At 72.6% G+C, this 56,450-nt stretch carries 50 protein-coding genes (1 of these 50 running past the window's edge); 18 read left to right on the top strand and 32 right to left on the bottom strand.

What is annotated here, in order from left to right:
• Window positions 1–549: 549 nt before the first annotated feature.
• Complete coding sequence (trpS, locus tag ACP4J0_RS29330) at window positions 550–1,560, top strand: tryptophan--tRNA ligase (RefSeq protein ID WP_426601743.1); 1,011 nt, start codon at window positions 550–552, stop codon at window positions 1,558–1,560.
• A gap of 140 nt (window positions 1,561–1,700) precedes the next feature.
• On the opposite strand, the gene proC is transcribed toward trpS, so the two are convergent.
• The 7 genes from proC to ACP4J0_RS29365 all read right to left on the bottom strand — a co-directional run bounded on the left by proC (window position 1,701) and on the right by ACP4J0_RS29365 (window position 6,955).
• Complete coding sequence (gene proC, locus ACP4J0_RS29335) at window positions 1,701–2,513, bottom strand: pyrroline-5-carboxylate reductase (RefSeq protein ID WP_426524172.1); 813 nt, start codon at window positions 2,511–2,513, stop codon at window positions 1,701–1,703.
• A 130-nt stretch (window positions 2,514–2,643) separates the two neighbouring features.
• Window positions 2,644–3,447 (bottom strand): ABC transporter permease, encoded by an 804-nt coding sequence (locus ACP4J0_RS29340; RefSeq protein WP_426601744.1) that lies wholly within the window; start codon window positions 3,445–3,447, stop codon window positions 2,644–2,646.
• Entirely contained in the window at window positions 3,444–4,271 is an 828-nt protein-coding gene (locus ACP4J0_RS29345) for an ABC transporter ATP-binding protein (protein ID WP_426601745.1), read from the bottom strand. The genes ACP4J0_RS29340 and ACP4J0_RS29345 overlap by 4 nt, the downstream gene beginning before the upstream one ends.
• 32 nt (window positions 4,272–4,303) lie before the next feature.
• Window positions 4,304–5,119 (bottom strand): class I SAM-dependent methyltransferase, encoded by an 816-nt coding sequence (locus ACP4J0_RS29350; RefSeq protein ID WP_426601746.1) that lies wholly within the window; start codon window positions 5,117–5,119, stop codon window positions 4,304–4,306.
• Window positions 5,120–5,203: 84 nt separating this feature from the next.
• On the bottom strand, window positions 5,204–5,722 hold the full coding sequence (locus ACP4J0_RS29355; RefSeq protein WP_426601747.1) for an EamA/RhaT family transporter: 519 nt from the start codon (window positions 5,720–5,722) through the stop codon (window positions 5,204–5,206).
• A 68-nt stretch (window positions 5,723–5,790) separates the two neighbouring features.
• Window positions 5,791–6,474 (bottom strand): DUF4232 domain-containing protein, encoded by a 684-nt coding sequence (locus ACP4J0_RS29360; protein ID WP_426601748.1) that lies wholly within the window; start codon window positions 6,472–6,474, stop codon window positions 5,791–5,793.
• A gap of 151 nt (window positions 6,475–6,625) precedes the next feature.
• Entirely contained in the window at window positions 6,626–6,955 is a 330-nt protein-coding gene (locus ACP4J0_RS29365; RefSeq protein WP_426601749.1) for an SH3 domain-containing protein, read from the bottom strand.
• A gap of 198 nt (window positions 6,956–7,153) precedes the next feature.
• On the opposite strand from ACP4J0_RS29365, the gene ACP4J0_RS29370 reads away from it, so the two are divergent.
• The gene (locus ACP4J0_RS29370; protein WP_426601750.1) at window positions 7,154–9,367 is read left to right on the top strand and encodes a protein kinase domain-containing protein; all 2,214 of its coding nucleotides are present in this window, start codon (window positions 7,154–7,156) and stop codon (window positions 9,365–9,367) included.
• Window positions 9,368–9,485: 118 nt separating this feature from the next.
• On the opposite strand, the gene ilvD is transcribed toward ACP4J0_RS29370, so the two are convergent.
• From ilvD to ACP4J0_RS29390, 4 genes are all read right to left on the bottom strand, one after another.
• On the bottom strand, window positions 9,486–11,339 hold the full coding sequence (gene ilvD / locus ACP4J0_RS29375) for a dihydroxy-acid dehydratase (RefSeq protein ID WP_426601751.1): 1,854 nt from the start codon (window positions 11,337–11,339) through the stop codon (window positions 9,486–9,488).
• A gap of 132 nt (window positions 11,340–11,471) precedes the next feature.
• Entirely contained in the window at window positions 11,472–12,083 is a 612-nt protein-coding gene (locus tag ACP4J0_RS29380; RefSeq protein WP_426601752.1) for a TetR family transcriptional regulator, read from the bottom strand.
• Window positions 12,080–12,991: a TIM barrel protein gene (locus ACP4J0_RS29385; protein ID WP_426601753.1), complete on the bottom strand. Its 912-nt coding sequence runs from the start codon at window positions 12,989–12,991 to the stop codon at window positions 12,080–12,082. Before ACP4J0_RS29385 ends, ACP4J0_RS29380 begins: the two co-directional genes overlap by 4 nt.
• Before the next feature lie 320 nt (window positions 12,992–13,311).
• On the bottom strand, window positions 13,312–14,244 hold the full coding sequence (locus ACP4J0_RS29390) for a Ppx/GppA family phosphatase (RefSeq protein WP_426601754.1): 933 nt from the start codon (window positions 14,242–14,244) through the stop codon (window positions 13,312–13,314).
• A 278-nt stretch (window positions 14,245–14,522) separates the two neighbouring features.
• Between ACP4J0_RS29390 and ACP4J0_RS29395 the strand changes: the two genes are divergently transcribed.
• Window positions 14,523–15,236, top strand: a complete 714-nt coding sequence (locus ACP4J0_RS29395) for a hypothetical protein (protein ID WP_426601803.1) — start codon at window positions 14,523–14,525, stop codon at window positions 15,234–15,236.
• 19 nt (window positions 15,237–15,255) lie between these two features.
• On the opposite strand, the gene ACP4J0_RS29400 is transcribed toward ACP4J0_RS29395, so the two are convergent.
• Window positions 15,256–17,073 carry a BACON domain-containing protein gene (locus tag ACP4J0_RS29400; RefSeq protein ID WP_426601755.1) on the bottom strand — a complete coding sequence of 606 codons (1,818 nt, stop codon included), beginning with the start codon at window positions 17,071–17,073 and terminating at the stop codon, window positions 15,256–15,258.
• A 386-nt stretch (window positions 17,074–17,459) separates the two neighbouring features.
• Here ACP4J0_RS29400 and radA point away from each other — a divergent pair, with 386 nt between their 5' ends.
• Both radA and disA read left to right on the top strand, forming a co-directional pair.
• Window positions 17,460–18,869 carry a DNA repair protein RadA gene (radA, locus tag ACP4J0_RS29405; RefSeq protein ID WP_426524148.1) on the top strand — a complete coding sequence of 470 codons (1,410 nt, stop codon included), beginning with the start codon at window positions 17,460–17,462 and terminating at the stop codon, window positions 18,867–18,869.
• An 81-nt stretch (window positions 18,870–18,950) separates the two neighbouring features.
• Complete coding sequence (gene disA / locus ACP4J0_RS29410; protein ID WP_426601756.1) at window positions 18,951–20,075, top strand: DNA integrity scanning diadenylate cyclase DisA; 1,125 nt, start codon at window positions 18,951–18,953, stop codon at window positions 20,073–20,075.
• Window positions 20,076–20,231: 156 nt separating this feature from the next.
• Here the strand turns inward: disA and ACP4J0_RS29415 are convergent, their stop codons facing one another.
• The gene (locus ACP4J0_RS29415) at window positions 20,232–21,092 is read right to left on the bottom strand and encodes a hypothetical protein (RefSeq protein ID WP_426601757.1); all 861 of its coding nucleotides are present in this window, start codon (window positions 21,090–21,092) and stop codon (window positions 20,232–20,234) included.
• A gap of 175 nt (window positions 21,093–21,267) precedes the next feature.
• Between ACP4J0_RS29415 and ACP4J0_RS29420 the strand changes: the two genes are divergently transcribed.
• On the top strand, window positions 21,268–21,924 hold the full coding sequence (locus tag ACP4J0_RS29420) for a phosphatase PAP2 family protein (RefSeq protein ID WP_426601758.1): 657 nt from the start codon (window positions 21,268–21,270) through the stop codon (window positions 21,922–21,924).
• 6 nt (window positions 21,925–21,930) lie between these two features.
• Here the strand turns inward: ACP4J0_RS29420 and ACP4J0_RS29425 are convergent, their stop codons facing one another.
• Window positions 21,931–22,602 (bottom strand): response regulator transcription factor, encoded by a 672-nt coding sequence (locus ACP4J0_RS29425; protein WP_426601759.1) that lies wholly within the window; start codon window positions 22,600–22,602, stop codon window positions 21,931–21,933.
• 106 nt (window positions 22,603–22,708) lie between these two features.
• Window positions 22,709–24,226 carry a histidine kinase gene (locus ACP4J0_RS29430; RefSeq protein ID WP_426601760.1) on the bottom strand — a complete coding sequence of 506 codons (1,518 nt, stop codon included), beginning with the start codon at window positions 24,224–24,226 and terminating at the stop codon, window positions 22,709–22,711.
• Window positions 24,227–24,668: 442 nt separating this feature from the next.
• Between ACP4J0_RS29430 and ACP4J0_RS29435 the strand changes: the two genes are divergently transcribed.
• The 5 genes from ACP4J0_RS29435 to cseC all read left to right on the top strand — a co-directional run bounded on the left by ACP4J0_RS29435 (window position 24,669) and on the right by cseC (window position 29,901).
• Window positions 24,669–25,733 carry an A/G-specific adenine glycosylase gene (locus ACP4J0_RS29435; protein WP_426601761.1) on the top strand — a complete coding sequence of 355 codons (1,065 nt, stop codon included), beginning with the start codon at window positions 24,669–24,671 and terminating at the stop codon, window positions 25,731–25,733.
• A gap of 369 nt (window positions 25,734–26,102) precedes the next feature.
• Complete coding sequence (locus tag ACP4J0_RS29440; protein WP_426601762.1) at window positions 26,103–26,642, top strand: SigE family RNA polymerase sigma factor; 540 nt, start codon at window positions 26,103–26,105, stop codon at window positions 26,640–26,642.
• Complete coding sequence (locus ACP4J0_RS29445) at window positions 26,630–27,310, top strand: hypothetical protein (RefSeq protein WP_426601763.1); 681 nt, start codon at window positions 26,630–26,632, stop codon at window positions 27,308–27,310. The genes ACP4J0_RS29440 and ACP4J0_RS29445 overlap by 13 nt, the downstream gene beginning before the upstream one ends.
• 190 nt (window positions 27,311–27,500) lie before the next feature.
• Window positions 27,501–28,205: a two-component system response regulator CseB gene (gene cseB / locus ACP4J0_RS29450; RefSeq protein WP_426601764.1), complete on the top strand. Its 705-nt coding sequence runs from the start codon at window positions 27,501–27,503 to the stop codon at window positions 28,203–28,205.
• A 16-nt stretch (window positions 28,206–28,221) separates the two neighbouring features.
• On the top strand, window positions 28,222–29,901 hold the full coding sequence (gene cseC, locus ACP4J0_RS29455; RefSeq protein WP_426601765.1) for a two-component system sensor histidine kinase CseC: 1,680 nt from the start codon (window positions 28,222–28,224) through the stop codon (window positions 29,899–29,901).
• 281 nt (window positions 29,902–30,182) lie between these two features.
• Here cseC and ACP4J0_RS29460 read toward each other — a convergent pair whose 3' ends face one another.
• Window positions 30,183–31,787: an MDR family MFS transporter gene (locus tag ACP4J0_RS29460; RefSeq protein WP_426601766.1), complete on the bottom strand. Its 1,605-nt coding sequence runs from the start codon at window positions 31,785–31,787 to the stop codon at window positions 30,183–30,185.
• A 173-nt stretch (window positions 31,788–31,960) separates the two neighbouring features.
• Here ACP4J0_RS29460 and ACP4J0_RS29465 point away from each other — a divergent pair, with 173 nt between their 5' ends.
• Window positions 31,961–32,560 carry a TetR/AcrR family transcriptional regulator gene (locus ACP4J0_RS29465; RefSeq protein WP_426601767.1) on the top strand — a complete coding sequence of 200 codons (600 nt, stop codon included), beginning with the start codon at window positions 31,961–31,963 and terminating at the stop codon, window positions 32,558–32,560.
• Window positions 32,561–32,618: 58 nt separating this feature from the next.
• On the opposite strand, the gene ACP4J0_RS29470 is transcribed toward ACP4J0_RS29465, so the two are convergent.
• Window positions 32,619–33,296 (bottom strand): M23 family metallopeptidase, encoded by a 678-nt coding sequence (locus ACP4J0_RS29470; RefSeq protein WP_426601768.1) that lies wholly within the window; start codon window positions 33,294–33,296, stop codon window positions 32,619–32,621.
• Window positions 33,297–33,605: 309 nt separating this feature from the next.
• On the opposite strand from ACP4J0_RS29470, the gene ACP4J0_RS29475 reads away from it, so the two are divergent.
• The 3 genes from ACP4J0_RS29475 (at window position 33,606) to ACP4J0_RS29485 (ending at window position 38,282) form a co-directional block, all read left to right on the top strand.
• Entirely contained in the window at window positions 33,606–34,172 is a 567-nt protein-coding gene (locus tag ACP4J0_RS29475) for a hypothetical protein (protein WP_426601769.1), read from the top strand.
• A 383-nt stretch (window positions 34,173–34,555) separates the two neighbouring features.
• A complete protein-coding gene (locus tag ACP4J0_RS29480) occupies window positions 34,556–35,188 on the top strand; it encodes an HAD family acid phosphatase (protein WP_426601770.1) in 633 nt (210 codons plus the stop codon).
• A 49-nt stretch (window positions 35,189–35,237) separates the two neighbouring features.
• A complete protein-coding gene (locus ACP4J0_RS29485; protein ID WP_426601771.1) occupies window positions 35,238–38,282 on the top strand; it encodes an NACHT domain-containing protein in 3,045 nt (1,014 codons plus the stop codon).
• Between the two features lie 74 nt (window positions 38,283–38,356).
• Here the strand turns inward: ACP4J0_RS29485 and ACP4J0_RS29490 are convergent, their stop codons facing one another.
• Window positions 38,357–40,882: an ATP-dependent Clp protease ATP-binding subunit gene (locus ACP4J0_RS29490; protein ID WP_426557712.1), complete on the bottom strand. Its 2,526-nt coding sequence runs from the start codon at window positions 40,880–40,882 to the stop codon at window positions 38,357–38,359.
• 430 nt (window positions 40,883–41,312) lie between these two features.
• Here ACP4J0_RS29490 and ACP4J0_RS29495 point away from each other — a divergent pair, with 430 nt between their 5' ends.
• A complete protein-coding gene (locus ACP4J0_RS29495) occupies window positions 41,313–42,005 on the top strand; it encodes an SCO3374 family protein (RefSeq protein ID WP_426601772.1) in 693 nt (230 codons plus the stop codon).
• Window positions 42,006–42,048: 43 nt separating this feature from the next.
• Here ACP4J0_RS29495 and ACP4J0_RS29500 read toward each other — a convergent pair whose 3' ends face one another.
• The 10 genes from ACP4J0_RS29500 to ACP4J0_RS29545 form a co-directional block, all read right to left on the bottom strand.
• A complete protein-coding gene (locus ACP4J0_RS29500) occupies window positions 42,049–42,384 on the bottom strand; it encodes a histone-like nucleoid-structuring protein Lsr2 (protein ID WP_426601773.1) in 336 nt (111 codons plus the stop codon).
• Window positions 42,385–42,651: 267 nt separating this feature from the next.
• Entirely contained in the window at window positions 42,652–43,161 is a 510-nt protein-coding gene (locus ACP4J0_RS29505; RefSeq protein ID WP_426601774.1) for an amino-acid N-acetyltransferase, read from the bottom strand.
• A 9-nt stretch (window positions 43,162–43,170) separates the two neighbouring features.
• Window positions 43,171–43,587: a BlaI/MecI/CopY family transcriptional regulator gene (locus ACP4J0_RS29510; protein ID WP_426601804.1), complete on the bottom strand. Its 417-nt coding sequence runs from the start codon at window positions 43,585–43,587 to the stop codon at window positions 43,171–43,173.
• A gap of 194 nt (window positions 43,588–43,781) precedes the next feature.
• Complete coding sequence (locus tag ACP4J0_RS29515; RefSeq protein WP_279564289.1) at window positions 43,782–43,961, bottom strand: hypothetical protein; 180 nt, start codon at window positions 43,959–43,961, stop codon at window positions 43,782–43,784.
• Between the two features lie 23 nt (window positions 43,962–43,984).
• Complete coding sequence (locus tag ACP4J0_RS29520) at window positions 43,985–44,632, bottom strand: hypothetical protein (protein WP_426601775.1); 648 nt, start codon at window positions 44,630–44,632, stop codon at window positions 43,985–43,987.
• 378 nt (window positions 44,633–45,010) lie between these two features.
• Window positions 45,011–45,808, bottom strand: coding sequence for a type III pantothenate kinase (locus ACP4J0_RS29525; RefSeq protein ID WP_426601776.1), 798 nt, complete (start codon window positions 45,806–45,808; stop codon window positions 45,011–45,013).
• A 5-nt stretch (window positions 45,809–45,813) separates the two neighbouring features.
• A complete protein-coding gene (nadC, locus tag ACP4J0_RS29530; RefSeq protein ID WP_426601805.1) occupies window positions 45,814–46,794 on the bottom strand; it encodes a carboxylating nicotinate-nucleotide diphosphorylase in 981 nt (326 codons plus the stop codon).
• Window positions 46,795–46,799: 5 nt separating this feature from the next.
• The gene (locus tag ACP4J0_RS29535; protein ID WP_426601777.1) at window positions 46,800–48,533 is read right to left on the bottom strand and encodes an L-aspartate oxidase; all 1,734 of its coding nucleotides are present in this window, start codon (window positions 48,531–48,533) and stop codon (window positions 46,800–46,802) included.
• A complete protein-coding gene (gene panC, locus ACP4J0_RS29540) occupies window positions 48,530–49,531 on the bottom strand; it encodes a pantoate--beta-alanine ligase (protein WP_426601778.1) in 1,002 nt (333 codons plus the stop codon). The genes ACP4J0_RS29535 and panC overlap by 4 nt, the downstream gene beginning before the upstream one ends.
• Entirely contained in the window at window positions 49,528–50,556 is a 1,029-nt protein-coding gene (locus ACP4J0_RS29545) for a Rossmann-like and DUF2520 domain-containing protein (protein WP_426601779.1), read from the bottom strand. The genes panC and ACP4J0_RS29545 overlap by 4 nt, the downstream gene beginning before the upstream one ends.
• A gap of 221 nt (window positions 50,557–50,777) precedes the next feature.
• On the opposite strand from ACP4J0_RS29545, the gene ACP4J0_RS29550 reads away from it, so the two are divergent.
• Entirely contained in the window at window positions 50,778–52,028 is a 1,251-nt protein-coding gene (locus tag ACP4J0_RS29550; RefSeq protein WP_426601780.1) for a threonine aldolase family protein, read from the top strand.
• Window positions 52,029–52,250: 222 nt separating this feature from the next.
• Here ACP4J0_RS29550 and ACP4J0_RS29555 read toward each other — a convergent pair whose 3' ends face one another.
• On the bottom strand, window positions 52,251–52,466 hold the full coding sequence (locus tag ACP4J0_RS29555; protein WP_426601781.1) for a hypothetical protein: 216 nt from the start codon (window positions 52,464–52,466) through the stop codon (window positions 52,251–52,253).
• A gap of 156 nt (window positions 52,467–52,622) precedes the next feature.
• Between ACP4J0_RS29555 and ACP4J0_RS29560 the strand changes: the two genes are divergently transcribed.
• Window positions 52,623–53,729 carry a DUF5937 family protein gene (locus ACP4J0_RS29560; RefSeq protein ID WP_426601782.1) on the top strand — a complete coding sequence of 369 codons (1,107 nt, stop codon included), beginning with the start codon at window positions 52,623–52,625 and terminating at the stop codon, window positions 53,727–53,729.
• 85 nt (window positions 53,730–53,814) lie between these two features.
• Here ACP4J0_RS29560 and ACP4J0_RS29565 read toward each other — a convergent pair whose 3' ends face one another.
• The 3 genes from ACP4J0_RS29565 to ACP4J0_RS29575 form a co-directional block, all read right to left on the bottom strand.
• The gene (locus ACP4J0_RS29565; RefSeq protein WP_426601783.1) at window positions 53,815–54,447 is read right to left on the bottom strand and encodes an AAA family ATPase; all 633 of its coding nucleotides are present in this window, start codon (window positions 54,445–54,447) and stop codon (window positions 53,815–53,817) included.
• Window positions 54,448–54,551: 104 nt separating this feature from the next.
• Window positions 54,552–55,226 (bottom strand): response regulator, encoded by a 675-nt coding sequence (locus tag ACP4J0_RS29570; RefSeq protein WP_426601784.1) that lies wholly within the window; start codon window positions 55,224–55,226, stop codon window positions 54,552–54,554.
• A gap of 54 nt (window positions 55,227–55,280) precedes the next feature.
• Window positions 55,281–56,450, bottom strand: the 3' portion of a protein-coding gene (locus ACP4J0_RS29575) for a sensor histidine kinase (protein WP_426601785.1). Its footprint extends 36 nt past the window's final position; 1,170 of the gene's 1,206 nt are visible here — the last part of the coding sequence; the start codon falls outside the window, past its right edge; the stop codon is at window positions 55,281–55,283.

The raw sequence follows: 56,450 nt of genomic DNA on the forward strand, positions 1-56,450 counted from the left end.
TGCTTTCCAGGTTCCCGCTTTCGCGTTTCCCTTTCCGGCGGTTCCGACTCTATCAGATCCTTTCGGCCCTGATTCCCCGTCAGAGGGGGTTGTCTTCGCGGCTGTTGGGCCGTTCCGACGAGTGAGACTCTAGCGGATTCCCGGCTCCCGAGCTAATCGGGGGCCGCGTCCTGACGGACGTGGATTCCTCATTCCATAAATACGCGCACCGACAATGCGACGACGCCGACAGCGCGACTGTTCGTCGTGAAGTGGTTGGTACTTGCGGAATGGCTGTCCGGGGACCGACCGGGGTCGGCGCTCACGTCGGACAACTCGGAGAACATTACGAGTGCGGTACCGGCGTGTCAAATCCTGGGCGGTGCGGCCTCTGCGGGCGTACCGTGGCGGGCGTGATGACGCGTACGTGCACTCAGCTCTGGCGGGCCGCCTGACGGCGGCCGTAGTCACGTATGCACTCAACGGCCGCCGCTTCGGCGGCCGTTCCCGTATCTCCCTCCGGGAGGGGCGGCCGACGGGTGGCGGCGGCCCTGACCAGGAGGTGGAGAGATGACACGGGTCTTCAGTGGGGTCAAGCCGACCGGGCACCTGACGCTGGGGAACTACCTGGGAGCCATGCGGCAGTGGGCCGCGGAGGACCAGCACCGGTCGGACGCGCTGTTCTGCGTCGTCGACCTGCACGCGCTGACCGTGGACCACGATCCGGCGCGGGTGCGCAGACTGAGCCGGCAGGCGGCGTCCCTGTTGCTGGCGGCGGGGCTGGATCCGGAGCTGTGCACCGTCTTCGTGCAGAGCCACGTGGACGAGCATGCCCGGCTGTCGTACGTACTGGAGTGCGTCGCCACCGACGGGGAGATGCGGCGGATGATCCAGTACAAGGAGAAGGCCGCGCGGGAGCGGCAGCGGGGCGGGAGTGTGCGGCTGTCGCTGCTGACGTATCCCGTGCTGATGGCGGCCGACATCCTGGCGTACGGGACGGACGAGGTGCCGGTCGGGAACGACCAGACTCAGCACGTGGAGCTCGCGCGGGATCTGGCGGTGCGGTTCAACCAGCGGTACGGGCACACGTTCGTGGTGCCGCGGGCCACGAGTCCGGCGGTCGCCGCTCGGGTGATGAATCTGCAGGAACCCGCGTCGAAGATGGGGAAGAGCGACGACGTCGGGCCGGGGATCGTCTATCTGCTGGACGAGCCGGGCGTGGTGCGGAAGAAGGTCATGCGGGCCGTGACCGACAGTGGGCGCGAGGTCGTGTACGACCGGGAGGGGCGGCCGGGGCTCGCCAACCTGCTGGAGATCCTCGCCGCCTGCACGGGTGCGGGGCCGGCTGAGCTGGCGGGTGGGTACGACTCGTACGGCGCCTTGAAGAAGGACACCGCGGAGGCGGTCGTGGAGGTGCTGCGGCCCGTGCAGGAGCGGCACAAGGAGCTGTGCGCGGATCCCGGGTATGTGGAGGGTGTGCTGAGGGAGGGGGCGGGCAAGGCCCGGGCCATGGCTCGGCCGACCGTGGATGCCGCTTATCGCGCGATCGGGCTGCTGCCGCCCGTGAACGCTGCGCGGTAGGCGCGCGCGGTGGCCGGTGGCGAGGCGCGATGCGAAGTGCCGGCGCATCGCGCCTCGCTGCCGGAGCCGGCCGGGGGGCGATCTCACTCGCTCACGCCGGAACACACCCATGCGCAGTCGAAGCGGGCCTGGCGGGAGGGTCAGTCCTTGGTGCCGGAGGCGAGTTCGCGGCTGCGGTCGCGGGCGGCTTCCAGGGCGGCGATGAGGGCGGCGCGGACGCCGTGGTTCTCCAGTTCGCGGATCGCGTTGATGGTGGTGCCTGCGGGGGACGTGACGTTCTCGCGGAGCCTGACCGGGTGTTCGCCGCTGTCGCGGAGCATCTTCGCGGCGCCGATCGCTGACTGGACGATCAGGTCGTGGGCCTTGTCGCGGGGCAGGCCCAGGAGGATGCCGGCGTCGGTCATGGCTTCGACCAGGTAGAAGAAGTACGCCGGGCCGGAGCCGGAGAGGGCGGTGCAGGCGTCCTGCTGGGACTCGGGGACGCGGAGGGTCTTGCCGACGGCGCCGAAGATCTCCTCGGTGTGGGTCAGGTGGTCGGCGGTGGCGTGGGTGCCGGCCGAGATGACGGACATGGCCTCGTCGACGAGGGCCGGGGTGTTCGTCATGACGCGGACGACCGGGGTGCCGGGGGCGAGGTGCTCCTCGAAGAAGGCGGTCGGGATGCCCGCGGCGCCGCTGATGACCAGGCGGTCGGCGGGGACGTGCGGGGCGAGTTCGTCGAGGAGCGTGCCCATGTCCTGCGGCTTGACCGTGAGGATCAGGGTGTCGGCGGTCTTGGCGGCCTCGGCGTTGGTGACCGGGGTGACTCCGTGGCGGGCGCGGAGTTCTTCGGCCCGTTCCCGGCGGCGGGCGGTGACCAGGAGGTCGGCGGGTGCCCAGCCGGCTCCGATCATGCCGCTGAGCAGGGCTTCGCCGATCTTGCCGGTGCCGAGGACTGCGACTTTCTGGGTCATGGCTTTCGGTGCCCTCCGAGTGCCCTCTGGGGGTGCGTCGTCCGTCGTCGTCATCCTCGCATCCCGGGGGCGGGCGGGGCCGGGATGTCCGGTGGGCGGGATTCCGGTCGGCGGGATTCCGATGGGCGCGCTAGGGCGTCCGGCGTTTGAGGGTGGCCGCGCCCAGGGCCAGGACGAGGAGGGCGCAGCCCGCGACGATCAGGACGTCCCGTACGAAGGCGGCGGTCGTGTCGGTGTGGTGCAGGACCTCGTTCATGCCGTCCACCGCGTAGGACATGGGCAGTACGTCGGAGACCGCCTCCAGCGCCGGGTGCATCCGGTCGCGCGGGGTGAACAGGCCGCAAAGGAGGAGCTGGGGGAAGATCACGGCCGGCATGAACTGGACCGCCTGGAACTCCGAGGCCGCGAAGGCCGAGACGAAGAGACCGAGGGCGGTGCCGAGGAGGGCGTCGAGCAGCGCGACCAGGAGGAGGAGCCAGGGGCTGCCCGTCACGTCCAGGCCGAGGAACCAGACAGCCAGGCCGGTCGCCAGGGCCGACTGGACGATGGCGAGGGCCCCGAAGGCGAGGGCGTACCCGGCGATGAGGTCGCCTTTGCCCAGCGGCATGGCGAGGAGGCGCTCGAGGGTGCCGGAGGTGCGCTCGCGCAGGGTCGCGATGGAGGTGACCAGGAACATCGTGATCAGCGGGAAGATCCCGAGGAGCGAGGCACCGATGTTGTCGAAGGTGCGCGGGCTGCCGTCGAAGACGTAGCGCAGCAGGACCAGCATCACGCAGGGGATCAGCATCAGGAGCGCGATGGTGCGGGGGTCGTGGCTCAGCTGGCGCAGGACGCGGGTCGCGGTGGCTGTGGTGCGGGAGAGGGTCAGGGGGTGGGTGGGGGCAGTCGGGTGCAGGGGTGTGGTGGGGGTGGTGGGGGTGGTGGGGGTAGTCATGGGGTTGGCTCCTTCGTGCGGGCCGCCTTCGCTTCGTCGACCAGGTGCAGGAAGGCCTCCTCGACCGTGCCGGAGCCGGTGCGGGTGCGCAGGGCGTCGGGGGTGCCCTCGGCGAGGATCCCGCCCTCGCGCATGAGGAGGAGGCGGTGGCAGCGCTCGGCCTCGTCCATGACGTGGGAGGAGACGAGGAGGGTGGTGCCGCGGTCGGCGGCGAGGGAGTGGAAGAGGGTCCAGAGGTCTCGGCGGAGTACGGGGTCCAGGCCGACCGTCGGTTCGTCGAGGACCAGGAGTTCGGGGGCGCCGAGGAGGGCCACGGCGAGGGAGACGCGGCTGCGCTGGCCTCCGGAAAGGTCGCCGGCCAGGGCGTCGGCGTGGGTGGTGAGGTCTACCTCGGCGAGGACGCGGGTGACGTTCTCGTGGCGGGCCCCGGCGGCTGCGCGGCCGGGGGCGAGGACCGCGGCGAAGTAGGCGAGGTTCTGGCGGACGGTCAGGTCGTCGAAGACGGACGGGGCCTGGGTGACGTAGCCGATGCGGGTGCGGAGGGTGGGGTGGCCGGCGGGGTGGCCGAGGACGTCCAGGGTGCCGGTGACCTTGGCCTGGGTGCCGGTGATCGCGCGCATCAGGGTCGACTTGCCGCAGCCGGAGGGGCCGAGGAGGCCGGTGATCCGGCCGCGCGGGACGGTGAAACCCAGGGCGCGCAGGACGGTGCGGGGGCCGCGGGTGACGGTGAGGTTCTCGGCGTGGACGGCGGGTGGGGCGGGGGTACCGCCTCGTCCGTCGGGGGGCGGCGGTTCTTCGGGGGGCGGGGAGGGGTAATTCATCATGTGATGAATACTCCTCCCGGGTGAGGGTCGCGTCAAGCGGTCCAGGTCGTCGCCGGGGCCGCCGGGGTCGTCGGGGTCGTCGCGAGCAGGAGGCGGACGTCGTACGTCTCCTCGACGATTCCGTCCGGGAAGGCGGTCAGGAGGTGCCGGCACTCCTCGGCCAGGAAGGCCGCGCGGCGTTCCTCGGTGTCGGTCAGGAAGACCGAGTGGCTGCCGAGGTTGGCCAGGTGGGTGGCGAGGGGTACGCGGCGGCTCCAGCGGATGTCGCGGCGGGTGAAGCCGAGGCGGCCTGCGGGGTCGGCGACGCGTGCGTCGAGGTTCCGCTTCTCGGCGGCGAGGTCCAGCCCGAAGTGCCGGTCGGCGCGGTCGGCGGCCGCCGCGATCCACGGCACGTCGTGGGCGCCGGTGTTCCACCACAGCGCGAGCGCGCCGCCCGGACGCAGCACGCGCAGCGCCTCCGGGACGGCCAGGGCGGGGTCGGTCCAGTGCCAGGCCTGGGCGTAGGTGAGGAAGTCGGCGCAGTGGTCGGCGAGGGGGAGGGCGTTGCCGTCGCCCCGCACTATCGGCACGCCGGGGAGGGCCCGGCGGAACTCGGCGGCCATGCCGGCGCCGGGCTCGACGGCGATCACGTCGGCACCGCGCGCGTGCAGGCGGGCGGTGGCGATGCCCGTACCGGCGCCGGCGTCCACGACGCGGGCGCCGGCCAGCGGACGGCCGGCCAACTCCTCCAGCGCCTCGAAGAGAGCGGGCGGGTAGGAGGGGCGGTTGGCGGCGTACTGGGCGGCGGCGGCGTTGAAGGAGTGGGCGCGGGCACTGTGCGTGGGCCCGGAGGGCGCGGGTGTCGTCATACGGCCATGGTGGCCGGGTGGCTTCGGGGCGCAGGAAGGTTTCGGGAAGGACGGGTGGCCGCCGCACTCGCCGGGGTCGGCCAGCTAGCGGCGGCGCTTCTTCGACGGGTTGCCCGAGCGGCGGGTGGTGCGCTTCTCGTACTCCTCGCGGGCCTTGTCGTACTCGGCGCGGTGCAGTTTCTCGCCCGGGGCTTCGGTGAAGGTGCGGAAGAAGTAGGCGAGGAGCGAGCCGACGAAGCCGATGGCCAGCAGGCCGCGGAGGGAGGCCTGGCGGTCGGGGTCGGGGCGGCTGGTGAAGGCGGACCAGGTGTGGCGGAAGGCCAGGGCACTGCAGATCGCGAACATCACCGTCATCAGCAGCGAGACGAAGCCGCCGACGTCGGCGATCTGGAGGCCCTGGTAGGCGATGCGGAGCACGAAGCAGGCGGCGGCCGCCACGGCGAGGGAGCCGACGGCGAGGCCGGCCCGGCGGGCGGCGTACCCGTTGTCGTGGTGCACCCAGGTGGTGCCGTAGAACCGGATGGGCTCGGGGCGGGGGCCTGCGGGCGGGGTGGAGCTCGCGGGGGTGTCCGGGATGCCGTTCGTGCCGTTCTCTGCGCTCACGGGTCGATTATGGCGCCGGGGTGTCGCGGACCCGGCGCCGGGCGGGCCCGCCGCGCGGAACGTGCGGGTCAGCCGCCCTGGCCGGCACTGCCGATCGGGCCGACCTTCACCGCGGAGCCGGAGCCGTCCGTGACGGGCAGCGAGGCGCCGCCCGGCCAGGCGAGCGTGACCGACTTCGTCTCGTCCGGCGGGGTCACCACCAGGCCCGTGATGCGGACGCCGGAGCCGCCCGAGTCGTTGATCGGGTAGCTGATGCCGAAGGACACCGTCTCGCCGTCCTTGAGGGTGACCGGGTCGGCCGGCTCGCCCGTGCGCGTCGCGGACAACGAGCCCGCGTTGGTCTTCAGGTCGACACCCGCGTGGCCCGAGAGCGTGCAGTCCCGGCCGCCGCCGTTCTTCAGGTCGACCGCCACGGTGCCGTCGGGGTCGCCGCCGATGGTGCTGTCCATCGCCGTGATCTCCAGCTCGTCGGTGCGGCACTTGCCGGTCTTGCCGGCCTCGCTGGAACCGGTCCCGGCGGCCGGGCCCTGCCCGGCGGTGCTCTTCCCCGAGTCCGTCCCGCTGCCCTGGTCCGAGCCGGCCGACCCCGAGCCCGCCGCTTCCGAGCCGCCGTTCGAGGAGGACGAGGAGGACGAGGTGGAGGTGGCCGACGGGGCGCTCTGGCCCGTGCCGTCGTCGTCGTTCTGGCAGGCGGTGAGCGAGAGACCCGCGACGACGGCCACGGCTGCGAGGGTGATCTTGCGAACGCGCATCGTTTTCCTCGGTATCGGTTGGGGTGCCGGCCCGTCGGCACGAGCGAGCGTTTCTGATCACCAGGACCCGCCCGGCCGGCACCCCGTTCCGCCCGGCACCTCCCTAATACGGCGCCAGGACAGCTCTGTTACACACCCACCTGCCGGGCACTCAGCAGCGAGGGGCCACGTAGCCGTCGCTGCCGGTGCGGATGTACGCGTCGGCGACGTACTGGCCGCTGCCGATGTTGTCCCAGATGTTCGAGGTGCCGTACGGGCCCGACACCCGGGTGCCCGGCGTCTGGCAGTTGATCTGGACCCTGGCGCCCTCGGGCAGGGCCCGGACGACGGAGTAGCCGGTGCCGGGGCCGCTGCGGACGTTCAGCCGGTAGCCCGGAGCGACCGGGTAGGAGCGGGCTGCCGTGGCCGCCGCCGTGGTGACGGCCTCCGCGGTCGTCTTCTCGTCCCCGCCCTCGATGTCCGAGATCTGGTCGACAGACATGAAAAACCTCCCCCGTTGTACCCACGGCTGTCGTGGGTCGCGTGATTTCCATGGAACCAGTGCAAAACAAGCCACGGAGCCACGGAACACGAGTTCGCAACTCGCACGCGGAGGCTAGCAAGCCGCCTCGGTCCCGTACGACCCATCGACTAGGCTCCGAGCGTCGCGCGCGCGAACGAACAGCACGGGGGAGGTTCCATGGCGCCGCAGAGGAACGCCGGAGCGGGCGCGGAAGCGGAACTTCCGGAATACGCCGGCCACTACCGCCTGGAGTCCTGTCTGGGCTCGGGTGGCATGGGCGTCGTCCATCTGGCCCGGAGCACCTCCGGGATGCGGGTCGCGGTGAAGGTCGTGCACGCCCGGTACGCCATGGACCCCGAGTTCAGAGGGCGGTTCCGGCAGGAGGTGGCCGCCGCGCGGCGGGTGAGCGGGGCGTTCACCGCGCCCGTCGTCGACGCCGACCCGGATGGCGGACGGCCCTGGATGGCCACGCTGTACATCCCCGGACCGACCCTCGCCGAGCAGGTGAAGCGGAACGGGCCGATGGACCCGGACCAGGCGCGCCGGCTGATGGCCGGGCTCGCGGAGGCACTGCGCGACATCCACCGGGTCGGGGTCGTGCACCGGGACCTGAAACCGAGCAACGTGCTGCTGGCCGAGGACGGACCCAAGGTCATCGACTTCGGCATTTCCCGGCCGAAGGACAGCGAACTGCGCACCGAGACCGGGAAGCTGATCGGTACGCCGCCGTTCATGGCGCCGGAGCAGTTCCGGCGGCCCCGGGAAGTGGGTCCCGCGGCCGACGTCTTCGCCCTCGGCTCGCTCATGGTGCACGCGGCGACCGGGCGCGGGCCCTTCGACTCCGACAGCCCGTACGTCGTCGCCTACCAGGTCGTGCACGACGAACCCGACCTCACCGGCGTACCGGAGACGCTCGCGCCGCTGGTGCTGCGGTGTCTCGCGAAGGAGCCCGCCGACCGGCCCACGCCGGACGAGCTGATGCGGCAGCTGCGGTCGGTGGCGGCGGGGTACGACACACAGGTGTTCGTACCGGCCCCGTGGACGCAGGCGCAGGAGACGCGGGAGACACGGGAGACACAGGGGGCGCGGGAGAGCGGGGAGGCGAAAGAGGCCCAGGAAGTTCTGGAGGCCCACGAGGTCCATGAGGTCCAGGAAGTCCATGAGGTCCAGGAGTGCCAGGAGGCGGACGCGCCCGCGGAGCGGTCCGCGCGGCGCCTCGGCGGGCGGACGGTTCTGATGGCCGGGGCGCTCTGCCTCGCCGTGCTCGGCGGGCTGACCTCGCTCCAGCTGATCGACGGCACGGAACCGGCGCGGAAGACCACCGCCGCGCAGAGCGCGCAGGGCGGCTTCGGCGTGTGGGAGACGACGCCCGCCTCGGAGGGCGCCGGCATGCCCCTGTGCTCGTACGGGGCCCAAAGGCTGCTGTGCGCGCGGCCGGGGCTGGTCTTCGCCCTCGATCCTGCCGACGGCGGCACACTGTGGCGGCACGACGTCGCGGGCACGGCCCGCAGCGAACCGCCGGTCGTGTCGGGCGGCCTCGTCCAGCCCTCCCTCCACCGGATCGGTGACCTGGAGGCGCTCGACCCGGCCACGGGCAAGCCCGTGTGGCAGGAGGAGATGCCCGAGTACGACGGAGTGCGGGCGGTCGGCGACATGCTCCTGCTCACCCGTTCCGACGGAACGGTCACGGGTGTGGACAGCGCCTCCGGCGAGACCAGGTGGTCCGGACGGATTCCGGGCCAGGCCGTGCCGTACTTCTCCTCGTTCACCGGAGAGCCGGACGAACCGTCGGCGTACGCGACGAGCCTGTCCGAGGACGGGAACACGACCCGGGTCACCGCGGTGGACCCCGCGACGGGGGACGTGCGGTGGGACGCGGAGCTGGAGGGGTCGCTGACGCCCGTGGGGGCGGCGGACGGGTCCGTGTACCTCGTCGTCGGGGGCGCCGTCTACGGGGACGTGAAGGCGGTGGTCCGCTACACGCCCGCCACGGGGGCCACCCGCCGGGTGACGCTGCCCGTGCCGGTCGCGCAGGCGGAGGCCGGCGTGCGCGGGGACACCGTGCACCTCATGGGCGCGGGCGGCTCGCTGGTGGCCGTGGACATGGCGGCGGGCAGGCAGCGATGGCGGCTGGAGACGGGCGTGAGCCGGGGCTCGGTACCCGTCTCCGACGGACGGCACGTGTACGTCACCGCTCCCGACGGCCGGCTGCTGGGCGTCGACGCCCGCACGGGGAGGCTCCTCGGGCAGACCCGGCCGCGGCTCGGCGCCGACTCCGACCGGGTCCCCGCCACGCTGCCCGCGCCGGTGCTCGCGGGCGGCCACGTCTACGCCGGTGCGCCCGACGGGACCGTGTTCGGCGTGACGGGGCGGGACCCGGGCGCCTGGTGACCCTGCCGGGCCGCGTCAGGTTCGTGTCGGGGCCGCGTCGGGCTTCCGGCCGGGGGCCGCGCCGGACAGTCGTCGGGCCGGGGCGTGTGGGAGCCGCGCCGGGCGTCGGACCGGGTGGTCAGCCCAGCTTGCTGACGTCGCGCACCGCGCCCTTGTCCGCGCTCGTCGCCATCGCGGCGTACGCCTTCAGGGCCGCGGAGACCTTGCGCTCGCGGTTCTTCGGGGCGTACACGCCGTTCATGGCCTGCTCGCGGCGGGCCAGCTCGGCGTCGTCCACGAGCAGCTCGATGGAGCGGTTGGGGATGTCGATGCGGATGCGGTCGCCGTCCTCGACCAGGGCGATGGTGCCGCCGGCCGCCGCCTCCGGTGAGGCGTGGCCGATGGACAGGCCCGAGGTGCCGCCGGAGAAGCGGCCGTCGGTGACCAGGGCGCAGGCCTTTCCGAGGCCGCGGCCCTTCAGGTACGAGGTCGGGTAGAGCATCTCCTGCATGCCGGGGCCGCCCTTGGGGCCCTCGTAGCGGATGACGACGACGTCGCCCTCCTCGACCTGCTGGGTGAGGATCTTCTGGACGGCCTCCTCCTGCGACTCGCAGACGACGGCCGGGCCCTCGAAGGTCCAGATGGACTCGTCCACGCCGGCGGTCTTGACGACGCAGCCGTCCACGGCGAGGTTGCCGCGCAGGACCGCGAGGCCGCCGTCCTTGGAGTAGGCGTGCTCGACGGAGCGGATGCAGCCGTTCTCGGCGTCGTCGTCCAGGGAGTCCCAGCGCTCGGACTGGGAGAAGGCCTCGGCGGAGCGGACGCAGCCGGGGGCCGCGTGCCACAGCTCGACGGCCTCCTGGGAGGGCGAGCCGCCGCGGATGTCCCAGGTCTTCAGCCAGTCGGCCAGGGACGGGCTGTGGACGGAGTGCACGTCCTCGTTGAGCAGGCCCCCGCGGTGCAGTTCGCCGAGGAGGGCGGGGATGCCGCCCGCGCGGTGCACGTCCTCCATGTAGTACGTGCGGTCCTTGGCGACGTTCGGCGCGACCTTGGCGAGGCACGGGACGCGGCGCGAGAGGGCGTCCATCTCGGTGAGGCCGTAGGCGACCTCCGCCTCCTGGGCGGCGGCCAGCAGGTGCAGGATCGTGTTGGTGGAACCGCCCATCGCGATGTCCAGCGCCATGGCGTTGGCGAAGGCCGCGGGGGTGGCGATGTTGCGGGGCAGGACCGAGTCGTCGTCCTGCTCGTAGTAGCGGCGGGTCAGGTCCAGCACCGTGCGGGCGGCGTTCTCGTAGAGCGCCTTGCGGGCGGTGTGGGTGGCCAGCACCGAGCCGTTGCCGGGCAGGGAGAGGCCGATCGCCTCGGTCAGGCAGTTCATCGAGTTGGCGGTGAACATGCCGGAACAGGAGCCGCAGGTGGGGCAGGCGTTCTCCTCGATGCGGAGGATGTCCGCGTCGGAGATCTTGTCGTTGACCGCCTCCGACATCGCGTCGACCAGGTCCAGCGTGCGGACCGTGCCGTCGACCAGGGTGGCGCGGCCGGACTCCATCGGGCCGCCGGAGACGAAGACCGTCGGGATGTTCAGCCGCAGGGCCGCGTTGAGCATGCCCGGGGTGATCTTGTCGCAGTTGGAGATGCAGATCAGGGCGTCGGCGCAGTGCGCTTCGACCATGTACTCCACGCTGTCCGCGATCAGGTCGCGGGAGGGGAGGGAGTAGAGCATGCCGCCGTGGCCCATCGCGATGCCGTCGTCGACGGCGATCGTGTTGAACTCGCGCGGGATGCCGCCGGCCGCGGTGACCGCCTCGCTGACGATGCGGCCGACCGGGGCGAGGTGCGTGTGGCCCGGCACGAACTCCGTGAAGCTGTTGGCGACGGCGATGATCGGCTTCCGCCCGATGTCCGCGCCGGGTACACCGGAGGCACGCATAAGGGCGCGGGCGCCCGCCATGTTGCGGCCGTGGGTGACTGTGCGGGACCTCAGTTCGGGCATCGTCGCTCGCTCCTTCGGAGAGTAATGACTGTCGTCGAGCGTACGCCGGTCATCCAGGGGCCGGGACAAGGTGTCCGTAATGCGGGATGCGCGTCTCGCCCACGACACCGCAGGGGCGCCCGGAGCGCGGCCTCAGGGCCCGGTGAGATGCCCCTGTACGACCGGTGCCACGCGGGCGATGATCCGCTCCGGGTCGGCCGAGGCCAACGGCTCCACCTTGATCACGTACCGCAGCATCGCGCACCCCACCAGCTGCGCCGCCGCCAGCTCGGCACGAAGTTCCGCGTCGGGCAGGTCCAGCTGGGCGGCGATCCGCCGCAGCAGCTGGGCGGCGATCAGGCGGCGGAAGACGGCGGCGGCGGTGTCGTTGTTGACGGCGGAGCGGACGATGGCCAGCAGCGGCGTACGGGTGGCGGGGTTCTCCCAGAGGCCGAAGACGAAGCGGGTGAGCCGCTCGCCCACCCCGTCGAGGGGGCCGTCGCCGATGGCCTCGGGGGCTTTCAGGGCGGGCGCGAAGGCGACCTCGACGGCCGCCTCGAAGACCTGTTCCTTGGTGCCGAAGTAGTGGTGCACCAGTGCCGGGTCCACGCCCGCCGCCTTGGCGATGCCGCGTACGGACGTCTTCTCGTAGCCGCGCTCGGAGAACTCCTCGCGGGCCGTGGTGAGGATGCGGTCGCGGGTGCCGGCGGACTCCGTACGCGGAGGCCTGCCGCGGCGGCGGGTTCCCCCGGCGGTGTCGCTCACCGCCGGTGCGCCTTCGCCGCCGAGCCCGTCGAGCCCGCCGATCCGGACGGGCCCGCTGATCCGGACGGGGCCGACGAACCGGGCAGGCCGGACGGGCCGGACGCCGCCAGGTGCAGGCGGGTGAAGGCCAGGGCCTCGGCGAGATCGGCCTCACGTTCGGCGCTGGACATCGCGCGACGGGTGTTGACCTCGATGACGACGTGCCCGTCGAAGCCGGTGTGCGCGAGGCGTTCCAGCACCTCGGCGCAGGGCTGGTCGCCACGGCCGGGAACGAGGTGCTCGTCCTTGGCGGAGCCCTTGCCGTCGGCGAGGTGGACGTGGCCGAGGCGGTCGCCCATGCGGTCGAGCATGTCGAGGGCGTCGGTGCGGGACGTGGCGGCGTGGCTGAGGTCGATCGTGAAGTGCCGGTAGTCGTCCTTCGTCACGTCCCAGTCGGGGGCGTACGCCTGCATCTCGCGGTCGCGGTAGCGCCAGGGGTACATGTTCTCGACGGCGAACCGCACGTCCGTCTCGTCCGCCATCCGCCAGATGCCGCTGACGAAGTCCCTGGCGTACTGCCGCTGCCAGCGGAACGGCGGGTGGACGACGACGGCGGACGCGCCGAGCTTCTCGGCGGCGGCGCGGGCGCGCTGCAGCTTGACCCAGGGGTCGGTGGACCACACGCGCTGGGTGATGAGCAGGCACGGGGCGTGCACGGCGAGTATCGGCATGCGGTGGTAGTCGCTGAGTCTGCGCAGCGCGTCGATGTCCTGGCTGACCGGATCGGTCCACACCATGACCTCGACCCCGTCGTATCCGAGGCGTGCGGCGATCTCGAAGGCCGTCGCCGTCGACTCCGGGTAGACGGAAGCCGTCGACAGGGCGACCTTCGCGTCCGGGATCCGGACGGCGTCCGTTGGTTCTGCCACGAGGGTCAGGTTACGGGGTGGGGCTGGGTGGGTGCGGGGTGCCCGCTCGCCGTTGTGGTGCGTGCCATAGGGCGGGTGCGGCATGCGCCGCGGCTGCTCGCGCCCGTACGGCACACACCGCCGACACCGCCCCGTGCCCGTACGGCACGCCGCCCCGTGCCCGTACGGCGAACCGCCGACACCGCCCCGTGCCCGTACGGCACGCCGCCGACGCCGCCCCGTGCCCGTACGGCGAACCGCACACACGGTCCCGCGCCCCTTCCGCCGGCACCGACCCGCGTCCCCCTCGTCGGCACCGCCCCGCGTCCCTCGCGGGTGCGTCATCCCTGGCCCATGTGGTCGAGGCGGCGGAGGATCACGCCCTCCCTGAGCGCCCACGGGCAGATCTCCAGGCTTTCCACGCGGAAGAGGTCCATCGCGGCCTCGGCCACCAGCGCGCCGGCCAGGAGCTGGCCCGCGCGGCCCTCGGACACGCCCGGGAGCTCGGCCCGCTCGGCGCTCGTCATGGCGGCCAGGCGCGGCACCCAGGCCTCCAGGGAGGCCCGCTTCAGCTCGCGCTGGACGTAGAGGCCCTCGGCGGAGCGGGCGGCGCCGGTGATGCGGGCCAGCTGCCGGAAGGTCTTGGAGGTGGCGACCACGTGGTCGGGGGCTCCGAAGCGGCTGAAGTCGCCGACCGTGCGGGCGATCTCCGTACGGACGTGGCGGCGCAGCGCCCTGACGTCGTCCGGGTGGGGCGGGTCGCCGGGCAGCCGGGCGGCGGTCAGCCGGCCCGCGCCGAGCGGCAGCGACACGGCGGTGTCGGGTTCCTCGTCGAGGCCGTAGGCGATCTCCAGGGAGCCGCCGCCGATGTCGAGGACCAGCAGCTTGCCGGCGGACCAGCCGAACCAGCGGCGGACGGCGAGGAAGGTGAGCCGGGCCTCCTCGGCGCCGCTGAGCACCGACAGCTCGACGCCGGTCTCGGCCCGTACGCGCGCGAGGACGTCGTCGGCGTTGCTCGCCTCGCGCACGGCGGAGGTGGCGAACGGCAGGAGGTCCTCGACGCCCTTGTCCTCGGCGGCCTGGAGCGCGTCCCGGACGACCGCGATCAGGCGGTCGACGCCGTCGGGGCCGATCGCGCCGTCCTCGTCGAGGAGCTGGGCGAGGCGCAGTTCCGCCTTGTGCGAGTGGGCGGGCAGCGGGCATGCGCCCGGGTGCGCGTCCACCACCAGCAGATGCACCGTGTTCGAACCCACGTCGAGGACACCGAGTCTCATGTACCGAACGCTACTGCCAGCGGACCGGGCGGCGGTGCCGTCATCCGGCGCGGGCGTCTTACCCTGGAGCCGTGCCAAAGACGAAAAAGGCGAAGGACGAAAAGTCGGCCAAGAAGGACAAGAAGAACAAGAAGGACGTGCTGATCGGGTTGTCGTCCCCTGCGCCGTCGGGGACCTCCGCGGGTTCGCCGTCGGAGGCCTCCGCGGGTTCGCCGTCGGGGACCTCCGGGGGTTCTACGGCGGGCGACGAGAAGGGCCTCGACTTCGCGCGCGCGTGGGTGGAGTTTCCGGATCCGGCCGACGACGAACAGGTCTTCCGGTGCGATCTGACCTGGCTGACCTCCCGCTGGAACTGCATCTTCGGCAGCGGCTGCCAGGGCATCCAGGCGGGCCGCGCGGACGACGGGTGCTGCTCGCTGGGCGCCCACTTCTCCGACGAGGACGACGAGAAGCGGGTCGCCGAGCACGTGGCGAGGCTCACGCCGGACGTCTGGCAGCACCACGCCGAGGGCACCGAGCACGGCTGGGTCTCCGAGGACGACGAGGGCTCCCGCCAGACCCGCCCCTTCCAGGGCTCGTGCATCTTCCAGAACCGGCCCGGGTTCGCCGGGGGTGCGGGCTGCTCGCTGCACATCCTGGCCCTGAAGGAGGGCCGGGAGCCGCTGGAGACCAAGCCCGACGTGTGCTGGCAGCTCCCGGTCCGGCGGACGTACGAGTGGATCGACCGGCCCGACGACACGCGTGTGCTGCAGGTCTCGATCGGTGAGTACGACCGGCGCGGCTGGGGTCCGGGCGGGCACGACCTGCACTGGTGGTGCACCTCGGCGACCTCGGCGCACGGCGCGGGCGACCCGGTGTACGTCTCCTACCGGCCGGAGCTGGTCGAGCTGATGGGCAAGGCGGGCTACGACCGGCTGGTCGAGCTGTGTGAGGAGCGGCTGGCCTCGCAGCTGCCGCTGCTGGCCCCGCATCCGGCGGATCCCGCCCGCTGAGGCCGGTGTCCGAGGCGTTCTACGGGCTGGTCGGGCTCGGGGTGCCGCTGTCGCTCGGCAGCGGTGGTGAGCCGCCGGTGCCGCCGGTGCCGCCGGTCGGGGGTGGTCCGGTGGGCGTCGGGTCCGGGGCGGGCGACGTGGGTGACGGGTCGTCGGTGGGTGTCGGGTCGACGGGTGCCGAGGTGGACGGGCCCGGGTCGGGGTCAGGTCCCGGGCCGGACGGGGGCGGCGAGTCGTCGGGGGTGCCGGGGCGCGGGCCCGGGTGCGGCGGGCTGGGCGCGGTGCCGTAGCCCTCGATGGAGACGACGGCGCCGGTGGGCGAGACGGCCACCCGTGCGCTCCAGTGGCCGGACGGTTCGCGCAGATGATCGACGTACACCCTGATGGTCAGCGTCTCGCCGGGCCGCAGGATGCCCGACGACCGGCTCAGGTACAGCCAGGAGGCGCTGGTGGACGCGGCCCAGCGCACCGGTGCGCCGCCGGTCGCGGTGAGGGTGATCAGCGTGGTGTCGCCGTCGTGGCCGGCCGTCACCGCCAGGTGGCCGGCGTCCTTCTCGCCGCCTCCGGCGCCGGCGACGCTGACGACCTCGACGGAGACGTCGGCCTTGCCGTTCTTGCCGAAGCGGGGGCCGGGGGTGGTCCGCGTGTTGCCGGTGTTCTCGTAGCCGTGGGTGCCGTCCGCGGACTCTCCGTCCAGGCCGTCGGGGCTCTGCCCCTCGCTGGCGGTGGCCGAGCGGCCGTCGTCGCCCTCGACGACCGGGGTGCCGCGGTAGGCCGCCCACAGGGCGAGCACGGGCGCGGCGACGACGGTGGCGACGACGGTCGTGGTGACGGCACGCGCGCGGAGGCGCTCCCGTCGGGCCGCCCGGTCCTTGGGGTCCATCGGGAAGCCACGCCGGTCGAAGCGGGGGGTCGCACCCCGCGCGCGCGGGGGATGCGCCATGGCGACGTGCAACGCCGCGCGGGGCGCCTCCAGGACGGGCAGCTCGGCGGGCGTCACGCTCGTGCCGGGCCAGTGGCCGGGGACCGCGCGCTCGGCGGTACGGCGGCAGCGCGGGCAGTCGTCGACGTGCCGGACCAGCTCGCGACGCAGGGCGGCGCTCAGCACGTACCGGTTGTCACCGGCCAGGCGGGCGACGCCCGGGCAGGTGCCGGTCTCGACGACGGCGAGGGCCGCGCGGGTGCGCTCGACCTCGCAGGCGGCGGAGGCGAGCAGCTCCCGGGCGGCGGCCGGGCCCAGGCCGAGGACGGCGGCGACCTCGTGGGCGGTGAGGTGGTGGCGCACGGCGAGTTCGAGGGCCTCGCGCTGCTCCGGGGTGGTGCCGGCGGCCTCCGGCCAGGCGAGGAGGGCGAGTTCACGGCGGTGCCGCTGCCGCTCATCGCCGTGTGCGTCGTATGCGCTGTGCGCGTCGTGCGCGTCGTGCGCGTCGTGCGCGTCGTGCGCGTCGTGCGCGGCATACGGTGCGGTGCGGTGCCGGCCGGTGTCGGAGCGGACCGCCGCGTGACTGCCAGGACGTTTCTGCTTGGTCTCGGCCAGCCTGCGCAGGCAGGCCCAGCGGGCCAGCGCGTACAGCCAGGCCCTGCGGTCTCCGGCGGCCCCGGGACCGCGGTGGCCGCGGCGCTCGGCGAGCGCGAGCACGTCGCCCAGGGCGTCGGTCGCGGCGGCATGGTCGCAGAGCACGGACAGGCAGTACGTGAACAGGCCGTCCAGATGAGCGTCGTAACGCGCGGGCGGCCGCTGCGCCAGCGTGCGCGCCGCGGCGCGGTCACGCGCTTCCCGGTGCGTCCGGTGTGCACCGGTCGTGCGGGTCGTCGTCTCCGGACTGCTCCTCATCACTCGGCGACCGTAGGGGGCTATGGGTGGCGCGAAGTGGCGCGTTGGGCACTTTTAACCCGTACGGGTGAAACGATCCCTCATAAGGGGACAGGAGGCTGGTGTTCCGCGACTGCTGAGGGGTGGCTGGCGGCCCGTTCGGGGTCGATGTGGTCGATGTGGTGGGCGTGCTGAATGTGGTGAGCGTGGTGGGCGTGGTGGGCGTGGTGGGCGTGGTGGAGGTGGCCGGTCGGGGATGAGAGTGGAGTGAAGGCCTCTCCCTCCGCCCATGCGGTGGGCGGTCCGGCCCGGGCGGAACGGGTGACGGCGGCGGGCAGGGCGGCGGGCGGGTTTCGTGGGGCTCTGCTCTCGTGGCAGGTGTTGTCAGTGGTGGCGGTTACGGTTCGTGCATGGCTGCCCGTGCGAAGACCACCAAGGACCGGCCGTCCTACCGCTGCACCGAGTGCGGCTGGCAGACGGCCAAGTGGCTCGGCCGCTGCCCCGAATGCCAGGCCTGGGGCACGGTCGAGGAGTACGGCGCGCCCGCGGTCCGTACGACGACGCCGGGGCGCGTCACCACCTCCGCGCTGCCCATCGGCCAGGTCGACGGCCGGCAGGCCACCGCCCGCTCCACCGGCGTGCCCGAGCTGGACCGGGTGCTCGGCGGCGGCCTGGTGCCCGGCGCCGTGGTGCTCGTCGCGGGCGAGCCCGGCGTCGGCAAGTCCACACTGCTGCTGGACGTGGCGGCCAAGGCGGCGAGCGACGAGCACAGGACCCTCTATGTCACGGGTGAGGAGTCGGCGAGCCAGGTGCGGCTGCGCGCCGACCGCATCAAGGCCATCGACGACCATCTCTACCTCGCCGCCGAGACCGACCTCGCGGCGGTCCTCGGCCACCTGGACGCGGTCAAGCCGTCCCTGCTGATCCTCGACTCCGTGCAGACCGTGGCCTCCCCCGAGATCGACGGCGCCCCCGGTGGCATGGCGCAGGTGCGGGAGGTGGCGGGCGCCCTGATCCGCGCCTCCAAGGACCGCGGCATGTCCACGCTCCTCGTGGGCCACGTCACCAAGGACGGCGCCATCGCCGGCCCCCGCCTGCTCGAACACCTCGTGGACGTCGTCCTGCACTTCGAGGGCGACCGTCACGCCCGCCTGCGGCTGGTGCGCGGCGTCAAGAACCGCTACGGCACCACCGACGAGGTCGGCTGCTTCGAGCTGCACGACGAGGGCATCACCGGCCTGACCGACCCCAGCGGCCTGTTCCTCACCCGCCGCGCGGAGCCCGTGCCCGGCACCTGCCTGACCGTCACCCTGGAGGGCCGCCGCCCGCTGGTGGCCGAGGTGCAGGCGCTCACGGTCGACTCCCAGATCCCGTCCCCCCGGCGCACGACCTCCGGACTGGAGACGTCCCGCGTGTCCATGATGCTGGCCGTCCTGGAGCAGCGCGGCCGCATCAGCGCCCTGGGCAAAAGGGACATCTACTCCGCGACGGTCGGCGGTGTGAAGCTCTCCGAGCCGGCCGCCGACCTGGCCGTCGCGCTCGCCCTCGCCTCGGCCGCCAGTGACACCCCGCTGCCCAAGAACCTCGTCGCGATCGGCGAGGTCGGCCTCGCCGGAGAGGTGAGACGGGTCACGGGCGTGCAGCGCAGGCTCTCCGAGGCGCACCGCCTGGGCTTCACGCACGCCCTGGTACCGACCGATCCCGGCAGGGTCCCTGACGGCATGAAGGTCCTGGAAGTCGCGGACATAGGGGACGCCCTGCGGGTGCTTCCGCGCTCCCGTCGGCGAGAGGCCCCACGGGAGGAGGAGGACCGCCGGTAGACTTTGCCCTGGTCTCGCCCGTCCGTACGACCACGTGTGCGACAGGGGAGCACCTGAAGAACCTGCGACCGGAGGAGTGCAGTGGCAGCCAACGACCGGGCAGCAGCCCCCGGAAGGTCCGGTGGGAGTGCCGGTACCGATGGCCTGATGCGCGCCTCGCTGAGCGCGGTGGCGCCCGGCACACTGCTGCGGGACGGCCTGGAGCGGGTCCTGCGCGGCAACACCGGCGGCCTGATGGTGCTGGGCTCCGACAAGACCGTCGAGTCGATGTGCACGGGCGGTTTCGTGCTGGACGTCGAGTTCACCGCGACCCGGCTGCGCGAGCTGTGCAAGCTCGACGGCGGCATCGTGCTGTCCTCGGACCTGTCCAAGATCCTGCGGGCGGGCGTGCAGCTGCTTCCGGACCCGACGATCCCCACGGAGGAGACGGGCACCCGCCACCGCACGGCGGACCGGGTCAGCAAGCAGGTCGGCTACCCCGTCGTCTCCGTCTCCCAGTCCATGCGGCTCATCGCCCTCTACGTCGACGGCCAGCGCCGCGTCCTGGAGGACTCCGCGGCGATCCTGTCCCGCGCCAACCAGGCCCTGGCGACCCTGGAGCGCTACAAGCTCCGCCTCGACGAGGTCGCGGGCACGCTGTCGGCGCTGGAGATCGAGGACCTGGTCACCGTCCGGGACGTGTCGGCGGTCGCCCAGCGTCTCGAGATGGTGCGCCTCATCGCGACCGAGATCGCCGAGTACGTGGTGGAGCTGGGCACGGACGGGCGGCTGCTGGCGCTCCAGCTGGACGAGTTGATCGCCGGCGTGGAACCCGAGCGCGAGCTGGTCGTGCGGGACTACGTGCCCGAGCCGACCGCCAAGCGGTCCCGCACGGTCGACGAGGCGCTCGCCGAGCTGGACAAGCTCAGCCACGCCGAACTGCTCGAACTGTCCACAGTCGCCCGTGCGTTGGGCTACACCGGCTCTCCCGAGGCCTTGGACTCCGCCGTGTCGCCGCGCGGCTTCCGGCTGCTGGCGAAGGTCCCGCGGCTGCCGGGCGCGATCATCGACCGGCTGGTGGAGCACTTCGGCGGCCTGCAGAAGCTGCTCGCCGCCAGCGTCGACGACCTCCAGACCGTGGACGGCGTCGGCGAGGCACGGGCGCGCAGCGTAAGGGAAGGCCTGTCGCGGCTGGCGGAGTCGTCGATCCTGGAGCGGTACGTCTGAGCCGTGTGCCTGGGCGGTACCTCTGAGCCGTGTGCCCGGACGGTACGTGTGGGCCATACGCCTGGGTCGTACGTCTGGGCCTATGTCCGGGCCGTATGTCCGGGCCTTACGTCTGGGCGTCGGCGTGGCCGGAGCCGCGCCGACGTCGGGCTGTGGTCAGTCGTTCTTCAGCACGAACGACGTCCGCACCTTCTCGAACCCGGCCGCCTGGGCCTCCACCAGGTACGTCCCCGCCTTGGCCGACCCCGCCGGAGGCGTCCCGCACTCGGGGGCGCTCGGCTTGCGGTCCCACTTCGCGGTGTAGGTGATTCCGCTGCCGGCGGCCACCCGGTACTGCAGGCTGCCCGTGCCCTTGACGCAGTCGTCGGAGGACCAGTAGGCGTCGTCGCCGCTGGCCGGCGTGATCGTCAACACCGCGTGCTTCGGGCCGAGATCGACCTTGCAGTCGCTTCCGGAGGTGTTCCGTGCGGTCAGTTCGAAGGTGGGTGTCTGGCCGGGGGCGTAGTTGTTGCGGACGCTGCGCAGGCTCAACTTGACCGCTCCCGGGGTGCAGTTGGGCAGGCCCGACCCACCCGGCAGGACGTCACCCGCGCCGACGCCGGTCGCCGTACCGTCCCCGGAACCGCCACCGCCGGCACTGCCCGACCCGTCGGACCCTGCGCCGCCACCGGACTCACTGCCACCGGAACCGGAACCGGAACCGGATCCAGACCCGGAACCGTCGCCGCTCCCGGACCCCGCACCCGACCCGCTGGAGTCCCCGCTCCCCGACTCGTCGCGCCCGCCCGGCGCCTGACTGATCGCCGGCCCGGAACCCGAGGGCCCCGGAGTGATCGAAGGCGCCGGGTTCTTGCCGTTGGCGCTGTCCTCCCGGTCCTTGCCGCCGCCCCCGCCGCCGGCGACCACGACCCACGTGATCAGCAGGGCCAACAGGGCGAACACGGACAGCAGTACGGCCCTCCGTCGCCAGTAGATGGTGGAGGGAAGCGGACCGACCGGATTGCGCAGAGATCCCACGGCGCAAACTGTACGAGAGATCGGTGCGTTCCCTTGTCCCACCCGCCGTTCAGACCCGCAACTTTTACGGATCATCATTCCGGAGACCGCCTCGGACCCCCTGCCGATCGACAGGTTCCCCACCTGTCGATCGCAGGGTGTGACCGAATTGCGGTTCCCCTTACGGTCCGTGAGTATGACCTTCAAGGACGACGAGCTCTACCGCGACATCACCGGCTTCGCCCAGGACACCCCAACGTGGGTTCAGCACACGGCGGAAGTGTGGACGGAGGGCGGAATCCTGTTGTTCGGCGCGCTGTTCGTCATCGCCTGGTGGCGGTCGCGCCGCGGCGACCCCCACGCATTCGCGATCGCGGCCCTTGCACCCGTGGCCACGGCTGTGGCGTACGTGTGCAGTGAGCTGCTCAAGTCCGGCTTCACGCAAGAGCGTCCGTGCCGGGCGGTCGCCGCGGCGGTGCCGTCCCTGGCGGAGTGCCCGCCGACCGGCGACTGGTCCTTCCCGAGCAACCACGCGACGATAGCGGGAGCTTCCGCCGTCGCCCTGGCCCTGGTCCGGCGGGCGGTCATCTGGCTGACGGCGCCGCTCGCCCTGCTGATGGCCTTCTCCCGGGTCTTCGTCGGCGTCCACTACCCACACGACGTCGCCGCCGGACTGCTGCTCGGTGCCGTCGTCGCCGCCGCGGCCGTACGCCTCGGTATACGCCCGGCGACGCGGCTGGCCGAGGCGATGCGTGCGTCGTCGGCGCCGGCGGTGCGGTGGCTGACCGGTCCGGGGCCGGCCGCTGTTCCACCCGCCGCCGCGTACGCCGCCACCTCGCACCGGCGCCGCTGAGACGCGTCAGACGTCCGTCTCGACCAGCCCCGCCTCGTACGCCACGATCGCCGCCTGCACCCGGTTGCGGACCTCCAGCCGCTCCAGGACCGCGCTCACGTACGCCTTCACCGTGCCCTCGACGAGGTGCAACCGGGCGGCGATCTCCGGGTTGGACAGGCCGGCGCCGACGAGGCCGAGGACCTCGCGTTCGCGGGGACTGAGCCGCGCCACACGCGCGCGAGCGTGTTCCTCGCGGGCGAGCCGGCCGCCGCCACCACCCCTGCCGAGGTCCTCGATGACGTACCGGGCGACCTTCGGGGACAGGAAGGCGGCGCCCTCGGCCACGGCCCGTACGCCCGCCATCAGTTCGTAGGGGTCCCCGGACTTGAGCAGGAATCCGGTGGCGCCCCCGGCCAGGGCGCGGGCCACGTAGGACTGTTCGGAGAAGGTGGTCAGCATGGCGACTGCCGTGCCGGGGACGGCTCGTACGATCTCCTGCGCGGCGGCGAGCCCGTCCAGGCGGGGCATGCGGATGTCCAGCAGGGCCACGTCGGGGCGGTGGGCGAGGGCCAGTTCGACCGCCGCGCGGCCGTCGCCCGCCTCGGCGACGACCTCGCTGTCGCCGCCGCTCGCCAGGATGGCGCGCACCCCGGCCCGCACCATCGCCTCGTCGTCGGCCAGCAGTACCCGGATCACCGTACGGACTCCTCCTGTTGCTGTGTTGCTTCTGTTGCTTGCGTTGCTTCTGCTGCTTTTGGTGCTTCGGCTGCTTCTGGTGCTTCTGGTGCTTTCGGTGCTTCTGCTACTCGTGCTGCTTCTGTTGCTCTTGCCGGTCGTGTCGCCCCCGTCCCTCGCCGGACAGGCCTACTCGGGGAACGACGTCCTTGGCGACCAGGCGTCCCTCGTCGTCGAAGCAGAGGCGGAAGTGATCGACGGAGACCAGGAGTTCACCACTCGCCCGGTAGTAGAGGCAGTCGGTGTCGTCCGGAGACGCGGGGGCACGGTCGACGGGAGGGTCGTGGACCGCGCGGTCCGGCAGTACGGGGGCGACCTCGTCGTACGACGTGCCCGGGCGCAGCTCCGCGTAGGCGGCGGGGCTGAGCACCGAGTGCGTCTCGGTGTACGCGTACCAGCCGAAGGCCGCGCCGACCAGCAGGACGCCCGCACCGGCGGCGGCGCCCAGGCCCAGGGCGACGCGGCGGCGGGCGTGGGCGAAGGGTGCCGAGGGCACGGACCGGGTGGTGGGCGCGGGAGCGGGGGCCTGCTGCTCGGGGAGGTACGCGCGGACGCGGAACCCCGCCCCGTGCGGGCCGGCCCGGAAGTCGCCGCCGACCGAGGCGACGGCGGCGCGCAGTCCGAGCAGGCCCGAGCCGCCCGACGAAGGGGGGCCGGGCTCGGCGGCCCGTCCGTTGGTGACGGTGACGGTCGTACCGCGGTTCTGCCCGGTGACCGCTACGACGACGGGGGCGCCGGGCGCGTGCCGTGCCGCGTTGGTCAGCGCCTCGCGCACCACCCGGTGCAGCAGGCGTTCGACGATGCCGCCGGGCTCCAGGGCCGGGCCGGCGGTGTCCCGCGGTGCCCAGCGGACGGGGAGCCCCGACTCGGCGGCCCGGGCGACGAGTTCCTCGACGCTCTCGCCCGCCGGGGTCAGCGGGGCGGGCTCGTCGTTGACGGACACATCGCGCAGTACGCCGATGATGCGGTGCAGGTGGTCGGTGGCGTCGGCGGCGGCGGCGCGCAGGTCCGCCGCGGCGGCACGGTGGTCGGCGGCGAGTCCGGGGGCGACCTGGAGGGCCGCGGCGCGCAGGGCGAGCAGGCTCAGCTCGTGCCCGAGGGAGTCGTGCATGTCCTGGGCGATCCGGGCCCGTTCACGCAGCCTGGCCCGTTCCTCGGCGTGCCGCTGCTCGTCCTCCAGCCGGGCCGCCCTGAGCCAGCCGGCCTCGGCGAGCGCCCGGCTCTGCCGCCAGTAGCGTCCACCGAGCCAGGGGAAGACGCAGCCGAAGAGCAGGGTGCCCGTCAGTACCAGCCACTCGGGTGCCGGATCGACTCCGACCAGCGCGATCCGCACCGTACCGACGACGCCGGCACCGACGAAGCCGGCCACCGCCGGGCGCGCCCGCTCCGCGCGCAGGCCGAGCAGCAGGGCGAAGACGCCGAGGGCGGGGCCGTAGGAGACGCTGAACAGGGCAGGGGCGGCGGTCAGGCCGAGGCCCGCCGTCAACACGAACGCGACGAGCGGCCACCGCCGGGAGAGGGCGGCGGCCACGGCGAGCACGCCCAGGCCGGCCAGCTGCTGCCAGAGGGGACGCGGCTCGTTCATCCCGAGCCGGTCCGCGGTGACGGCGGGGAGCGCGAGGGCCGCCCAGAGGAGGGCACCTCTGCCGAGGAGGGCGAGGCGGGCGGGGCGGGCGGGGCGGGCGGGGGCGCGGCCAGGACCCCTACCGCCCCCAGACGCCCTGACGCCACCAGACGCCCTGACGCCCCCAGACGCCTTGACGCCCCCAGACACCTCAGCTCCTCCAGACGCCTTGGCTGCACCGGACGCCTTGGTTCCACCAGGTCGGACACCGCTGTCAGAACCCGTACCGCCACCAGGTCCGACACCACCGATCCCGGCGTCGTCGGCCGGACGGATACCTTCCATGGGGCGACGCTACAAGCGGCGGGCGGGGCGGCGCCCCTGCCGATCGTCAGGTGTCATGGCCGCCACCGGGTGGCGGTGCGCCCGTGCGGTGGTCCTCCCGTGGCAGGATCGGAGGGTCATGACTGCGCCCACGAAGCCCCCGAACAACGGCTCCTCCGACCCCGCCGCGACCCCGGCCCCGGCCACCGTCCCCGGCACCCCGGCCCCCGCCCCCGTCGCCGTCTCCGCGACCGGTGCCCGTGCCGGTACCGGTACCGCGACCGGTGCCCGTGCCCAGGTGTCCGCCGCGGATGGCGAGCGGGCCGCGTCCGGTGTGTCGCTGCACGCACCCGTCATCGACTGGTTCGACGAGCACGCCCGCGATCTGCCGTGGCGGCGCCCCGAAGCCGGCGCATGGGGTGTGATGGTCAGTGAGTTCATGCTCCAGCAGACGCCGGTGAACCGCGTCCTGCCCGTCTACGAGCAGTGGCTGGCCCGCTGGCCGCGCCCCGCCGACCTCGCCGCGGAAGCGCCCGGCGAGGCGGTCCGCGCCTGGGGCCGGCTCGGTTACCCGCGCCGCGCCCTGCGCCTGCACGGCGCCGCCGCGGCCATAACGGAACGGCACGGCGGCGACGTACCGGCGGACCACGCCCAGCTGCTGGCGCTGCCCGGCATCGGCGAGTACACGGCCGCCGCGGTCGCGTCCTTCGCCTACGGCCAGCGGCACGCCGTACTGGACACCAACGTCCGCCGGGTGTTCGCCCGGGCGGTCACCGGTGCGCAGTACCCGCCGAACGCCACCACCGCCGCCGAGCGGAAACTGGCGCGTGCGCTGTTGCCGGACGACGAGGCGAGCGCCGCCCGCTGGGCGGCCGCCTCCATGGAGCTGGGCGCACTCGTCTGCACGGCGAAGAACGAGGCGTGTCACCGCTGTCCGATCGCGGACCGGTGCGCCTGGCGGCTGGCCGGCAAACCCGCGCACGACGGGCCGCCGCGGCGCGGCCAGACGTACGCGGGTACCGACCGGCAGGTGCGCGGCCGACTGCTCGCGGTGCTGCGGGAGGCGCCCGGGCCGGTGCGGCAGGCGGCCCTCGACCAGGTGTGGCACGAACCGGTCCAGCGCGCCCGCGCCCTGGACGGCCTCGTCGCCGACGGACTGGTGGAGCCGCTGGCGGACGGGATGTACCGGCTGCCGCTGAGCTGACGTACAACCGCGACGCAGAGGTGGCGTACAGCCGCGGCACTGAGCTGACGTACAGCCGCGACGCTGAGCTGACGTACAGCCGCGGCACAGTGGTGGAGCAATGCCGCGGCGCCTTCCGTGACGGCGGCGCCGCAGGGCGAATCACCCTTTACCGCCATCAAGCAGCCCACTGCTCCACCCCGTCCCGATTTCCGTTACACAACCGACGGACAGCCGAGGGTTTGCCGAAGGCTGCTTCGCACAGCGCCGTGACAACGCTTCCCTACCTTCGTTCCTGTGCCCCCGGGCACAGGAACGACTACGGACCACAGGCAGTGGGCCGGCGGGTGACCAGACCGCCGGAAAACGGGGATCGGAAGGCGGTTGACCATGACGCAGGGCAAGGTGCTCGGGTTCGAGGAGTACGTCCGCACCCGGCAGGACGCGCTGCTGCGCAGCGCCCGTCGTCTGGTCCCGGACCCCGTAGACGCCCAGGACCTGCTGCAGACCGCGCTGGCGCGGACGTACCGCCGCTGGGAGACCATCGAGGACAAGCGGCTGGCGGACGCCTACCTGCGCCGGGTGATGATCAACACGCGGACCGAGTGGTGGCGGGCGCGGAAGCTGGAGGAGGTGCCGACCGAGCAGCTCCCGGAGGCCTGCGTGGACGACTCCACCGAGCAGCACGCGGACCGCGCCCTGCTGATGGACGTCATGAAGGTGCTCGCCCCGAAGCAGCGCAGCGTCGTGGTGCTGCGACACTGGGAGCAGATGTCAACGGAGGAGACGGCCGCCGCCCTCGGTATGTCGGCCGGGACCGTCAAGAGCACGCTGCACCGGGCGCTCGCCCGGCTCCGCGAGGAGCTGGTCGCCCGCGATCTGGACGCACGGGCGCTGGAGCGTGAGGAGCGGGAGCGTTGCGCGGCCTGACCATCGGCCGGCCCCCCGGGGAGGCCCGCAGGAGCGTACAGGCGGCGAGTACGGCGGTGGCCGTGTTCGTCGCCCTCGGCGTTTCCCTCTCCGGCTGCGGGGCCGGCGGCACCGGCGCCCGCGACGAGGGCCCGGCCCACGCGGACGCGGTGGGCGGGGCCGCCGCCGTCTCGTCCTCCTCGCCCACGGCCTCCCCTTCGAGGGGCCCCGACCGCGTGGACGCGGTGCGGCTCGTCAAGGACGACCCCGAGGTCTCCGCGGAGGTCAAGCGCGAGCTGAAGCCGTGCGTCGGCGATCAGTACGCCGTCGACGTGTCGTACGGGCAGCTGACCGGGGGCTCGGCGGAGGACGTCCTGGTCAACGTGCTGACGTGCGGTGACGCGGTGGGTGTGGGCACTTACGTGTACCGCGAGGAGGGCGACGCGTACCAGAATGTGTTCAAGGCCGAGGAGCCTCCGGTCTACGCGGAGATCGACCGCGGCGACCTGGTGGTGACCAAGCAGGTGTACGAGAAGGACGACCCGGTGTCCGGTCCGTCCAGCGACAACGTGATCACGTACCGCTGGGCGGCTGGCCGGTTCACCGAGGAGTACCGCACGCACAACGACTACAGCAACGCCGTGGGGGCCGCCCCGACCGAGGTCCCGGAACCGGAGCCGGACAGCTGACGCACACGGCGCGTGAACCGATCGGCCCGCTCGAACCGATGGCCGAGTGAACGCGGTGCGCGATCCCGGCGTCTGCCCGAGTGACCTCACGTGACGCACGTGCCCGCACACGCTTCCGGCGACCGCATCCAGCGGGGCCGGCCCGCCCCGACCCGACCCGACCATCACATCGAGGACTGAGAGCACCGGGATGGCAGACCAGACCCACGTCCTGTTCGTCGAGGACGACGACGTCATCCGCGAGGCCACCCAGCTCGCCCTGGAGCGGGACGGCTTCGCGGTCACCGCGATGCCCGACGGGCTGTCCGGCCTGGAGGCGTTCCGGGCCGACCGCCCCGACATCGCGCTCCTCGACGTCATGGTCCCCGGCCTCGACGGGGTCAGCCTGTGCCGGCGGATCCGGGACGAGTCCACCGTGCCGGTGATCATGCTGTCGGCGCGCGCGGACTCCATCGACGTCGTACTGGGCCTGGAGGCCGGCGCGGACGACTACGTCACCAAGCCGTTCGACGGAGCCGTGCTGGTCGCCCGGATCCGCGCGGTACTGCGCCGCTTCGGCCACGCCGGCGGGGGCGACCGGGCGGAGGCGGGAGGCGCCGCGGACACCGGGGGCGTGCTCACCTTCGGCGAGCTGGAGGTCGACACGGACGGCATGGAGGTGCGCCGGGCCGGGCGGCCGGTGGCGCTCACCCCGACCGAGATGCGGCTCCTGCTGGAGTTCTCCTCCGCGCCGGGCACGGTGCTCTCGCGCGACAAGCTCCTGGAACGCGTGTGGGACTACGGCTGGGGCGGTGACACCCGCGTCGTCGACGTCCATGTGCAGCGGCTGCGCACCAAGATCGGCCAGGACCGTATCGAGACGGTCCGTGGCTTCGGCTACAAGTTGAAGGCCTGAGCGGGGACACAGGGATATGCGGGGGTTCTTCCGACGCCGGACCGCCTCGCCGCCGGGGTGCCCGGGCATCCACAGGGGCGCCCCGGGGGCGAACACGCACACGGTGCCGAGCACGCGCACGGGGCAGAGCACGCCCGCGGGGGCGAGTACGGCTGCGGGGCCGAACAGGCGCACGGGGCAGAGCACGCCTGCAGGGCTGAGCACGCCCGCGAGGCCGAGCATCCGCACGGGGCTGCGCGTCCGCACGGGGCCGAGGACTCGTAGCGGGCTGGGGACTCGCAGCGGGGTGAGTATCCGCAGCGGGCTGCGCTGGAAGCTCAGCGCGGCCATCGCGCTGGTCGGCGCGCTGGTGGCGGTCGCGCTGAGCCTGGTCGTGCACAACGCGGCCCGGGTGTCGATGCTGGACAACGCCCGCGACCTCGCGGACGAACGCGTCCTGATCGCCCAGCGCAACTACGAGCTGTCCGGACGGCTGAACTTCCCCAACGCCCGGATCGACGACCCGGCGCTGCCGTCGGAACTGCGCCGCAAGGTCGAGAACGGGCGGCGCGCGACGTACGTTTCCGACCGGCCGAGCGGCGTCACGGACATCTGGGCGGCCGTACCGCTCAAGGACGGGCACGTGATGTCCCTGCACACCGGGTTCACCGACCGCAGCGCGGACATCCTCCAGGACCTCGACCAGGCCCTGGTCATCGGCTCCATCGCCGTCGTCCTCGGCGGCAGCGCGCTCGGCGTGCTCATCGGCGGTCAGCTGTCGCGCCGGCTGCGCAAGGCCGCCACCGCCGCGAACCAGGTCGCCAACGGCGAGCCGGACGTCCGCGTGCGGGACGCCATCGGCGGTGTCGTCCGGGACGAGACCGACGACCTCGCCAGTGCCGTGGACGCGATGGCGGACGCGTTGCAGCAGCGGCTGGAGGCCGAGCGCCGGGTCACCGCGGACATCGCGCACGAACTGCGCACCCCGGTCACCGGGCTGCTGACGGCCGCCGAGCTGCTGCCGCCGGGCCGGCCGACCGAGCTGGTGCTGGACCGGGCGAAGGCGATGCGCACGCTCGTCGAGGACGTCCTGGAGGTGGCCCGGCTCGACGGCGCCTCGGAGCGGGCCGAACTGCAGGACATCATGCTGGGCGACTTCGTGACCCGGCGGGTGGCGGCCAAGGACCCGGACGTCACCGTCCACGTGGTGCACGAGTCGGAGGTCACCACCGACCCCCGCCGCCTGGAGCGCGTGCTGTTCAACCTGCTCGCCAACGCCGCCCGGCACGGCCGGCCCCCCGTCGAGGTCAGCGTCGAGGGCCGGGTGATCCGGGTCCGCGACCACGGACCGGGCTTCCCCGAGAACCTCCTCGCCGAGGGTCCGAGCCGTTTCCGCACCGGCAGTACGGACCGGGCGGGCCGCGGACACGGGCTCGGCCTGACCATCGCGGCCGGCCAGGCCCGGGTGCTGGGCGCCCGGCTCACCTTCCGCAACGTGCGGCCGGCGGGGGCTCCGGAACACGTACCGGCCGAGGGCGCGGTCGCCGTGCTGTGGCTGCCGGAGCACGCGCCGACGAACACCGGGAGCTACCCGATGCTGCCGGACCGGTCTTCTCAGGGCGTATCGGACCGGTCGTCCCAGGGCGTATCGGAGCGGTCTTCGCAGGGCGTGCCGGACCGGCCGTCCCGGAACGCCCCGCCCCGGGGCTCGTCCTAGCGGGCGGGGTCCCGGCCCGTGCCGAGGCCGCCCCCTCGTGCGGCCGGGTGAAGCAGAGCCGGTCGCCTGTCCCACCTGTCTCGCCCGTACGGCGGTACGACGAAGGGTCTCCGGGCGGGCGCAAGGCGCGACCACCCGGAGACCAGCGGAGACACCGGAGACACCAGAGACACCGGAGACCAGCGGAGACACCGGAGACCACCCGGAAACAAACCTCCGGCAAGCGGCGGAGCGTCTCGCCATCAGACGGAGCCGTCAGGCGGAGCCATCAGACGGAGCCGTCAGACGGACTCGGCAACCGGCGGCTTCGCCGTGCCCCCGGCGCCGCCGTCCCCGTCGGCCGGCCCCTCCGCCGCCTTCGGTCCCGCCCCCTTCAGCGGCACCTCCTTCACGAAGACCGCGGCGACCAGCGCGATCACCGCCACCGCGGCGCCGAGCAGGAACGCGCCGTGCGTACCGGAGGACACCGCGTCCTGGTACGCCACGCGCGCCGCCTCCGGCAGCTCGGCCAGGCTCGCCGCGTCCAGCTGCGCCGACTGCTCCGTCACCTTGGAGCCGAGCGCGCCCGCCTTCTCGGCCATGACGTCCTGGACGCGGTGGTTGAACAGGGCACCCATGATCGCGACGCCGAAGGAGGAGCCGAGGGTACGGAAGAGGGTGGTGGAGGACGACGCGACGCCCATGTCCTTCATCTCCACGCTGTTCTGCGCCACCAGCATGGTGATCTGCATCAGGCAGCCCATTCCGAGACCGACGACGGCCATGTAGACCCCGGAGGTGAGGCGGCTGGTGTCGGTGTCCATCAGGGAGAGCAGGTACAGCCCCACCGTCATCAGTGCGCCGCCGGCCACCGGGAAGATCTTGTAGCGGCCGGTGTTGGTGGTGACCCGGCCCGCGACCATCGACGTGACCAGCATCGCGCCCAGCATGGGCAGGAGCAGCAGCCCGGAGTTGGTGGCGGACGCGCCCTGCACCGCCTGCTGGTACAGCGGGAGGAAGAGGGTGGCGCCGAACATCACGAAGCCGACGATGAAACCGATGACGGACATCAGCGTGAAGTTGCGGCTGCGGAAGATGTGCAGCGGCATGATCGGCTCGGCGGCCCGGGTCTGCCAGAACGCGAACCCGACCAGCGCGGCGACGCCGATGCCGATCAGCTCCATGATCCGCGCGGAGGTCCAGGCGTACTCGGTGCCGCCCCAGGTGGTGACGAGCACGATGGCGGTGATGCCGATGGTCAGCAGCGCGGCGCCCAGGTAGTCGATCCGCGCCTGGCTGCGCTTCTTCGGCAGGTGCAGTACGGCGCTGACGGCGACCAGCGCGACCGCGCCGAGCGGCAGGTTGATGTAGAAGGACCAGCGCCAGCCCCAGTGGTCGGTGATGGTGCCGCCGACCAGCGGTCCGCCGATCATCGCCAGCGCCATGACGCCGGCCATCATGCCCTGGTACTTGCCGCGTTCCCGGGGCGGTATGAGGTCGCCGATGATGGCCATGACGCCGACCATCAGACCGCCGGCGCCGAGGCCCTGGACGGCGCGGAATCCGATGAGCTGGCCCATGTCCTGGGCCATGCCGCTGAGCGCGGAGCCGATCAGGAAGATCACGATCGAGGTCATGAAGGCGCCCTTGCGCCCGTACATGTCGCCGAGCTTGCCCCACAGCGGGGTGGAGGCCGCGGTCGCGAGGGTGTAGGCGGTGACCACCCAGGAGAGGTGTTCCAGGCCGCCGAGCTCGCCCACGATCGTCGGCATCGCCGTGCCGATGATCATGTTGTCGAGCATCGCGAGCATCATCGCGATCATGAGCGCGAGCAGGACCACCCGCACGCTCCTCGGCTGTTTGCCGCCGTCGGTGACGCCGGCTCCTGCCTCCGCTGCGTCCGCCATCGCTCCCACTCCCCCAGCTGCCGCTGTACATCCGCTTACTTACTTACTTGCCGACCGGCAAGTTGACTACAGTCGGGAAGGTAGACGCGCAACTAGCCGGGCGTCAAGTAAGTTTTTCCCGGGAGTGCGCAGTGCGGTCCGGGAAGTGCGCGGAACAGGAGGTGCGTAGGAGGATGGGCGGCACGATGGACAGCACCAGGCAGCAGCGACGCCGCGGGGACACCCGCCAGCGCATCCAGGACGTGGCACTCGAGCTCTTCGCCGAGCAGGGGTACGAGAAGACCTCGCTGCGCGAGATCGCCGAGCGCCTCGACGTCACCAAGGCGGCGCTGTACTACCACTTCAAGACCAAGGAAGAGATCCTCGTCGGCATCTTCGAGGATCTGACCCGGCCGATCGGGGACCTGATCGCGTGGGGGCGGGAGCAGCCGCACACCCTGGAGACGAAGCAGGAGATCGTCCGCCGCTACGGCGAGGTGCTGGCGGGCGCGGCGCCGCTGTTCCGCTTCATGCAGGAGAACCAGGCGACGGTGCGGGACCTGCGCATCGGCGAGATGTTCAAGACCCGCATGCTCGGCCTGCGCGACATCCTCATCGACCCGGAAGCGGACCTGGTCGACCAGGTCCGCTGCGTCAGTGCGATGTTCACCCTGCACGCCGGGATGTTCGTCCTCCAGGATCTGGAGGACGACCCCGAGAAGAGGCGTGCGGCCGTTCTCGAGGTCGCCACCGACCTGGTGGCCCAGGCACACCGGAGCGCGGGGGGCGCGTAGCCCCCCGCGCCCCGGCCCCTGGCCCTCTGGCCGGGCCTGTGACCTCTGGGGTTGCCCCTTAGACGGTCACGCCCTTGGCGCGCAGGAAGGCGACCGGGTCGACGGCCGAGCCGTAGTTCGGGGTCGTACGGATCTCGAAGTGCAGGTGCGGGCCGCTGGAGTTGCCCGTGTTACCGGACTTGGCGATGGACTGGCCGGTCTTCACGACCTGGCCGGCGTTCACGTTGATCTTGGACAGGTGCGCGTACTGGGAGTACGTGCCGTTGCCGTGCTTGATCACGATCGCGTTGCCGTAGGCGGGGCCGTCACCGGCGCCGTTGCCGCCGGCCTTGACGACGGTGCCGCCGTGCGCGGCGACGACGTTGGTGCCGATCGGCACGGCGAAGTCCTGGCCGCTGTGCTTGCTCGCCCACATGCCGCCGTTCTGGGCGAAGCTCGCGGTGAGCTTGTAGTTCTTCACCGGGTCCACCCAGGAGGCGGCCTTCTTCTTGGTGGCCGTCTTCTTGGCGTTGACGGTCTTCGCGCTCGTGGCCTTGCCGGCCTTCGCCGCCTCGGCCTGCGCCGCGGCCTGGGCCTCGACGGCGCTCGCGGCGGTGGAGGTGCTGGCCGCCGTGGTGCCGGTGGCGGCCGCGACCCCGGCTCCCAGTGCGACCGAGGCTCCGAGGCCGGCGGCCATCACCGCGGCGCGGGTGCGGATGGTCGTACGGGAAGAACGGGACGTGACACGCGGAAACATTCGAACCTCATGGGGACGGGAACAGAGGGATGCCCCTCCGGCGTGACGCGAAGGCGCTCACCGGGCGGGCTCCACATTGGTAACCCGAGGGGCCCGAACCGCACAAAGGTGTGACCTACGACGTTATTTAGTACTTCAGCACGATACTTCTCGACCCTCGACAGAGCCCTCATAACGGACAGAACCAGCTCAGAGGCCTGCAAATCGACCGCCCGAGCACTCCGATATGCCCGTTTTCGTAGTTCTTGCGGCTTCCACTATTCCCCGTAGTACAGGGCGAACGGCCTGTGCGGCACATCACCGGCGGCCATGATCGAAGGGCCGGTGAATGTGACGGGGGCTACGCCGAAGCGGCCTTTCGGACGGCTCGTGGGCGGCGTGGGGGGCGTGGATCCGGCAGCGTTCGGGACCAGGCTCGCGGCGGGCCCGGTCGGTCCGCCGGCGAAGCAGCCGCTCGTGCGGGAGGGCCCGGGCGCCGGGCCGGCCGCCAGGCCGGTACGGCTGTCCGCGCCGGTCTCCTTCCGGGGCGAGAGGCGGACCCCGGCGAGCGGCGGTAGCCGCGCAAGCTGGTCCGTGAGCTGGCGGAGCGGGGCGCACGCCAGCCGCCCCGCGGCAGAGACCGAGCTGGACGCCGTGACCGACGCGCTCCACCGGACGCCGCACGCCCTGGGTGACCTGGACCCCGACGACGTACAGGCCGTACGGCTGGGCCGCGAGGAACGCGCCGCCCGACTGCACGAGGCGGCGGGCGGTGACGCGGACCTGCGGCGCCTCGACGCGGACGCGGAGGCCCTGCGCACCCTGGCCCGGTCCGGCGCAGCCTCGCCCGGCCCGGGCGCCCGGGCGCCCGGCTGCCCGTCCCCGGCGACTCCCTGACCGCGGTCGGCTGCCCGCTCGCCGGCGACTTCCTGACCGCGGCCGGCTGCCCGCTCGCCGGCCGGCTGCCCGCTCGCCGGCCCCCAGCCGCCCATATGGGCGGAGCGCGTGCTCTCCGCCGGACGCGGGGTGCTGCTGATGGACGGCGTGGACGAGGTGCCGGCCCGGGGAACGCGCCCGCACCCGGCGCCGGCTGGGCGACCTGTCCGCCGCCATCCCGGTGAACCCGCGCTCCCCGCACTGGCCTCAAAGCAGAAATCGGTCATCTTCTGCAAGGCCCTGGCGACTTACCGGCCAGTAACCCTACGGTTCCTCTCACGTCACCCTCGCCATCGAGCATGCACTCGAAAACAAGCAGCGCGTACGGACGAGAGAGGTACTCCATGAACAGACGCCCCTGGCTGCGTCGCGCATCGGTGAGCGCGGTCTCCGCCGCCGCCCTCGTCGCCCTCGCCTCCCCGGCGGATGCCGCGGCCCCCACGCACTCCTCCGCGCCCGCCGCCGTGGCGGCCGCGGCGGCCGACGTCGACTACGACACCTGGCAGCGCGACTGCCGGGCGGTGATGGACCAGGCGCTGCCCTACCTCAAGGAGCGCATCGCCGACGCCGCACCCGGCGAGAAGCAGGCGATCGTCCTCGACATCGACAACACCTCGCTGGAGACCGACTTCGGCTTCAGCTACCCGCAGCCCGCCAACCGGCCGGTCCTGGAGGCCGCCCAGTACGCCCAGGAGCGCGGCGTCGCCCTGTTCTTCGTGACCGCCCGCCCGGGCATCATCGAGGCGCCCACCGAGTGGAACCTCGCCCACGCCGGCTACAAGTCCTCCGGCGTCCACGTCCGCGGCTTCCTCGACCTGTTCCGGAACGTCGCCGAGTACAAGACCGAACAGCGCGCCGAGATCGAGTCGAAGGGCTACACGATCATCGCGAACATCGGCAACAGCGCCACCGACCTGTCGGGCGGCCACGCCGAGAAGACCTTCAAGCTCCCCGACTACGACGGCCAGTTGTCCTGACACCGACCGATAGGCTCCACCCCTGGTCGAACGATCACGGGGGTGGCACATGGAACCGGCGGTGCTCGGCGGGAAGTTGGCGTCCAGCCTGGTCGCCCCGCTGGTGAAGAAGCTCTTCGTCACGGGCGGTCCCGGCGCCGGACTGGTCGACCGGCCGGTCCGGCTGACCCGCCTGGTCTCCTTCCGGGGCGAACAGCGCCACCTCGGTGAGGCGGAGGTGCGCAGGCTCGCCGGGCGGCTCGTCGGGGCGTCCCTGGACTCCCCCGGCGAGCCGCCCTTCCCGCGCGACGAGGAGACGGCCGTCGCCGACGCCCTCGCCGCCCGGCTGCTCGCCCTCGGCGACCTGGACATGGACGACGTCCAGGCCGTGCGGCTGGGGCACCGGGAACTGGCGGACCGGCTGCGCCGGCAGGCTTCGAGGCCCGGGTCGGGCGCCGACCTGTCCGCCGACGCCGGCTACTTCCTCGACTCCGCGACCGAGTGGGCCTGCCTGCACATCCTGGAGTTCTTCACCCGGCGCTCCACCTTCGTCGCCCGGACCCTGGTGGCCCAGACCCGCGGCCAGGCCGAGCTGATCGCCAAGGTCGACGAGCTGATCACCCGCATGCCCAGGCCGGACGCCCGGGACACGGCGTTCGAGCGCCGCTACCTGCCGTACGTCGCCGAGCAGTGCAACCGCATCACCATCTACGGCATCGACCTGCGCGACTCCCCCGACCGCTGGCCCCTCGAAGTCGCCTATCTGAGCCTGGAGGCGACCGGCACCGAGGAGCGGGCCACCCTCCCCGGGGAACCCCCCGAGCCGGAACGCACCGTCCACCTCTCCGCCGAGGAGGCCCTGCGCGGCGACGACCGCGTGCTGCTGCGCGGCGACGCGGGCTCCGGCAAGACGACCCTGGTGCAATGGCTGGCGGTGACCGCCGCGCGGGAGAGTTCCCGGGTCCCCTACGTCCTGCCGCTGCGCACCCTGATCCGTGCGGGCGCGCTTCCTGCTCCGGCGGCCTTCCTCACCGCGGTGAGCTGCCCGCTCACCCCGCCGGACGGCTGGGCGGAGCGGGTGCTGAGCGCCGGCCGGGGCCTGGTCCTCGTCGACGGCCTGGACGAGATCCCCGCCGCCGACCGGAACCGCACCCGCGACTGGCTCCTCGCCCTCATCCGCGCCTTTCCGGGCAACCGCTGGCTGCTCACCTCCCGCCCCACCGCCGTACGCCCCGACTGGCTGGCCGCGGAGGGCTTCCGGGAACTGGCCCTCACCCCGATGCGCCAGGACGACGTCACCACCTTCGTGCGGCGCTGGCACGCGGCGGCCGACGCCCCCGAGTACGAGGCGAAGCTGCTGGACGCCCTGCGCACCAAGCGGGACCTCGCCCGGCTCGCCACCAACCCGCTGATGTGCGGCCTGATCTGCGCCCTGCACCGGGAGCGACGCGGCTACCTCCCCACGGGCCGCAAGGAGCTGTACGACGCCGCCCTGACGATGCTGCTGGCCCGCCGGGACCGGGAGCGGGGCATGGAGGCCGTCGACCTGGGCGAGGAGGCACAGCTGGAGCTGCTCCAGCGGCTGGCGTACGCGCTGGTGCTGAGCGGGCGTACGGAGATGGACCTCGCCACGGCCGAGGGCATCGTGGAGCGTGCCCTGCCGTCGGTCGCCTCGGCGGCGGGGCAGGGGGACGCGGCGACGGTACTGCGGACGCTGGTCCTGCGCAGCGGGCTGCTCCGGCGCCCCGGCGAGGGATCCCTCGACTTCGTCCACCGCACCTTCCAGGACTACCTGGGCGCGCGGTACGCGGTCGAGGAGGGCCACCTCGACGTCATCGCGGGCCACGCGGGCGACACGCAGTGGGAGGACGTGATCCGCATGGCGGTGGCCCACGCCCGGCCCGGGGAGCGGGCGGTCCTGCTGCGGCGGCTGCTGGCGGAGGACACCCCACGGCTGACGCTGCTGGCCCTGGCCTGCCTGGAGCACGCCACAGCGCTCGATCCGGCGGTGCGGGCGGAGGTGGAGGCGCGGGCGGGGGCGCTGATCCCCCCACGGTCGACGGCGGACGCGAAGGCGCTGGCGGAGGCGGGACCGCTGGTGCTGGAGCTGCTTCCGGGGCCTGAGGGGCTGACGGATGTGGAGGCGCACGGGGTCACGGTGACGGCTTCGCTGCTGGGCGGGCAGGAGCCGGTCGGCGCGCTCGCGGTACTGCAGCGGTTCCGAGCGCATCCGGCGCTCGATGTACGGCGCCAACTGGTGGGGACGTGGGAACGGTTCGACGCGCAGGAGTACGCAGCGGAGATCTTGAACCACCTGGATCGGGCGGACCTGATCCTCACCTGCGCGACCGACGTTCAGCGCGCCGCCATCACCGGAATGCGTCCGTGGAGTCGACTTGCGTTCAGCGGAGCGCACAGCCTGTCCGACGTTCTTACGGGCATGGGTGCCCCGCGGCCGTTGGAAGAGCTCTATCTCCTCAAGAACCCGGTCCTGACCGACCTGGGCGGGCTCGCCGCCTTTGGTTCCCTGCGCCGCCTGACGCTGGACGCCTGCCCTTCGGTTCGCGAACTCGGGCAGCTCGCGCCGCTCTCACTCAAGGAGCTGGTGATCGGCCCGATCGCCGATCTCACGGGTCTTCGCGAGCTGGCCTCGCTCGACCTGCTGTCCGTGGCCCAGTGGCTCCCCGGGACCCGGCTGACCGAGTCCCTACCTCTGCCGGCGCCGCTGGAGATCCTCTTCCTGGGCCCCGGAACCACCGCCACGACGGGCCTCCGCGGCTTGTCGCACTGGAGCGGCCTGAAGGTACTCAGTCTGGCCCTCACCACTTCGCTCACCGCGGATGACTGGGAGGAGGTCTCTCTGCTGCCCCTGCTGACCAGCCTGCATCTGCATGCCTCGCTTTTCCCCTACGGTCTCGGGCCCATGCCCGTGCTCCCCTGCGTCACCCACCTGCGTCTGCCGACCCTCAGCGGGCACGAGGACGTATCGGTCCTGGCGACCCGCCTTCCCGGTGTCCGTACGGTCGTCGTCGAGCCCGCCCCCGGCGCGCACGTCGACATCACCCGGTTCGCCTCCCTCTTCCCCGACGCCGAGGTGACGCTGAAGGATCGCTGACGCGGCAAGAAGAGAGGGGCTGCGCCGGGACCGAAGTCCCGGGGCAGCCCCTTACTCGACGCACCCCCGGAGGGCTACGCCTCCTTGCTCAGGTTCGGCCCGGCACCGCCGGCCGCCTGCTCGATCGGCGGGACGTCGGGCAGCGCCGACTTCTCCTCACCCCGGAAGGTGAAGGTCTTGGCGTCGCCCTCGCCCTCGGTGTCCACGACCACGATGTGGCCGGGGCGCAGCTCGCCGAAGAGGATCTTCTCCGACAGGGTGTCCTCGACCTCGCGCTGGATCGTGCGGCGCAGCGGACGCGCGCCCAGCACCGGGTCGTAGCCCTTCTTGGACAGCAGCTCCTTGGCGGACTGGGAGAGCTCGATGCCCATGTCCCGGTCCTTGAGGCGCTCGTCGACCTTGTCGATCATCAGGTCGACGATCCGCAGGATGTCGTCCTGGCTGAGCTGCGGGAAGACGACCACGTCGTCGACGCGGTTGAGGAACTCGGGCCGGAAGTGCTGCTTGAGCTCGTCCTGGACCTTGTTCTTCATGCGCTCGTAGTTGGTCTTCGTGTCGCCCGCGGCGGCGAAGCCGAGGTTGAAGCCCTTGGAGATGTCCCGGGTGCCGAGGTTGGTCGTCATGATGATGACCGTGTTCTTGAAGTCCACGACCCGGCCCTGGGAGTCGGTCAGACGACCGTCCTCCAGGATCTGCAGCAGCGAGTTGAAGATGTCCGGGTGGGCCTTCTCGACCTCGTCGAAGAGGACGACCGAGAACGGCTTGCGGCGGACCTTCTCCGTCAGCTGGCCGCCCTCCTCGTAGCCCACGTAGCCGGGGGGCGAACCGAAGAGACGCGACACCGTGTGCTTCTCGCTGAACTCCGACATGTCGAGGGAGATCAGCGCGTCCTCGTCACCGAAGAGGAACTCGGCGAGCGCCTTGGACAGCTCGGTCTTACCGACACCGGACGGACCGGCGAAGATGAATGAGCCACCGGGACGCTTCGGGTCCTTCAGGCCGGCACGGGTACGGCGGATCGCCTTGGACAGCGCCTTGACGGCGTCGACCTGGCCGATGACCCGCTTGTGGAGCTCGTCCTCCATGCGCAGCAGGCGGGACGACTCCTCCTCGGTCAGCTTGAAGACCGGGATGCCGGTCGCCGTGGCGAGGACCTCGGCGATCAGCTCGCCGTCGACCTCGGCGACGACGTCCATGTCGCCGGCCTTCCACTCCTTCTCCCGCTTGGCCTTGGCGGCCAGGAGCTGCTTCTCCTTGTCGCGGAGGGAGGCGGCCTTCTCGAAGTCCTGCGAGTCGATCGCGGACTCCTTGTCGCGGCGGACGCCGGCGATCTTCTCGTCGAACTCGCGCAGGTCCGGCGGCGCGGTCATCCGGCGGATGCGCATCCGGGAGCCGGCCTCGTCGATCAGGTCGATCGCCTTGTCCGGCAGGAAGCGGTCCGAGATGTAGCGGTCGGCGAGCGTGGCCGCCTGGACCAGGGCCTCGTCCGTGATGGAGACGCGGTGATGCGCCTCGTAGCGGTCGCGCAGGCCCTTGAGGATCTCGATCGTGTGCGGCAGCGACGGCTCCGCGACCTGGATCGGCTGGAAGCGGCGCTCGAGGGCCGCGTCCTTCTCCAGGTGCTTGCGGTACTCGTCCAGCGTGGTGGCGCCGATGGTCTGCAGCTCACCGCGGGCCAGCATCGGCTTCAGGATCGAAGCGGCGTCGATGGCGCCCTCGGCGGCACCCGCACCGACCAGCGTGTGCAGCTCGTCGATGAACAGGATGATGTCGCCGCGGGTGCGGATCTCCTTGAGGACCTTCTTCAGGCGCTCCTCGAAGTCACCGCGGTAGCGGGAGCCGGCGACCAGCGCGCCGAGGTCCAGGGTGTAGAGGTGCTTGTCCTTGAGGGTCTCGGGCACCTCGCCCTTGACGATGGCCTGCGCGAGGCCCTCGACGACGGCGGTCTTGCCGACGCCGGGCTCACCGATCAGGACCGGGTTGTTCTTGGTACGGCGGGACAGCACCTGCATGACCCGCTCGATCTCCTTCTCGCGCCCGATGACCGGGTCGAGCTTGGACTCACGAGCGGCCTGGGTGAGGTTCCGGCCGAACTGGTCGAGGACCAGGGACGTGGAGGGCGTGCCCTCGGCAGGACCGCCGGCGGTGGCGGTCTCCTTGCCCTGGTATCCGGAGAGCAGCTGGATGACCTGCTGCCGCACCCGGTTGAGGTCGGCACCCAGCTTGACCAGGACCTGGGCGGCGACGCCCTCGCCCTCACGGATCAGGCCGAGCAGGATGTGCTCCGTGCCGATGTAGTTGTGACCCAGCTGGAGGGCCTCGCGGAGCGACAGCTCCAGGACCTTCTTGGCACGGGGGGTGAAGGGGATGTGACCCGACGGGGCCTGCTGGCCCTGCCCGATGATCTCCTCCACCTGCTGGCGGACCGCCTCGAGCGAAATCCCGAGGCTCTCAAGGGCCTTGGCGGCGACACCCTCACCCTCGTGGATCAGGCCCAGGAGGATGTGCTCGGTGCCGATGTAGTTGTGGTTGAGCATCCGGGCTTCTTCCTGAGCCAGGACGACAACCCGCCGCGCGCGGTCGGTGAACCTCTCGAACATCGTTAATCGCTCCTCAGAGCGGTCAGGCAGTAAGGGGAACTTCCCCTCCCTGTCCTTCCGCAGCTTAGTCCCGCAAGCGGGGACCGCTCATTCCAACTGCCGACACCGTCGATGGCCTCCTGACCCCTGACGCCGACATCTGCCACAACCCGATGGTGCGAGACGATGTTCCCGCAGGCCAAGCACTTACCCCACTCGCCAGTACGCCGATGGCGAACGTGAGACGGCCCAATCTGCGTGTCGCCCCCTCCCACTAGGGATGTCTTACCCGCACGCACTGGCACTCCATGCCGCGCGCATCGATTCCCTCCGCTACGGGCGAACAACCTTGCGCCTCCCCGCACCCCCGCACGCCCCCACTTCCGGCACTCTGCGCATTCGTCCCGGTACCCAGCGTAACCCGCGCGCCTTTCCGGCTGTTGCACTTGGCATGGCCGGCGCCCCGCCCTCGGTTCCCACACCCTCGCTTCCCACGCACCCCGCAGCCCCCACGCTTCCGTTCCCTCGCCGACCGCTCGAAGCGGGCGGCCCGGGCTCGGCCCCGTCCCCCTGGGAGCGGGTGCGGTGGTGGTACGAGAACGTGCTCGGCTGGCCGACGGTGCCCGGGGTGCCGGTACGGCTCCGCACGGGCGTCCGCTTCGACGTCCTGGACGTCCCCGCCGAGGCCGGTCACGCGGCACTGGAACGGCTCGGGCGAGCCGGTCCGGTCCTGCGGCGCCCCGGCTTTCCGGTGGCCGTGCGGGGCGGGCGGATGTCGCTGCTCGTGGCGGCGGGAAGCGCGGAGGAACTGCCCGGGCTGCTGGAATGGCTGGAATGGGGCGCGCTGCCGCTCGACCTGAGAGCGGTCGGTGCGGGCGGCTTCATGGAGGCGCCCATGGCACCCGGGCCCGGGCCGTCCGGGCTGCCGCCGCGCCCCCCGGGCCGCGACGGCCCGCAGGGGGCCGCCGTCTGGCTGCGACCCCCGGAACCGGGGTGCGGGGGCGAGGCCTCGCTGCCGACGCTGTCGGCCATGGGGGGCACTGGACCGGCCCCCGATCTCGCACGGCTGGTCCACACGCTGGCGACTCAGTGCCACCGGGTCCGGCTCTTCCCGCCCTCCCGGACCTGCCGGCCGACGCGCTGAGGCCGTCCGGGACGGGTCCTGTGGCGCGGGTCGGGTGCGGTGGTCAGCCGTTGGCCTGCTCGTACGCCTCGCGAACCTTCGCGGGAACACGGCCGCGGTCGTTGACGTCCCAGCCGTTCTCCTTCGCCCAGGCGCGGATGGCCGCGGTGTCCTGGCTGCCACCGGAAGACGCGCGTGCCTTGCCGCGGCCGCCCGAAGCACGGCCCCCGGTACGGCGGCCGCCCTTCAGGTAAGGGTCGAGAAGACTGCGGAGCTTGTCCGCATTGGCGGTGGTGAGATCGATCTCGTACGTCTTGCCGTCCAGCGCGAACGTCACGGTCTCGTCTGCCTCGCCACCGTCGAGGTCATCGACAAGAAGGACCTGAACCTTCTGTGCCACCGGATTTCCTTTCATCGATAACTTGAGGGCCGGAGGTCCGCCGGCATCCGCCGTATCGCCGCCCCTTGTTATATGCAGTACTGCACTACGTCGGAAAGCAAACCGCTTTTGCCGGAAAAACACAAACCCCCGGCGGAGACCGGTAGCCTGCCCCGGGGCCGAAAAGATACGCGTTTCGGACATAGGGAACCCGCGAACGGTCCGTCGGCGGAATAAACTGCGACGAAGGACTGCGCAGGAGTGCGGATGCCGGACGATGCCCGGTGATCACAGATGCAGAAGCATCCGGCTGTTGCCCAAGGTGTTCGGTTTCACTCGTTCGAGACCCAGGAACTCCGCTACGCCCTCGTCATAGGAACGTAGCAGCTCCGCGTAGACATCCGCGTCGACGGGCGTCTCACCGATCTCCACGAAGCCGTGCTTGACGAAGAAGTCCACTTCGAAGGTCAGGCAGAAAACGCGGCGAACACCGAGCCGGCGCGCGGTCTCCAGCAACTTCTCCAGCAACTGATGGCCGACGCCGACGCCCTTCAGACCGGGCTTCACCGCGAGAGTCCGCACTTCAGCGAGGTCTTCCCACATCACGTGCAGGGCACCGCAGCCGACCACCTCGGCGTTGTCGTCCCGTTCCGCGATCCAGAACTCCTGGATGCTCTCGTAAAGCGTCACCATCGCTTTGTCGAGCAGGATGCGGTCACGGACGTACGCGTCGAGGAGCCGGCGCACGTCGGGGACATCACTGGTGCGGGCCCGCCGGACGGTGATGGCTTTTGACATGTGGGGACGCTATCGCTCGCCGGCGTCCGGTGCCGAGCCGGGGCCCGGTGCGGGGGTTTCGGGGCCTGGCGCGCGGGTTTCGGGGCCCGGCGCGCGGGTTTCGGGGCCCTGCACGATGCGGATGGCATCTCTGAGCGCCTCGCGCTGTTCCTCGCTCATCATGCCGAAGAAGGCGATGAGGGCGGCGGTGGGGTTGTCACTCTGGGACCATGCGTCGTTCATCAGCGCGGCGGCGTACGCGGCGCGGGTGGAGACCGCCTCATATCGATAGGCCCGGCCTTCCGCCTCACGGCGCACCCAGCCCTTCTGATGGAGATTGTCCAGAACGGTCATCACGGTGGTGTACGCGATGGACCGTTCCTGTTGGAGGTCTTCCAGGACTTCTCGAACGGTCACGGGGCGGTTCCACTTCCACACCCTCGTCATGACCGCGTCTTCGAGTTCTCCCAATGGGCGAGGCACGCTCTGAACGATAGTGGGAGATCCCGGCGATCGCGTGCCGGACGTGCATCTCTGCAGGCACATGGGCACAAAAAGGGCGTACGGCTCCTCGCGGTGGGTGCGGGGAGTCGTACGCGGGTGAGGTGCCAGCCCCGCCGGGGGGGGAGGTGGCGGGCCGGTCAGGCCTCGGGGTGTGCGGGTGCCTGGCGGGCGCCCTCCGCCCGTGCGAGGGCGGCGTCGACGGCCGCGTCCTCCTTGGCCTTGTTGGCGCCGCCCTGGGTCTTCACGATCACCCTGATCACGCCGATGAAGAACACGGCCATGACGGCCGGGGGCAGGAGCGCGGAGACGTAGTCCATGGATCCAGGGTAGCCAGCCCGGGTCAGCCGGCGACGAGGTGGTGCCGGGAGCCGGGGGCGGGCGGGGCCGGCCTGCGGCGGGGGAAGACCTCGCCGGGGGTGGGGACGGGACGTTTGGGGGTGGCGGGGGTGGGCTGGGGGGCGGGTTTCCGGGCGGGCTTCTGTGCGGGTTTCCCGTCCGGCTGCTGGCCGCCGGGAAGGGCGTGGAGGCGGGAGCGCGCGGCGGGGAGGGAGATGGTGACCCCCGGGGCCGCCATGGCCCCCGTGGTGGCCGTGACTGCGGAGACTGAGGCCGCCCTGGCGGCCGTGGGCCCGCAGCGGGCCAGGAGGGCGGCCGCGGCAGGGTTGCCGCGCAGGGCTCCCAGGGCGGCGAGATCGTCCGTGTCCGGGCGGTGTCCGGCGCCCAGAGCCTCGTCCAGGAGCGCCAGGTAGCCGGTGGCGGTACCGGGGAGCGCGGCGCGGTACCGGGCGAGGTCGGCCACCAGGAAGGCGCGCAGCCGGGCGCCCTCCCGCATCGCCTCGTCGAGCGACTCCGCGAGGCGTAGGCAGTCCTGGGCCTCCTCCGTCGAGACGGGGCTGGGGTGCAGGGCGAGGGCGAGGGCGCGCCGGAGCACACGCAGCTCCTGAGCACCGAACGCCATACCGCCGCGGGATCCGTAGGGCGTGGGCATGCGGCGACGATACGCGCTAATCAGACAAACCCGGCATAGGGTGCGGGTGTGGCGTGGGGGGCCACTCGGATGCGGGCGCCCGCGTCGCCCTGTGCGCGTTCGGTGGGGGGGCGGGTGGCGCGTTCCGTGCGGGGTAGGTGGCGCGTTCCGTCGTCGGAACAGCGCGGCGGAGCGGGGGCGCCTGCGGGGGTGGCGGGGTTCTGACGCGCCACCCGGTGCGAGCGGCCTGCCTTCCGGACCACGCCCCCGGGCCGCGTCTCCGCCGGTCCACGCCCCGGGTCCACGCCCCCGGGGCCGGTCCCCACCCCGGGGCCGCACACTCGGGCCGGGAGTCCCCGGGCCCACACCCCCGATCCGCGCCCGCGCCCGCGCCGTCGGCTACATACGGGACACGTTCCGCTCGTACACCAGCCGCAGCCCCATCAGCGTCAGCCACGGCTCGTGTTCGTCGATGACCGAGGACTCCCCCAGCACCATCGGCGCGAGCCCGCCCGTCGCGATGACCGTGACGTCGTCCGGGTCGTCGGCCAGCTCGCGGGCCATGCGGTGGACGACGCCGTCGACCTGGCCGGCGAAGCCGTAGATGATCCCGGACTGCATGGCCTCGACCGTGTTCTTGCCGATCACGCTGCGGGGACGCGCCACCTCGATCTTGCGGAGCTGTGCGCCCTTGACGCCGAGCGCCTCGACCGAGATCTCGATGCCGGGGGCGATGACCCCGCCGATGTACTCCCCGCGCGCGCTGACCGCGTCGAACGTCGTCGCCGTGCCGAAGTCCACGACGATCGCCGGGCCGCCGTAGAGCTCCACGGCGGCGACCGCGTTGATGATGCGGTCCGCGCCGACCTCCTTGGGGTGGTCGGTGAGGATCGGGACGCCCGTCTTCACGCCCGGTTCGACGAGGACCGCGGGGACGTCGCCGTAGTAGCGGCGGGTGACCTCGCGCAGTTCGTGCAGGACCGAGGGGACCGTCGCGCAGATGGCGATGCCGTCGATGCCGTCGCCCAGTTCGTCGCCGAGGAGCGGGTGCATGCCCATCAGGCCCTGGAGGAGGACCGCCAGCTCGTCGGCCGTGCGGCGCGAGTCCGTGGAGATGCGCCAGTGCTCGACGATGTCCTCGCCGTCGAAGAGGCCGAGGACGGTGTGTGTGTTGCCTACGTCGATCGTCAGCAGCATGGGCTCTACTCCGCCGCTCGAAGGTCCAGGCCGATGTCCAGGATGGGGGAGCTGTGGGTGAGGGCTCCCACGGCCAGGTAGTCGACACCCGTCGCCGCGTACGCCTTGGCGTTGTGCAGGGTGAGGCGGCCGGACGCCTCCAGGGTGGCGCGGCCGGCGACCAGGGCCACCGCCTCCTCGCACTCTTCCGGGGTGAAGTTGTCCAGGAGGATCAGGTCGGCGCCCGCGTCCACGACCTCGCGGAGCTGGTGCAGGGTGTCGACCTCGACCTCGATGGGGACGTCGGGGAAGCGTTCGCGCACTGCCTGGAAGGCCGCCGCCACGCCGCCCGCGGCCACCACGTGGTTGTCCTTGACCAGGGCCGCGTCCGAGAGGGACATGCGGTGGTTGACGCCGCCGCCGCAGCGGACCGCGAACTTCTCGAGGGAGCGCAGGCCCGGGGTGGTCTTGCGGGTGTCGCGGACCTTGGCCTTCGTCCCCTCCAGGGCGTCCGCCCACGCGCGTGTGGCCGTCGCGATGCCCGACAGGCGGCACAGGAGGTTCAGCGCGCTGCGCTCGGCGGTGAGGATGTCACGGGTGCGGGTGGTGACGGAGAGGAGCTTCTGGCCGGCGTCGACGCGGTCGCCGTCCTCGACGTGGCGCTCCACCTCGAACTCGTCCGTGCAGACGACCGACATGACCGCCTCGGCGACCCTGAGGCCCGCCACCACGCCCGCCTCCCGCGCGGTGAAGTCGGCGGTGGCCACGGCCTCCTCGGGAATCGTCGCGACCGTCGTCACGTCCACGCCGCCCGCCAGGTCCTCCTGGATGGCGACGTTCGCGAGGTCCTCGACCTCCACGGGGTCGAGTCCGGAGTCCAGCATGAGGGCCGCGAGCGCGGGGTCGAGACCGCACTCCATGTAGGCCTCTTCGTCGGTGTCCGCGCCGCAGGCGCAGCCGTCGCCGCAGCCTCCGGTGGAGGCGAGGGGAAGATCGGGGGTGTTCACTGCTGTCACTGCTCCTGGGGACGCTGCGCCGGCTGGGGGCTGTGGGTGGTCGGGGGGAATTCTGGCGTGTCCGTGGTGTGCACGGCGAGGGACCGGTCCGGGTTCAGGCGTACGACGATGTGGCGGCGCCACGTCGTGTCGTCGCGGTCCGCGTGGTCCTCGCGCCAGTGGCAGCCGCGGGTCTCCTCGCGCTGTGCCGCCGCGGCCACCAGGACGCGGGCCACGCACAGGAGGTTGGTGGCCTCCCAGGTGTCGACGCCCGGCTCGGACGTCTTTCCGTTCTCGTGCAGGGCCTCGCGGGCCTCGGTGTGGAGGTGGTGCAGCCGGTCGGCGGCCCGGGTGAGGGAGCCGGCCGAGCGCAGGACGCCGGCGCCCGCGGTCATGATCCGCTGGATCGTGAGGCGGGCCTCGGGCGGGAGGAGGGGGTGCGCCGGGAGGCCGGGGTGCGGGACGGGGGCGGGCACGCGCGCGTGGAGGGTGCCGTCCGCGTGGCTCGCCGCGATGTCGGCGGCGATGCGCTCGGCGTAGACCAGGCCCTCCAGGAGGGAGTTGGAGGCCAGGCGGTTGGCACCGTGCACGCCCGTGCAGGCGACCTCGCCGCACGCGTACAGGCCGGGGACCGTGGTGCGGCCCGAGGCGTCGGTGCGGACGCCGCCGGAGGCGTAGTGGGCGGCCGGGGCGACCGGGACCGGCTCGGTGACCGGGTCGATGCCGTGCGCGCGGCAGGCGGCGAGGATCGTCGGGAAGCGGTGCTCCCACATGTCGGCGCCGAAGTGCCGGGCGTCGAGGTACATGTGCTCGGCGTCCTGCTCCCGCATGCGGCGCATGATGCCCTTGGCGACGATGTCGCGGGGGGCGAGTTCGGCCAGCTCGTGCTGTCCCGCCATGAAGCGCACGCCGTCCGCGTCCACCAGGTGGGCGCCCTCGCCGCGTACCGCCTCGGAGACCAGGGGCTGCTGGCCCTCGGCGTCCGGACCGAGGAAGAGGACCGTGGGGTGGAACTGGACGAACTCGAGGTCGCTCACCTCGGCGCCCGCGCGCAGGGCGAGCGCGACGCCGTCGCCCGTCGAGACGGACGGGTTCGTCGTGGCCGAGAAGACCTGGCCCATGCCGCCGGTGGCGAGGACGACGGCGGGGGCGTGGACCGCCCCGACGCCGTCGTGCTGTCCCTCGCCCATGACGTGCAGGGTGACGCCGGCGGTCCGGCCGTCCGCGTCCGTGAGGAGGTCCAGGACGAGGGCGTTCTCGATCGTGCGCATCCCGCGCGCGCGTACCGCCTCCACCAGGGCCCGGGAGATCTCCGCGCCCGTGGCGTCGCCGCCGGCGTGCGCGATGCGGCGGCGGTGGTGGCCGCCCTCGCGGGTGAGGGCCAGGCCGCCCTCGGCGGACTCGTCGAAGTGCGCGCCGGTGGCGATGAGGCGGCGTACGGCGTCGGGGCCCTCGGTGACCAGGAGGCGGACCGCTTCCTCGTCACACAGGCCCGCGCCGGCGACTAGGGTGTCGTCCAGGTGTTCCTCGGGGGTGTCGCCCTCGCCCAGGGCCGCGGCGATGCCGCCCTGCGCCCAGCGGGTGGAGCCGTCGTCGAGGCGGGCCTTGGTGACGACGACCGTCCGCAGGCCCGCCGCCTCGCAGCGCAGGGCGGCGGTGAGGCCGGCGACGCCGGAGCCGACGACCACCACGTCCGCGGCGATGGCCCAGCCGGGCGCGGGCGCGTGCAGTCGTATGCCTGTGCTGGTCACGAGGCGGCTCCGAAGGTGAGGGTGACGTTGTCGATCAGCCGGGTCGCGCCGACCCGGGCGGCGACGGCGAGGACGGCCTCGCCGGTGTGGTCGTCACCGATCTCGGTGAAGTCGGACGGATCGACCAGGGCGAGGTAGTCCAGCTCCAGCGGCGGATCGGCGCGGGCCGCGTCGTCCAGCACGAGGCGCGCGGCGGCCCGGACGGCCGTGGCGCTGCCCGGCGCGGACGTGGCCACGGCATGGGCGTCGGCCGCCGCGCGGGACTCGCCCAGGGCGCTGAGGGCCTCGGCGCGCGCCTGTGTGGCGGGCACTTCGCGGGCCCGCGCGCGCAGCGCCTCCTGGGCGGCGTGCCGGTCCAGGCCGGCGAAGAGCGCCTGGGAGAGCGCGAGGGCGGTGCGGCGCTCCCGGGTCGAGAGGTAGCGGTTGCGGCTGGACAGTGCCAGGCCGTCCTCTTCGCGCACGGTGGGGACGCCGACGATCTCCATGCCGAAGTTCAGGTCGCGGACCATGCGGCGGATCAGGGCGAGCTGCTGGGCGTCCTTCTGGCCGTAGAGGGCCAGGTCCGGGCGGGTGAGGTGGAGCAGCTTGGCGACGACGGTGAGCATGCCGTCGAAGTGGCCGGGTCGGGAGGCGCCCTCCAGGCGTTCACCCATGGGGCCCGCGGTGACGCGCACCTGGGGCTCGCCTCCCGGGTACACCTCGTCGACGGCGGGGGCGAAAACGGCGTCCGCGCCCGCCTCCCCGGCGATCGCCAGGTCGGCGTCCAGGGTGCGCGGGTAGCGGTCGAGGTCCTCGCCGGCACCGAACTGCAGCGGGTTGACGAAGACGGTGACGACGACCTCGCCGTCCGGGCCCACGAGGTCACGGGCCGTACGGATCAGGGTGGCGTGGCCCTCGTGCAGGGCACCCATGGTCATCACGACGGCCCGGCGGCCGTGCCGTACGCGCGCGTGCAGCTCGTCGGCGGTGCGCAGCAGGACGGGCGGGGTGGGGGTCATCGGGCGTCTCCCTCGGTGCCGTCGGAGCTGTCGGTGCCGTCGGTGTTTTCGGTGCTGTCGGTGCCTGTGGTGCCCGTGCCGGTGCCGGTGCCGCTGTTCCCGGCGGCCCCGGCGGCCCCGGCGGCCCCGTCGGCGAGTACCCCGAGCAGGTCCTCGGCGAGTTCGGCTTTCAGCAAGCCGTGGTCCAGCGCCCGGTCGGCGGTCGCGCGCGCCATCGCCAGATAGCCGGCGACGGCCTGCGGGGCGTGTGCGCGCAGCTCCACGATGTGCGCGGCGACCGTGCCCGCGTCCCCGCGCGCGACGGGGCCGGTGAGGGCCGCGTCGCCGGAGCGCAGGGCGTTGTCGAGGGAGGCGCCCAGCAGCGGGCCGAGCATGCGGTCGGGCGCCTCGACGCCCGCGGTGCGCAGCAGCTCCATCGACTGCGCGACCAGGGTGACGAGGTGGTTGGCCCCCAGGGCGAGCGCGGCGTGGTACAGCGGGCGCTTGTCCTCGGCGATCCACTCCGGCTCGCCGCCCATCTCGATGACCAGGGCCTCGGCGACCAGCCGCAGCTCCTCGGGCGCGGTGATGCCGAAGGAGCAGCCCGCCAGGCGCTGGACGTCCACGGGGGTGCCGGTGAAGGTCATCGCCGGGTGCAGGGCCAGCGGCAGGGCACCGGCGCGCAACGCCGGGTCCAGGACCCTCGCGCCGTACCGCCCGGAGGTGTGCACGAGCAGCTGGCCCGGCCGCACCGCCCCGGTCTCGGCGAGTCCGGTCACCAGGCCGGGCAGAGCGTCGTCGGGGACCGTCAGCAGGACCAGCTCGGCGCGCTGGAGGACCTCGGCGGGCGGCACGAGCGGCACGTCCGGGAGCAGCGCCGCGGCGCGTCGTCTGGAGGCGTCGGAGACCCCGGAGACGGCCACCGGGCGGTGCCCGGCGAGCGCGAGGGACGCGGCCAGCGCGGGGCCCACGCGTCCGGCGCCGACGACGCCTACGGTGAGCCGCGCGGGGCGGTCCTTGGGGTCTGGCTGTGGGGTTGTGTTCACGCGACGGCGGCCTTCCCGTTCCAGTCCGCTCGGGGTACCGGACGATTTCTCGTCATGTTAACGCGATTGGTTCGGCGTACGTCCGGTTGTCCACAGGCTGTGGGTTTCCGCGCGACGGCGGGACACACCCCAGCACTCCCACGCGCGCACACGGGGACGCGCGGCGGGACGTACGGGAAACCCGGATGCCCGCACCGACGTCCGCGCGGCATGATCACGGCATGAGCGATACGGCGGAACAGGACGAGCGAGCGGAACAGGACGAGCGGCGGCCCGGGGAGACGGCCGGGGAGGCGGCCGGGGCGGAGCCGGCGGAGGGACCGACGGAGGGATCCGCGGAGGAACGGAGCCGGCGACTGCGGGAACGGCGCGTGGCCGCCCACCGCAACGCCCGGCGGATGCTCGCCGGGCCGGGGTTCAGCACGACCCTGCGCGAGCGGCTCGCCCTGCTCGACGACGCCGCCGAGCTGTACGACCTCGACGAGCCGTCCGACATGTACGGCAACGGTGTCGTGGAGGCCCTGGAGGAGAAGGTCGCCGCCCTGCTCGGCACCGAGGCTGCGGCCTTCTTCCCCACCGGCACCATGGCCCAGCAGGTGGCGATGCGCTGCTGGGCGGGCCGCACCGGCAGTCCGGTCGTCGCCCTGCACGGGCTCAGCCATCCCGAGATGCACGAGCGCAACGCCTTCAGCCTGGTCAGCGGCTTGCGCCCGGTACGGGTGACCAGCGCGCCCCGGCTGCCGACCGCCGACGAGGTACGCGACTTCGAGGAGCCGTTCGGGGCCCTGATGCTGGAACTGCCGCTCAGGGAGCCCGGTTTCGTACTGCCCACCTGGGAGGAGCTCACCGACGTCGTCGAGGCCGCGCGGGAGCGCGACGCGGTGGTCCACTTCGACGGGGCCCGTCTGTGGGAGACCACCGTCCACTTCGGCCGCCCCCTGGCCGAGATCGCGGGCCTCGCGGACAGCGTGTACGTCTCGTTCTACAAGTCCCTCAAGGGCTACGGAGGCGCCGCCCTGGCAGGCCCCCGGACGCTGATCGAGGAGGCGAAGGCCTGGCGGCACCGGTACGGCGGCGCGGTGTTCCAGCAGTTCCCGACGGTGCTGTCGGCACTGGCCGGCCTGGAGCGCGAGCTGCCCCGGCTGCCGGAGTACGTGACCCACGCGCGCGTGGTGGCCGCCGCACTGCGGGAGGGCTTCGCGGCAGCCGGGCTGCCGTGGGCGCGGGTACAACCCGAGGAGCCGCACACCCACGAGTTCCAGGTCTTGCTGCCGTACGACGCCGATGTCGTCGGCGAGGCCGCGGTCCGGCAGGGCGAGGAGACGGGGACCATGCTCTTCTCCCAGGGGTGGCTCACACCGGTCCCGGGACTCGCCGTCACGGAGGTCAGTGTGGAAGAGGAGGGCCTCCGGTGGACGGCGGACGACGTGAAGGCGGCGGTCGCCGACTTCGCGGCCAGGCTGGAGGGCTGACTCGACCTGACTCGACCTGACTCGACCTGGCTCGACCTGGCTCGACCTGGCTCGAGTAACGACCGGTCAGGCCGGTACTACTGACCGGTCAGGCCGGGAGTCCTGGCCAGTCGGACCGGGAGCTCCGACCGGTCGGACCGGGAGGACCGGGAGGACCGGCCGGACCGGGAGGACTGACCGGCCGGACCGGAGTGCTGCCCGGCCCCGCGCCGGCCACGCGGGTCAGCCGAGGGCACGCGGCCACAGGGACCACCACCGGCGCAGGGCCAGCCGTACCCGGCCGTGCGCCGGGCGGCCGGCGAGGACGGCGTGGAACTGACGGCGGTCGTGCCACTCGCGCACGACCTGCCAGTCGTGCGCGCCGGGCGCGGGCGGCGCGGGCTCGCCGAGCTGCCGGGCCCGGTAGGAGTCGAGGAGGTACTGCTGGGTGATGCTCATGGGGGTCGCCTTCTCGAAGGAACGTGTGGTGGGAATCGGGCTCCGCGGCTGCCCCGGTGCCTCCAGGTTGCTCCGGTACGGCCCTCCCGTCGCGCCGATTGACGGCGGGCGTCAATCGGCGGTGGCGTTGTCAGTGGTGGGGTGCACCATGAGGGCATGAGCGTGCGTATCGACATCGCGGGGCTGCGGCCGGAGAGGGTCGCCGTCGTGCCCTCGCCCCTGGCCGAGCTGGGCATGGCGCTGCACGCCCTGTCCGAGCCGGGGCACCACCCGGGTCTGCAGGGCTGGGCGACGGGCGTGACCGCCCGGCTCGACTCGCCTCTGGCCGACCGGATGTGCGAGGCCGACTTCCTGTGGCGGACGACGTTCTCGGACCTGTTCATGCCGTTCGCCGGCGTGCCGGGACGCAGCACACTGCCCGGCGCCACCCTCGCCGAGGACCTGGACCTGCTCGACAAGCTGTCCGACGAGCAGTTCGTGGACGCGGCGCTGGAGTTCACCTGCGCCCTGCCCTACAGCACCGGCGGGGCCTCCGCGCTCGCGGACGCCGAGACGCGCCGGCGCGCGCTGGACCTGGCCGCCGCGCGCGGACCGCAGCAGCTGCGCTTCAGCGAGCGCCTGCTGGCCGATCCGCCGCGGATCCGGGGATGGCTGCGGCAGTTCGCGCAGGACTGCGACGAGGCGTTCTTCGCGGATGCCTGGTCGCGGCTGCGCCACCAACTCGCGGCGGACGCCCGCCACAAGACGGACCTGCTGCGCCGCAAGGGGCTCGCCGAGGCGCTGGCCGCCGTGTCCCCGGCGGTGACGCTGGACGAGTCCGCCGCGCGGATCACGGTCGACAAGCTGGGCGACGGCCGTTCGGCGACGGCGGACGGCGGACTGCTGCTCGTCCCGACGAGCCTGGGCTGGCCGCACCTGATGGTCCTCCACCGGCACGACTGGCAGCCGGTGCTGCACTATCCCGTCGGCTCCCCCGAGCTGGCCTCGCCGCCGTCGGTCGAGCAGCTGACACTGCGGATGTCCGCGCTGTCCCACCCGGTCCGGATGCGGATCTGCCGCCATCTGGCCCGCAGCGCGTACACCACGAGCGAGCTGGCGCAGGCGCACGGCATGACGGCCCCGGAGATATCCCGGCACCTCGGGGTGCTGAAGAAGGCGGGCCTGATCACCACCCGCCGCCGCGGGCGGTACGTACTGCACCAGCTGGACGTGACGGTGGTGGCCCGGCTGGGCAGCGACTTCCTGGAGGGAATACTCCGGTAACCGCCGTCCCACGGCGGTTACCGGCAGGTCGGGGCGCCGACGGGCCCGGTCCACCGGCAGGTCCGTCGAACCGGATGTGGCGGATTCAGTCGAACCGGATGTGGCGGATTCCGACCCCCGCCTGCCTCAGACGCGTACGCAGCGCGCCCTCGTTGTTGGGCTTCAGGGTGAGTCCCGCCAGCACGGCGATCCGGTCCGCGGTCTTCGGGACGGTCGCGTGGTCCGTCCACAGGTGCTCGGCGAACTCCGGCTCCCGCAGCCGTTCCAGGCAGCGGTCGAGCTGCTCCACGGCCCAGCTCTCGCGGCGCAGCCCGGCGTCCTTCCCGGCGACGTACCGCAGGACGGGCCCGAAGCCGCGCCCGTGCAGCCGCCGCAGGACGGTCTCGCGTTCGGCGAGGAGGGTGAAGTGATGGACGTCGTGGCCGAGTTCGCGCAGCCGGCCGACGGTCTCGGCGAAGTACCCGGAGTCGGTGACCGTCATGGGCGCGATCACCACGCCGTCGTGCTCGGTGAGGGCCAGGTCGAGGACCTCCACGACACCCCGCCGCCAGGAGGCCAGGTCCTGGAAGTCGCCCCGCAGCCCGGGCGGCAGCATGCGGTGCAGGCCGAAGCCCACGTGCTCGGGGTCGCAGACGACGCTGCCGGACAGCCTGCGGTGTATCTCGTGCGCGGTCTGTGTCTTGCCGCCCCCGAAGGGGCCGTTGATCCACAGGAGCATGCCGGAGACCCTACCGACGCGGGACCCGCCGCGGGCGCCGCCGGCCCGGTCCGCCGTCAACCCGCTCCGCCGTCAATCCGGACCGCCGCCGGCCCGGTCCGCCGTCAGCCCGGTCCGCCGCCGGCCCGCACCAGCCCGGTCTCGTAGGCCAGGACGACCACCTGCACCCGGTCGCGCAGGCCGAGCTTGGTCAGGATGCGGCCCACGTGCGTCTTCACGGTCGCCTCGGACAGCACGAGCCGGGCCGCGATCTCTCCGTTGGACAGGCCCTGCGCGACCAGCACCATCACCTCGCGCTCGCGCTCGGTGAGCCGCTGGAGCCCCGTGTGCCGGGGCTCCTGACCGGTGGTCGGCAGCATCGGCGCGAACCGGTCCAGGAGCCGGCGGGTGGTGGAGGGGGCGACCACCGCGTCGCCGCTGTGCACGGAGCGGATGGCGGCGAGCAGCTCGCCGGGCGGCACGTCCTTGAGCATGAAACCGGAGGCGCCCGCCTTCAGCGCCGAGAAGGCGTACTCGTCGAGGTCGAAGGTGGTCAGGATCAGCACCTTCGGCGCGTTCGGGTCCACGCAGATCCGGCTGGTGGCCTCGACTCCGTCGAGCTTGGGCATGCGGACGTCCATCAGGACGACGTCCACGGAGGTGGAGCGCAGCACCTGGAGGGCCTCGACGCCGTCGCCCGCCTCCGCGACGACCTCCATGTCCGGCTGGGCCGCCAGCACCATCCGGAACCCGGTGCGCAGCAGCACCTGGTCGTCGACGAGCATTACACGGATCGCCATCGGGGGCCTCTTCCTTACAGGTGTCAACGCGGTACGTGCGTAGGGAGACGTGTCTCAGTGTGCGGGTTTCAGCGGCAGCAGTGCACTGATGCGGAACCCTCCTCCCGGCCGCGGACCCGCGTCCAGGGTGCCGCCGACCATGCCGACCCGCTCGCGCATGCCGATCAGGCCGTGGCCCTGGCCGTCGTAGCCGCCCTCCTCGTACAGCTCGTGCGGGGCTCCCTTGCCGTCGTCCTCGATGAGCAGCCCGAGCCCGTCGTCGAAGTAGACCAGGCGCACGCTCGCGCCCGCGTTGGGGCCGCCGTGCTTGCGCGTGTTGGTCAGCGCCTCCTGCACGATGCGGTACGCGGTGAGCTCGACGCCGCTGGGCAACTGACGCGGAGTGCCCTCGACCTTGAAGTCGACGGGCAGACCGGAGCCGCGGCATTCCTCGACGAGTTCCTCGATCTGCTGGACGTCGGGCTGCGGGACGTACTCGCCGGCCTCCTGGTGCTCGCCGGTGCGCAGTACGCCGAGCAGGCGGCGCATCTCCGCGAGCGCCTGGCGGCCGGTGGAGGAGATGGTCTCCAGCGCCTTCTTGGCCTGGTCGGGGGCCGCGTCCAGGACGTAGGCGGCACCGTCGGCCTGCACCACCATCACGGACACGTTGTGCGCGACGACGTCGTGCAGCTCGCGCGCGATCCGGGCGCGCTCGGCCGCGACCGCGACCTTGGCCTGCGCCTCGCGCTCCTTCTCCAGCCGGGCGGCCCGCTCCTCCAGCTGCGCGAAGTAGGCGCGGCGGGTGCGGACGGAGTCGCCGAGCACCCAGGCGAGGGCGAAGGGCACCCCCTGGAAGACCGTTATGGCGATGTTGGCGCCTATGCCCAGATCACCGTCGGACCAGCGCAGCTGGGCGACGGGAGACGCGCACAGGCCCGTGACCAGCGCGGTACGGGAGGCCCACCGGGCACCCTTCGCGGCCACCGTGTAGACGATCACGAGGAAGGCGAAGTCGGCCGGCACCGTCGCGACGTCCAGCGCCAGCTGCGCCACGCCGAGTCCGACGGCCAGCAGCAGCATCTTCTCCGGCAGCCGCTGCCGCAGCGCGATCACGGCGCAGAGCGGCACCGTGAGGGAGAGGATCAGCGCCGTGGAGTCCGTCCCGTACCCCCGCGGCTGCGGGGAGACCACGGACACCACGGAAATCCCGAGCACGACGAGGGCCCAGAAAAAGTCGACCCCGGT

Source organism: Streptomyces sp. WG7, assembly GCF_049975785.1.
GTDB lineage: Bacteria > Actinomycetota > Actinomycetes > Streptomycetales > Streptomycetaceae > Streptomyces.

Coding starts and splice junctions, on each gene's coding strand:
- trpS (WP_426601743.1), top strand. CDS start 550: ATGACACGGGTCTTCAGTGGGGTCAAGCCGACCGGGCACCTGACGCTG.
- proC (WP_426524172.1), bottom strand. CDS start 2,513: ATGACCCAGAAAGTCGCAGTCCTCGGCACCGGCAAGATCGGCGAAGCC.
- ACP4J0_RS29340 (WP_426601744.1), bottom strand. CDS start 3,447: ATGACTACCCCCACCACCCCCACCACCCCCACCACACCCCTGCACCCG.
- ACP4J0_RS29345 (WP_426601745.1), bottom strand. CDS start 4,271: ATGATGAATTACCCCTCCCCGCCCCCCGAAGAACCGCCGCCCCCCGAC.
- ACP4J0_RS29350 (WP_426601746.1), bottom strand. CDS start 5,119: ATGACGACACCCGCGCCCTCCGGGCCCACGCACAGTGCCCGCGCCCAC.
- ACP4J0_RS29360 (WP_426601748.1), bottom strand. CDS start 6,474: ATGCGCGTTCGCAAGATCACCCTCGCAGCCGTGGCCGTCGTCGCGGGT.
- ACP4J0_RS29365 (WP_426601749.1), bottom strand. CDS start 6,955: ATGTCTGTCGACCAGATCTCGGACATCGAGGGCGGGGACGAGAAGACG.
- ACP4J0_RS29370 (WP_426601750.1), top strand. CDS start 7,154: ATGGCGCCGCAGAGGAACGCCGGAGCGGGCGCGGAAGCGGAACTTCCG.
- ilvD (WP_426601751.1), bottom strand. CDS start 11,339: ATGCCCGAACTGAGGTCCCGCACAGTCACCCACGGCCGCAACATGGCG.
- ACP4J0_RS29390 (WP_426601754.1), bottom strand. CDS start 14,244: ATGAGACTCGGTGTCCTCGACGTGGGTTCGAACACGGTGCATCTGCTG.
- radA (WP_426524148.1), top strand. CDS start 17,460: ATGGCTGCCCGTGCGAAGACCACCAAGGACCGGCCGTCCTACCGCTGC.
- ACP4J0_RS29420 (WP_426601758.1), top strand. CDS start 21,268: ATGACCTTCAAGGACGACGAGCTCTACCGCGACATCACCGGCTTCGCC.
- ACP4J0_RS29430 (WP_426601760.1), bottom strand. CDS start 24,226: ATGAACGAGCCGCGTCCCCTCTGGCAGCAGCTGGCCGGCCTGGGCGTG.
- ACP4J0_RS29435 (WP_426601761.1), top strand. CDS start 24,669: ATGACTGCGCCCACGAAGCCCCCGAACAACGGCTCCTCCGACCCCGCC.
- ACP4J0_RS29440 (WP_426601762.1), top strand. CDS start 26,103: ATGACGCAGGGCAAGGTGCTCGGGTTCGAGGAGTACGTCCGCACCCGG.
- cseB (WP_426601764.1), top strand. CDS start 27,501: ATGGCAGACCAGACCCACGTCCTGTTCGTCGAGGACGACGACGTCATC.
- cseC (WP_426601765.1), top strand. CDS start 28,222: ATGCGGGGGTTCTTCCGACGCCGGACCGCCTCGCCGCCGGGGTGCCCG.
- ACP4J0_RS29460 (WP_426601766.1), bottom strand. CDS start 31,787: ATGGCGGACGCAGCGGAGGCAGGAGCCGGCGTCACCGACGGCGGCAAA.
- ACP4J0_RS29465 (WP_426601767.1), top strand. CDS start 31,961: ATGGGCGGCACGATGGACAGCACCAGGCAGCAGCGACGCCGCGGGGAC.
- ACP4J0_RS29470 (WP_426601768.1), bottom strand. CDS start 33,296: ATGTTTCCGCGTGTCACGTCCCGTTCTTCCCGTACGACCATCCGCACC.
- ACP4J0_RS29475 (WP_426601769.1), top strand. CDS start 33,606: ATGATCGAAGGGCCGGTGAATGTGACGGGGGCTACGCCGAAGCGGCCT.
- ACP4J0_RS29480 (WP_426601770.1), top strand. CDS start 34,556: ATGAACAGACGCCCCTGGCTGCGTCGCGCATCGGTGAGCGCGGTCTCC.
- ACP4J0_RS29485 (WP_426601771.1), top strand. CDS start 35,238: ATGGAACCGGCGGTGCTCGGCGGGAAGTTGGCGTCCAGCCTGGTCGCC.
- ACP4J0_RS29490 (WP_426557712.1), bottom strand. CDS start 40,882: ATGTTCGAGAGGTTCACCGACCGCGCGCGGCGGGTTGTCGTCCTGGCT.
- ACP4J0_RS29495 (WP_426601772.1), top strand. CDS start 41,313: ATGGCCGGCGCCCCGCCCTCGGTTCCCACACCCTCGCTTCCCACGCAC.
- ACP4J0_RS29505 (WP_426601774.1), bottom strand. CDS start 43,161: ATGTCAAAAGCCATCACCGTCCGGCGGGCCCGCACCAGTGATGTCCCC.
- ACP4J0_RS29510 (WP_426601804.1), bottom strand. CDS start 43,587: ATGACGAGGGTGTGGAAGTGGAACCGCCCCGTGACCGTTCGAGAAGTC.
- ACP4J0_RS29515 (WP_279564289.1), bottom strand. CDS start 43,961: ATGGACTACGTCTCCGCGCTCCTGCCCCCGGCCGTCATGGCCGTGTTC.
- ACP4J0_RS29520 (WP_426601775.1), bottom strand. CDS start 44,632: ATGCCCACGCCCTACGGATCCCGCGGCGGTATGGCGTTCGGTGCTCAG.
- ACP4J0_RS29525 (WP_426601776.1), bottom strand. CDS start 45,808: ATGCTGCTGACGATCGACGTAGGCAACACACACACCGTCCTCGGCCTC.
- panC (WP_426601778.1), bottom strand. CDS start 49,531: ATGACCCCCACCCCGCCCGTCCTGCTGCGCACCGCCGACGAGCTGCAC.
- ACP4J0_RS29550 (WP_426601780.1), top strand. CDS start 50,778: ATGAGCGATACGGCGGAACAGGACGAGCGAGCGGAACAGGACGAGCGG.
- ACP4J0_RS29555 (WP_426601781.1), bottom strand. CDS start 52,466: ATGAGCATCACCCAGCAGTACCTCCTCGACTCCTACCGGGCCCGGCAG.
- ACP4J0_RS29560 (WP_426601782.1), top strand. CDS start 52,623: ATGAGCGTGCGTATCGACATCGCGGGGCTGCGGCCGGAGAGGGTCGCC.
- ACP4J0_RS29565 (WP_426601783.1), bottom strand. CDS start 54,447: ATGCTCCTGTGGATCAACGGCCCCTTCGGGGGCGGCAAGACACAGACC.
- ACP4J0_RS29570 (WP_426601784.1), bottom strand. CDS start 55,226: ATGGCGATCCGTGTAATGCTCGTCGACGACCAGGTGCTGCTGCGCACC.